This is a genomic window from Streptomyces sp. NPDC001663, from assembly GCF_042893105.1.
Taxonomy (GTDB): domain Bacteria; phylum Actinomycetota; class Actinomycetes; order Streptomycetales; family Streptomycetaceae; genus Streptomyces.
This window is the reverse complement of sequence record NZ_JBIAUR010000031.1, coordinates 1-56,187: the sequence shown is the minus strand read 5'-3', so window position 1 is coordinate 56,187 and position 56,187 is coordinate 1. Positions and strand designations below refer to the sequence as shown.

Annotated in this window: 53 protein-coding genes and 2 pseudogenes (1 of these 55 only partly in view); 25 read left to right on the top strand and 30 right to left on the bottom strand. The window is 68.5% G+C overall.

Annotated features, from left to right (window positions below):
• Positions 1-304 carry the start of an NAD(P)-dependent alcohol dehydrogenase gene (locus ACFY1L_RS53345; protein WP_388842816.1) on the bottom strand. It extends 800 nt beyond the left edge of the window, so the window shows 304 of its 1,104 coding nt (coding positions 1-304); its start codon is at positions 302-304; the stop codon falls past the left edge of the window.
• A 13-nt stretch (positions 305-317) separates the two neighbouring features.
• On the bottom strand, positions 318-1,514 hold the full coding sequence (locus ACFY1L_RS53340; protein ID WP_388842815.1) for an FAD-dependent monooxygenase: 1,197 nt from the start codon (positions 1,512-1,514) through the stop codon (positions 318-320).
• A gap of 148 nt (positions 1,515-1,662) precedes the next feature.
• On the opposite strand from ACFY1L_RS53340, the gene ACFY1L_RS53335 reads away from it, so the two are divergent.
• Positions 1,663-2,442 (top strand): IclR family transcriptional regulator, encoded by a 780-nt coding sequence (locus ACFY1L_RS53335; RefSeq protein ID WP_275768878.1) that lies wholly within the window; start codon positions 1,663-1,665, stop codon positions 2,440-2,442.
• 25 nt (positions 2,443-2,467) lie between these two features.
• Here ACFY1L_RS53335 and ACFY1L_RS53330 read toward each other — a convergent pair whose 3' ends face one another.
• Both ACFY1L_RS53330 and ACFY1L_RS53325 read right to left on the bottom strand, forming a co-directional pair.
• Positions 2,468-2,887: a nuclear transport factor 2 family protein gene (locus ACFY1L_RS53330; RefSeq protein WP_382216391.1), complete on the bottom strand. Its 420-nt coding sequence runs from the start codon at positions 2,885-2,887 to the stop codon at positions 2,468-2,470.
• 157 nt (positions 2,888-3,044) lie between these two features.
• Entirely contained in the window at positions 3,045-4,754 is a 1,710-nt protein-coding gene (locus tag ACFY1L_RS53325; RefSeq protein ID WP_388842814.1) for an MFS transporter, read from the bottom strand.
• Positions 4,755-5,092: 338 nt separating this feature from the next.
• Between ACFY1L_RS53325 and ACFY1L_RS53320 the strand changes: the two genes are divergently transcribed.
• A complete protein-coding gene (locus ACFY1L_RS53320; RefSeq protein ID WP_388842813.1) occupies positions 5,093-5,839 on the top strand; it encodes an SDR family NAD(P)-dependent oxidoreductase in 747 nt (248 codons plus the stop codon).
• 258 nt (positions 5,840-6,097) lie between these two features.
• On the opposite strand, the gene ACFY1L_RS53315 is transcribed toward ACFY1L_RS53320, so the two are convergent.
• From ACFY1L_RS53315 to ACFY1L_RS53305, 3 genes are all read right to left on the bottom strand, one after another.
• The gene (locus ACFY1L_RS53315) at positions 6,098-6,583 is read right to left on the bottom strand and encodes an MEKHLA domain-containing protein (RefSeq protein ID WP_388842812.1); all 486 of its coding nucleotides are present in this window, start codon (positions 6,581-6,583) and stop codon (positions 6,098-6,100) included.
• A 143-nt stretch (positions 6,584-6,726) separates the two neighbouring features.
• Positions 6,727-7,167 carry a DUF6069 family protein gene (locus tag ACFY1L_RS53310; protein WP_388842811.1) on the bottom strand — a complete coding sequence of 147 codons (441 nt, stop codon included), beginning with the start codon at positions 7,165-7,167 and terminating at the stop codon, positions 6,727-6,729.
• Positions 7,168-7,217: 50 nt separating this feature from the next.
• Positions 7,218-7,829: an NAD(P)-dependent oxidoreductase gene (locus ACFY1L_RS53305; RefSeq protein WP_388842810.1), complete on the bottom strand. Its 612-nt coding sequence runs from the start codon at positions 7,827-7,829 to the stop codon at positions 7,218-7,220.
• 147 nt (positions 7,830-7,976) lie between these two features.
• On the opposite strand from ACFY1L_RS53305, the gene ACFY1L_RS53300 reads away from it, so the two are divergent.
• Positions 7,977-8,486 carry a MarR family winged helix-turn-helix transcriptional regulator gene (locus ACFY1L_RS53300; RefSeq protein ID WP_388842809.1) on the top strand — a complete coding sequence of 170 codons (510 nt, stop codon included), beginning with the start codon at positions 7,977-7,979 and terminating at the stop codon, positions 8,484-8,486.
• 361 nt (positions 8,487-8,847) lie between these two features.
• On the opposite strand, the gene ACFY1L_RS53295 is transcribed toward ACFY1L_RS53300, so the two are convergent.
• Both ACFY1L_RS53295 and ACFY1L_RS53290 read right to left on the bottom strand, forming a co-directional pair.
• Positions 8,848-10,356 (bottom strand): MFS transporter, encoded by a 1,509-nt coding sequence (locus tag ACFY1L_RS53295; RefSeq protein ID WP_388842808.1) that lies wholly within the window; start codon positions 10,354-10,356, stop codon positions 8,848-8,850.
• Between the two features lie 113 nt (positions 10,357-10,469).
• Positions 10,470-11,630, bottom strand: a complete 1,161-nt coding sequence (locus ACFY1L_RS53290) for an oxygenase MpaB family protein (protein ID WP_388842807.1) — start codon at positions 11,628-11,630, stop codon at positions 10,470-10,472.
• A 327-nt stretch (positions 11,631-11,957) separates the two neighbouring features.
• Here ACFY1L_RS53290 and ACFY1L_RS53285 point away from each other — a divergent pair, with 327 nt between their 5' ends.
• A complete protein-coding gene (locus tag ACFY1L_RS53285) occupies positions 11,958-12,569 on the top strand; it encodes a TetR/AcrR family transcriptional regulator (RefSeq protein WP_351716207.1) in 612 nt (203 codons plus the stop codon).
• A gap of 177 nt (positions 12,570-12,746) precedes the next feature.
• Here ACFY1L_RS53285 and ACFY1L_RS53280 read toward each other — a convergent pair whose 3' ends face one another.
• The 3 genes from ACFY1L_RS53280 to ACFY1L_RS53270 are packed head-to-tail and all read right to left on the bottom strand — an operon-like array spanning position 12,747 to position 17,158.
• A complete protein-coding gene (locus ACFY1L_RS53280; RefSeq protein WP_388842806.1) occupies positions 12,747-13,325 on the bottom strand; it encodes a hypothetical protein in 579 nt (192 codons plus the stop codon).
• A 42-nt stretch (positions 13,326-13,367) separates the two neighbouring features.
• A complete protein-coding gene (locus ACFY1L_RS53275; protein WP_388842805.1) occupies positions 13,368-15,449 on the bottom strand; it encodes a thiamine pyrophosphate-binding protein in 2,082 nt (693 codons plus the stop codon).
• Between the two features lie 35 nt (positions 15,450-15,484).
• On the bottom strand, positions 15,485-17,158 hold the full coding sequence (locus tag ACFY1L_RS53270) for an acyl-CoA synthetase (RefSeq protein WP_388842804.1): 1,674 nt from the start codon (positions 17,156-17,158) through the stop codon (positions 15,485-15,487).
• Positions 17,159-17,420: 262 nt separating this feature from the next.
• Between ACFY1L_RS53270 and ACFY1L_RS53265 the strand changes: the two genes are divergently transcribed.
• Positions 17,421-18,365, top strand: coding sequence for an SDR family NAD(P)-dependent oxidoreductase (locus ACFY1L_RS53265; protein WP_388842803.1), 945 nt, complete (start codon positions 17,421-17,423; stop codon positions 18,363-18,365).
• 522 nt (positions 18,366-18,887) lie between these two features.
• Here the strand turns inward: ACFY1L_RS53265 and ACFY1L_RS53260 are convergent.
• Positions 18,888-19,859, bottom strand: coding sequence for an amidohydrolase family protein (locus ACFY1L_RS53260; protein ID WP_275768906.1), 972 nt, complete (start codon positions 19,857-19,859; stop codon positions 18,888-18,890).
• Positions 19,860-19,997: 138 nt separating this feature from the next.
• Here ACFY1L_RS53260 and ACFY1L_RS53255 point away from each other — a divergent pair, with 138 nt between their 5' ends.
• On the top strand, positions 19,998-20,738 hold the full coding sequence (locus ACFY1L_RS53255) for a TetR/AcrR family transcriptional regulator (protein WP_388842802.1): 741 nt from the start codon (positions 19,998-20,000) through the stop codon (positions 20,736-20,738).
• Positions 20,739-20,812: 74 nt separating this feature from the next.
• Here ACFY1L_RS53255 and ACFY1L_RS53250 read toward each other — a convergent pair whose 3' ends face one another.
• Positions 20,813-22,894 carry a thiamine pyrophosphate-binding protein gene (locus tag ACFY1L_RS53250; protein WP_382211156.1) on the bottom strand — a complete coding sequence of 694 codons (2,082 nt, stop codon included), beginning with the start codon at positions 22,892-22,894 and terminating at the stop codon, positions 20,813-20,815.
• A gap of 557 nt (positions 22,895-23,451) precedes the next feature.
• Between ACFY1L_RS53250 and mftG the strand changes: the two genes are divergently transcribed.
• The 5 genes from mftG (at position 23,452) to ACFY1L_RS53225 (ending at position 29,156) form a co-directional block, all read left to right on the top strand.
• Complete coding sequence (gene mftG, locus ACFY1L_RS53245; protein WP_388842801.1) at positions 23,452-25,065, top strand: mycofactocin system GMC family oxidoreductase MftG; 1,614 nt, start codon at positions 23,452-23,454, stop codon at positions 25,063-25,065.
• Between the two features lie 47 nt (positions 25,066-25,112).
• On the top strand, positions 25,113-26,531 hold the full coding sequence (locus tag ACFY1L_RS53240; RefSeq protein ID WP_388842800.1) for an FAD-binding oxidoreductase: 1,419 nt from the start codon (positions 25,113-25,115) through the stop codon (positions 26,529-26,531).
• A 174-nt stretch (positions 26,532-26,705) separates the two neighbouring features.
• Positions 26,706-27,932, top strand: coding sequence for an FAD-dependent monooxygenase (locus ACFY1L_RS53235; protein ID WP_388842799.1), 1,227 nt, complete (start codon positions 26,706-26,708; stop codon positions 27,930-27,932).
• Between the two features lie 48 nt (positions 27,933-27,980).
• Positions 27,981-28,682: a TetR/AcrR family transcriptional regulator gene (locus ACFY1L_RS53230; protein WP_388842798.1), complete on the top strand. Its 702-nt coding sequence runs from the start codon at positions 27,981-27,983 to the stop codon at positions 28,680-28,682.
• Between the two features lie 69 nt (positions 28,683-28,751).
• Positions 28,752-29,156 (top strand): nuclear transport factor 2 family protein, encoded by a 405-nt coding sequence (locus tag ACFY1L_RS53225; protein WP_275768916.1) that lies wholly within the window; start codon positions 28,752-28,754, stop codon positions 29,154-29,156.
• A gap of 393 nt (positions 29,157-29,549) precedes the next feature.
• On the opposite strand, the gene ACFY1L_RS53220 is transcribed toward ACFY1L_RS53225, so the two are convergent.
• The gene (locus tag ACFY1L_RS53220; protein WP_388842797.1) at positions 29,550-30,734 is read right to left on the bottom strand and encodes a cytochrome P450; all 1,185 of its coding nucleotides are present in this window, start codon (positions 30,732-30,734) and stop codon (positions 29,550-29,552) included.
• 282 nt (positions 30,735-31,016) lie between these two features.
• Between ACFY1L_RS53220 and ACFY1L_RS53215 the strand changes: the two genes are divergently transcribed.
• From ACFY1L_RS53215 to ACFY1L_RS53205, 3 genes are read left to right on the top strand one after another with little or no spacing between them, the layout of a single operon-like run.
• On the top strand, positions 31,017-31,937 hold the full coding sequence (locus ACFY1L_RS53215; RefSeq protein ID WP_388842796.1) for a dioxygenase: 921 nt from the start codon (positions 31,017-31,019) through the stop codon (positions 31,935-31,937).
• Positions 31,938-31,956: 19 nt separating this feature from the next.
• Positions 31,957-32,739 (top strand): fumarylacetoacetate hydrolase family protein, encoded by a 783-nt coding sequence (locus ACFY1L_RS53210; protein WP_388842795.1) that lies wholly within the window; start codon positions 31,957-31,959, stop codon positions 32,737-32,739.
• Positions 32,736-33,590, top strand: coding sequence for an aldolase/citrate lyase family protein (locus ACFY1L_RS53205; RefSeq protein WP_388842794.1), 855 nt, complete (start codon positions 32,736-32,738; stop codon positions 33,588-33,590). The genes ACFY1L_RS53210 and ACFY1L_RS53205 overlap by 4 nt, the downstream gene beginning before the upstream one ends.
• 101 nt (positions 33,591-33,691) lie before the next feature.
• Here the strand turns inward: ACFY1L_RS53205 and ACFY1L_RS53200 are convergent, their stop codons facing one another.
• The gene (locus ACFY1L_RS53200; RefSeq protein ID WP_388842793.1) at positions 33,692-34,213 is read right to left on the bottom strand and encodes a hypothetical protein; all 522 of its coding nucleotides are present in this window, start codon (positions 34,211-34,213) and stop codon (positions 33,692-33,694) included.
• Between the two features lie 67 nt (positions 34,214-34,280).
• Positions 34,281-35,669: a Rieske 2Fe-2S domain-containing protein gene (locus tag ACFY1L_RS53195; RefSeq protein WP_388842792.1), complete on the bottom strand. Its 1,389-nt coding sequence runs from the start codon at positions 35,667-35,669 to the stop codon at positions 34,281-34,283.
• Positions 35,670-35,933: 264 nt separating this feature from the next.
• Between ACFY1L_RS53195 and ACFY1L_RS53190 the strand changes: the two genes are divergently transcribed.
• From ACFY1L_RS53190 to ACFY1L_RS53155, 8 genes are all read left to right on the top strand, one after another.
• Positions 35,934-36,125, top strand: a complete 192-nt coding sequence (locus ACFY1L_RS53190) for a ferredoxin (RefSeq protein ID WP_388842791.1) — start codon at positions 35,934-35,936, stop codon at positions 36,123-36,125.
• Positions 36,126-36,127: 2 nt separating this feature from the next.
• Positions 36,128-37,339 carry an NAD(P)/FAD-dependent oxidoreductase gene (locus tag ACFY1L_RS53185; protein WP_388842790.1) on the top strand — a complete coding sequence of 404 codons (1,212 nt, stop codon included), beginning with the start codon at positions 36,128-36,130 and terminating at the stop codon, positions 37,337-37,339.
• A gap of 21 nt (positions 37,340-37,360) precedes the next feature.
• Positions 37,361-37,894, top strand: a complete 534-nt coding sequence (locus ACFY1L_RS53180; RefSeq protein WP_388842789.1) for an aromatic-ring-hydroxylating dioxygenase subunit beta — start codon at positions 37,361-37,363, stop codon at positions 37,892-37,894.
• An 11-nt stretch (positions 37,895-37,905) separates the two neighbouring features.
• Positions 37,906-38,142: a dihydrodiol dehydrogenase gene (locus tag ACFY1L_RS53175; protein WP_388842788.1), complete on the top strand. Its 237-nt coding sequence runs from the start codon at positions 37,906-37,908 to the stop codon at positions 38,140-38,142.
• A gap of 83 nt (positions 38,143-38,225) precedes the next feature.
• The gene (locus ACFY1L_RS53170; protein ID WP_388842787.1) at positions 38,226-39,425 is read left to right on the top strand and encodes an FAD-dependent monooxygenase; all 1,200 of its coding nucleotides are present in this window, start codon (positions 38,226-38,228) and stop codon (positions 39,423-39,425) included.
• A 24-nt stretch (positions 39,426-39,449) separates the two neighbouring features.
• Positions 39,450-40,340: a Crp/Fnr family transcriptional regulator gene (locus ACFY1L_RS53165; protein ID WP_388842786.1), complete on the top strand. Its 891-nt coding sequence runs from the start codon at positions 39,450-39,452 to the stop codon at positions 40,338-40,340.
• A complete protein-coding gene (locus ACFY1L_RS53160) occupies positions 40,337-41,911 on the top strand; it encodes an FAD-binding oxidoreductase (RefSeq protein WP_388842785.1) in 1,575 nt (524 codons plus the stop codon). Before ACFY1L_RS53165 ends, ACFY1L_RS53160 begins: the two co-directional genes overlap by 4 nt.
• A 196-nt stretch (positions 41,912-42,107) precedes the next feature.
• On the top strand, positions 42,108-42,473 hold the full coding sequence (locus ACFY1L_RS53155; protein ID WP_388842784.1) for a nuclear transport factor 2 family protein: 366 nt from the start codon (positions 42,108-42,110) through the stop codon (positions 42,471-42,473).
• Positions 42,474-42,550: 77 nt separating this feature from the next.
• On the opposite strand, the gene ACFY1L_RS53150 is transcribed toward ACFY1L_RS53155, so the two are convergent.
• From ACFY1L_RS53150 to ACFY1L_RS53120, 7 genes and pseudogenes are all read right to left on the bottom strand, one after another.
• On the bottom strand, positions 42,551-42,952 hold the full coding sequence (locus ACFY1L_RS53150; RefSeq protein WP_388842783.1) for a nuclear transport factor 2 family protein: 402 nt from the start codon (positions 42,950-42,952) through the stop codon (positions 42,551-42,553).
• 117 nt (positions 42,953-43,069) lie between these two features.
• Positions 43,070-43,717 (bottom strand): response regulator, encoded by a 648-nt coding sequence (locus ACFY1L_RS53145; protein ID WP_388842782.1) that lies wholly within the window; start codon positions 43,715-43,717, stop codon positions 43,070-43,072.
• The gene (locus tag ACFY1L_RS53140; RefSeq protein WP_388842781.1) at positions 43,717-44,841 is read right to left on the bottom strand and encodes a GAF domain-containing sensor histidine kinase; all 1,125 of its coding nucleotides are present in this window, start codon (positions 44,839-44,841) and stop codon (positions 43,717-43,719) included. Before ACFY1L_RS53140 ends, ACFY1L_RS53145 begins: the two co-directional genes overlap by 1 nt.
• 152 nt (positions 44,842-44,993) lie before the next feature.
• Positions 44,994-45,650: a hypothetical protein gene (locus tag ACFY1L_RS53135; RefSeq protein ID WP_388842835.1), complete on the bottom strand. Its 657-nt coding sequence runs from the start codon at positions 45,648-45,650 to the stop codon at positions 44,994-44,996.
• Entirely contained in the window at positions 45,586-46,812 is a 1,227-nt protein-coding gene (locus ACFY1L_RS53130) for a family 43 glycosylhydrolase (protein WP_388842780.1), read from the bottom strand. Before ACFY1L_RS53130 ends, ACFY1L_RS53135 begins: the two co-directional genes overlap by 65 nt.
• 33 nt (positions 46,813-46,845) lie before the next feature.
• Complete coding sequence (locus ACFY1L_RS53125; RefSeq protein WP_388842836.1) at positions 46,846-47,061, bottom strand: hypothetical protein; 216 nt, start codon at positions 47,059-47,061, stop codon at positions 46,846-46,848.
• Positions 47,034-47,135, bottom strand: a pseudogene (locus tag ACFY1L_RS53120) (ATP-binding cassette domain-containing protein); the annotation flags it as partial. The gene ACFY1L_RS53125 and the pseudogene ACFY1L_RS53120, both read right to left, overlap by 28 nt.
• Before the next feature lie 219 nt (positions 47,136-47,354).
• Here ACFY1L_RS53120 and ACFY1L_RS53115 point away from each other — a divergent pair.
• A complete protein-coding gene (locus ACFY1L_RS53115; protein ID WP_388842779.1) occupies positions 47,355-48,116 on the top strand; it encodes an alpha-L-rhamnosidase C-terminal domain-containing protein in 762 nt (253 codons plus the stop codon).
• A gap of 307 nt (positions 48,117-48,423) precedes the next feature.
• Here ACFY1L_RS53115 and ACFY1L_RS53110 read toward each other — a convergent pair whose 3' ends face one another.
• Positions 48,424-48,576, bottom strand: a complete 153-nt coding sequence (locus ACFY1L_RS53110; RefSeq protein ID WP_388842778.1) for a hypothetical protein — start codon at positions 48,574-48,576, stop codon at positions 48,424-48,426.
• A gap of 618 nt (positions 48,577-49,194) precedes the next feature.
• Here ACFY1L_RS53110 and ACFY1L_RS53105 point away from each other — a divergent pair.
• Complete coding sequence (locus ACFY1L_RS53105; protein ID WP_388842777.1) at positions 49,195-50,619, top strand: hypothetical protein; 1,425 nt, start codon at positions 49,195-49,197, stop codon at positions 50,617-50,619.
• Between the two features lie 110 nt (positions 50,620-50,729).
• On the opposite strand, the gene ACFY1L_RS53100 is transcribed toward ACFY1L_RS53105, so the two are convergent.
• From ACFY1L_RS53100 to ACFY1L_RS53085, 4 genes are all read right to left on the bottom strand, one after another.
• Positions 50,730-52,415 carry an MFS transporter gene (locus ACFY1L_RS53100; protein ID WP_388842776.1) on the bottom strand — a complete coding sequence of 562 codons (1,686 nt, stop codon included), beginning with the start codon at positions 52,413-52,415 and terminating at the stop codon, positions 50,730-50,732.
• Between the two features lie 146 nt (positions 52,416-52,561).
• Positions 52,562-53,035 carry a MarR family winged helix-turn-helix transcriptional regulator gene (locus ACFY1L_RS53095; protein WP_388842834.1) on the bottom strand — a complete coding sequence of 158 codons (474 nt, stop codon included), beginning with the start codon at positions 53,033-53,035 and terminating at the stop codon, positions 52,562-52,564.
• A gap of 240 nt (positions 53,036-53,275) precedes the next feature.
• The gene (locus ACFY1L_RS53090) at positions 53,276-53,461 is read right to left on the bottom strand and encodes a hypothetical protein (protein ID WP_388842833.1); all 186 of its coding nucleotides are present in this window, start codon (positions 53,459-53,461) and stop codon (positions 53,276-53,278) included.
• Positions 53,462-53,478: 17 nt separating this feature from the next.
• Complete coding sequence (locus ACFY1L_RS53085) at positions 53,479-53,868, bottom strand: SDR family NAD(P)-dependent oxidoreductase (protein ID WP_388842775.1); 390 nt, start codon at positions 53,866-53,868, stop codon at positions 53,479-53,481.
• 335 nt (positions 53,869-54,203) lie between these two features.
• Here ACFY1L_RS53085 and ACFY1L_RS53080 point away from each other — a divergent pair, with 335 nt between their 5' ends.
• The gene (locus tag ACFY1L_RS53080) at positions 54,204-55,913 is read left to right on the top strand and encodes an MFS transporter (RefSeq protein ID WP_388842774.1); all 1,710 of its coding nucleotides are present in this window, start codon (positions 54,204-54,206) and stop codon (positions 55,911-55,913) included.
• Positions 55,914-56,091: 178 nt separating this feature from the next.
• Here ACFY1L_RS53080 and ACFY1L_RS53075 read toward each other — a convergent pair.
• A pseudogene (locus tag ACFY1L_RS53075) lies at positions 56,092-56,187 on the bottom strand (hydroxyquinol 1,2-dioxygenase); the annotation flags it as partial.

Genomic DNA, 56,187 nt, shown 5'->3' with positions numbered 1-56,187 from the left:
GCCGCGCGTCGAGACAACTGGGACACACACCGCAGGAGTTGCCCGAGAGCACCACATGGTCACCGGGCCGCAGGCGCGTGACGCCCGCACCCACCGTCTCCACGACACCCGCGCCCTCGTGCCCGAGCACGATCGGGTGAGGTACGGGGACCCCATGACCGTTGTGACAGTTGATGTCGGTGTGACAGATGCCTGTTGCCACGATGCGCACCAGGACCTCGTCCGGCCTCGGGTCCCCGAGGTCGACCTGCTCGAGTTCGGGCACGGCCCGGCTCTCGCGTGACACCGCGGCCGTGATCTTCATGGCTGCCTCCGCGTCACACCGACGCCGATACGGCGGTCTCGGGGTCGTACTCGTAGATCCAGCCGTTCGCCCGGAGCGGGTCGGCCTGCGAGTACTCCAGGTCGCGTGCCAGCTGTTCCGGGCCGTCCGGAAGGTGGTTGATGTGGGACCGCCCGTGCGACACCTCCTGAAGGCGGGCCGTACGGCGCCGGCGGAGTTCTTCGTAGCGTCCCAGCGCCGCGGTCGGGTTGTCCGGGTCCGCCGCGAGGCAGAGGGCCAGAACCGCGCCGTCCTCGATCGCCTGGGCGGCGCCCTGGGCGAAGAACGGGAACATCGGGTGGGCCGCGTCACCCAGCAGGGTCGCGTTTCCACGGTTCCAGCGGTCGAGGGGCTCGCGGTCGAGCAACGCCCAGCGCCCCGGTGTGTCGGCTGCCGTGATGAGCTCCACCAGACGCGGATCCCAGCCGGCGAACTCGTCGAGCAGTTCCGTGAGCGTCGCGGTGGCTGTCCATGACTCGACGCTGTTGGTCCCGGCCGGTGCGAAGGCGACGAGGTTGACGTACTCCTCGCCGGAGACGGGGTAGTGCACGAGGTGGTGGTCGGGGCCGATCCAGAGGGTCTGTGCGCGCCGCCTGGCGAAGTCGGGTGCCTGCTCCGCGGGTACGAGAGCCCGGAAGGCGCAGATGCCCGACTCCCTGGCCTGTGTCGGCCCGACGATGGCGCCGCGCACGCGTGAGTGGACGCCGTCGGCGCCGATGAGGATGTCCGGGCGGACCGTCTCGCCGTCCTCGAACCGAAGGACCGCCTGGTCGTCCTCGAACTCGACCGAGACGCAGCGCTTGCCGAGATGGATCGAGTGTTCGGGGACCGCCGACCTCAAGGCGTCGAGCAGATCGGCACGGTGGGCGGTGTAGGTGTGCTCGCCGTACAGACGCACGCACCCCTCCTCCAGGTTCTCCGCAGAGAGAACGGCGCCGTTCTCCCAGCGCCGGAACTCCCAGCCGATCTCCATGCGCACCGCGCGCTTGATGAAGCGGTCCAGCACGCCGAGGCGTCGTAGCAGGCGGGCGGCGTTGGGTGCGATCACCAGTCCGGCGCCCACCTCGGTGAGGGCGGTCGCCTGCTCGTAGACGTCACTTTCGAAGCCTTGGTCGCGAAGGAACGCCGCGGCGGCGAGGCCCCCGATGCCGCCACCGAGGATCGCGATCTTGGGGCCGACTTCTGTGCTCATGCTCTTTCACTCCTGTGGACCTCGATCGAGGTGGTAACCGGCTGTATTCCAAGGGTTCGGTGAAATGCGCATTGATAGAACAGAGCTATCCATCCAACGAACATTGAAGGTAGGGTGAGTGGGGTCACGCTCGACAAAGGAGAGGCCCATGCCTCGCGCGAACGAACCGGGACGCTCGGTCAGCTCCCGGCTGTGGGACCTGCTGTTCGCCTTCGACCCCAACAACACCGAGCTGAGCCTCGCCGACCTGGTCCGACGTACCGGCATGCCGCACGCCACCGCCAGGCGCCTCACGCTGGAACTCGTCGAGGCCGGCGCGCTGGAGCGCACCAGCGACAACCGGTTCGCGATCGGCCTGCCGCTGTGGCGCCTGGGTACCCTCGCGCCGCGCGCCGAGACGCTCCGCAGCGCCGCGCAGCCGTTCGTGGAGGACCTGTACACGGCTCTTCGCCAGCATGTGCAGTTGGCGGTCCTCCAGGGCGACCAGGCCGTGATCATCGAGCGACTGTCGGCGGTCCACGCCGTCGGACTGACGTCACAGGTCGGCGGCCTGCTCCCCTTGCACTGCTCCGGTGTCGGCAAGGTGCTGCTGAGCCACAGCAGTCCGACCTTCATCGATGAAGTACTGGCCGGAAGGCTGCAACGCTTCACTCCCAAAACGATCGTGGAGCCCACCGAACTCCGTCGCGAACTGGCGTCCTGTCGCTCGACCGGAACGGTGGTCGTCAAGGAAGAACTGACCGAAGGGGCCGAGTCGGTCGCGACGCGCATCGTCGACGGCAGCGGCAAGGTCGTCGCGGCCCTGTCCGTCGTGGTGGCCGCGGGCTCGATCAAACTGCAGGCGGCGGTTCCCTCGCTGGTCGCGAGCGGGCTGGGACTGTCCAGGAGCCTCGGCTGGCGGCCGGGCATTCCCATTCGTACCTCGTAGCCCGCGGGGCGAGGGAACCGGCACGTCATGCCGACGGCTGGCGCCGGGAGAGCTGCATGTGACCGAGGCGCCATCCCTCGTCGGTCGAGAACCACACCCGCGTCGCCACGGCCTGCACCAGGAAGGGCGGCAGGTCGGGCACGCGCCGGATGCGCATCTTCTGAAAGCACGTCACGATGACACGTCCTTCCCGCTCCTGGCACGTCACCTCGCTGGTCTCGGCCTCGAGGGTGGCCCCCATCGACGCGTTGTAGCGGAGGAAACGTTCGCGGTCGTGGACATTGCCGACCGGGCCGTGAACGATCACGCAGTCGGGGAGCATGAGCGCACGCTGCTCCTCGTCGCCCTTGGTGAGGGCGACGAGCCACGCTGCCTCCGCCTGGGCGACCTCTTCCGGCACACGGGCATCGTCCGTACTGCTCGGTGCCGATGGTGTGGTGGTCATGGGTCCGACTCCTGTCCGAGTAGGTCGCTTGAGCGTTGTTCTGTGTATGCCGTGGCCCGTCGCGGCCGCTGCCCAGGAGGAGCAGTCGCGACGGGCACTCCGGCCGTCCTGGCCGACTTGTCACTCATGTCCCGGCGCTGGCGTGTTCGCCGGGGCATCAGCCGTCGAGGGTGTGCGGGTCGTCGTCGAGATGGGTCTCGCCCACGCCACCGCGCGCACCCACGAGAGTGAGGGCCGCCGCCACGAGCGCAGCCACGCCACCGAGCACGTACGCGTGGGAGTAACTGTGACTGAGGGCGTGGAAGGCCACGTCCTTGAGCGGGTTGAAGGGCACGACCTGACCATCGGGCGTGGTGATGCTGGCCGGCACGGAGTTGGCGCCCAAGGGTCCTGAAGCCACGGCATGAACCGCCGCCTCCAGTTGCTGTCTCTGATCCGCGGGAGCATGGGCCGCGGAGGCCTGGAAAGCCGCGTAGGCCTTGCTCAGGCCGGGATCGCCGGCCACGTTGCGGGCGATCTCCTTGGCGGCCTGGCCCAGCGCGACGGCACCCGTGATCGCGGGGCCGAGGGCGAACCCGAGGTCACGGAACGTGCTCGTGGCACCGCTCGCCATACCGGCGAGGTGGTTGGGCAACGAGTTGACCGCGACCGCGCTCATGGCGGCGAAGGCGAGTCCCGAACCGACGCCGGCGAGGATCAGAGGACCGACGATGGCGCCCAGAGCGCGGTCGCTCGCCGGAACGCCGGCGAACCACAGCCCGCCTACGCCGATGAAGACCAGGCCGGTGAAGAGCACCCACCGGGGGTTGTAGCGCTCCAGCAGCCTGGAAGTGAGGGGCAGCAGTACCAGGCCGATGCCTCCGAAGAAGAGGTAGGCGACGGAGCTCTTCAGCGGGCTGAACCCCTGGATGGTGGTGAGGCGGATACTGGTGGAGTACATGATCGCCAGGAAGCCGAACATACCGATCACGGTGACCGCCGAGTTCACGGCGAACGCTCGGTTCTTGAAGGCGCTCAGGAGAAGCAGCGGCGCGGCCACGCGACCCTCCGCGAAGACGAACAGCACGAGGAAGACGGCCGCGAGGACGAACGCGATGACGATCTGCGGGCTCCCCCAACCGCTCTCGGGGCCCTGGATCACGGCATACAGCAGAGCGAACAGGCCGAGCGCGGCGGTGATCTGCCCCGGCCAGTCGATGGACCGGCCCTCGGGTGACGTCGAGTTCTGGGCAAGGGCGAGCGACAGGATCACGCTCACCATGGCGATGGCAAGGACACCGACGTAGGCCCACCGCCAGTTCGCGTTCCCGGCCCATCCGGTGTGGATCTTGGCGGCGACTCCTGCCAGCAGCGGCCCGAGAAAGCCGCCGACCGAAAGCGCCGAGGCCCAGACCGCCACGCCGCGCGCGCGGGTGGCAGTGGTGTGCGTGCCGGCGGCCACCATGGCGAGGCTCGTCGGGAAGATCGCCGCGGCCCCGATGCCGTTGAGGACCTGGGCCAGGATCAGCAACGTCACCCGGGTGCCGGTCGAGGATCCCTCACCCGGCACCAGGACCGCGAGAGTCGAGCCCACGACGATGAGCGCGGCGCCCCCAATGAGCAGGCGCTTGCGGCCGAACAGGTCACCTAACACGCCGAAGCCCAGTTCCAACGCGGCGACGGGAATGAAGAAGGCGTCGACGATCCACGTCAGCTGGGCCGAGGTCGGCGTGAGGTCCTGCTGGATCAGCCCGGTGATGAGCGAGGGGACGGAAAGGGCTATCTGCGAGAGGCACACAGCGAGCACCACCGCAGCGAGCGTGCCCGAGCTCAGGGTGTATCTGCCACCCTCTCCCTCTTTCGCACCGGGTGTTTCGATCTGAACCATGGACGACTCCTTGCGCGCAAAGCGCTGCCTCCGGAACCGACGTTCGCCGCCGGACATTGCTGCGGGTGCTTGTCTCTCGGCGCTCGGCCATCCCGACAGCACCGCTGCCGAACCGGCCCTGTGCCCTCGCGGAGCTGCTCCGCGTGGCTCTTCGGTCACACCTGAACCAGGACGCACGGCACGGTGACCAACCAGCGAGTAGCGACAAGGTAGGAAGTGACCCCCGTCACGCTCAATGGACATGTTCATTGGACGGACAAGCCACCTCCCGTCGACGGCGTCGATGCGCACCATCCAGGAACGAGACAGTTCGAGCGCTGGCCGAGGAGAGATGCGTCATGGCTGGGAGACTGACCGGCAAGACCGCCGTCGTGACCGGAGGCAGTAGGGGGATCGGGCAGGAGATCGCCCGCAGGCTCGCGTCGGAGGGCGCGGACATCGCGGTCGCGGACGTCGATCCGGCCGACGAGACGCGGACACTCGTCGCGGAGACCGGACGACGATTCCTCAGCGACAAGGTCGACATCTCCGACGCAGACGCGATCCACGGGTTCGCCGCGCGGGTCCGCGACGAACTCGGTCCCGTCGACATCCTGGTGAACAACGCGGCCGTGGTTCTGCTGGCCGACTTCGACCACGTGACCTACGACGAGTGGCGTCGCACCTTCGCCGTCAACGTGGACGGCCCCTTCCTGACCGCCAAGGCGTTCCTGCCGCACCTGAAGGAGTCCGGGGCGGGCCGGATCATCAACATCACCTCGTCCAGCTACTGGACCGCGCCGCCGCCATTCGTCTCCTACATCTCCGCCAAGGGCGCCCTGAACGGACTCACTTCCGTCCTGGCCACCGGCCTCGGCGCCCACAACATCACCGTGAACGGCGTCGCCGCGGGTCTCGTCCGGACGGCCGCCGCCGTGGAGAACACGGACGAGTCCTTCTTCGAGCAGGCCGTGCAAGGTCAGAACATCAAGCGGGTACAGATGCCGTCCGACGTCTCAGGCGTCGTGGCGTTCCTCGCCTCCGACGACGCCGCGTTCATCACCGGGCAGCTCATCGTCACGGACGGGGGCAGCACACGCCGCTAGGACCTCCGCGGCGGGCCGCCGGGTACCCGTCCGCCGAGGTGTTCGTCACCCGGCGAACTGCCCGCGACTATGGGCGGATCGGGCGCGGCGTGACAGCGAAGTCAACCCGCGCCCGCCGATGCGGTAGAGCTGCCTGAGCGGCCTCTCGAAGAGGGGCGGTCATCGGTCTGCGTTGACCGGATTCCCTGAAGAGAGGTCGGTTCGCGAGAGCGGACGGTCTGTCCAACAGCCACGGGCCCATTGACGCGTCGGACATCATCAGCCGCCTGTCCGGTCCTCCGAGACGTCCGTCCACGACCGGAACAGGGCGGCCTGACCATGGTGTGAGCCGTCGGCGTCCACCAGGTTCCACATCGTGACGTCTTCTATCCAGAATCTCCGGCCGGACTTGGCGATCCTCAGGCCGCGGTAGCCGGACGCGTACCCGCGCTCCGCCACCGATCGCACGAACCCCGCCCTGTCGCTCTGTCCTCCCGGAGCCGCGGACAGCCGGGACGGGAGCCGCACGAACTCCTGCCAGGTGTACTCGAAGCACCTCTGGGCGGTCGTATTCGCGTAGATGAAGATCGGATCCGCGCTCGTGTCGTGCGCGAGCAGTCCGAACGGTGCGTCCTCGTAGAGCCGGCGGGCCGTCTCGCCGTCGTGCGAGGGCCCGGACGGCCACAACGGGGCGCCGGTCAACCGCTGGTAGCTCGACACGAGAAGCCGCGCGAAGGCGACGTCGTGGTGGGAGACCGCAGTCATCGATGTGGGCCTCTCGTCCCTCCTCGGCGTGTACACGGAACCAAGGCATTCGCACGCACGTGCTGAATGCCTTGGCCGGACACAAACTACTCCGTCGATACGGTCATCGCCGCGACCGGGGGTTGTGCATCCCGGGGGAGGCGTCAGCCCTGGCGGCCGTCCAGGGGGAGGAATCGCCGAAAGGCGGGGACGGCGACAGCCGCGACGACGAAGTGCATGACCATCAGGGCGATGACGGCCCCCCAGCTGGTGCCGGGCTTGCTGTCGGAGGCGCCGACGAGAACGTCAGGGACGAGGCTGACGAGGACGACGACGGGTACGAGGGTGCGCAGCAGACCGGCGGGACGTGCCGAGCGGGCGCGGACGATCGCCCAGGCGGCGGCGCCGACCAGGACCCCGAAGACGGTGAGGGGCGCGTAGGCGGTGAGGTGGAGCGGCTGGAAGTCGTCCGAGGCTCCGGCGGCGCGCGCGGACACGGCGACGACGGCGTTGAGCGCGATGGCGACGACTGCGGTCCCGACCAGACCGCCGGCGATGGCCAGGCCGTTGGGGCGGGCGGAACGGGTGGCGAGCTGTCCGCTCATGGTGTTCTCCGAATCAGAACAGGGCGATATGGCGAAAGGGGGAAAGAGGCTCAGCCGGCGATGGCGACGGAGCGGCGGCTGGTGGAGGCGTCTGTGACGGCGGCCAGCATCCAGGCGGCCACATCGGTGCGGCTGACGGTGTCGCCCATGCGCAAGGTGGCCGAGATCGGGAGGGGCTTGGCGCCACCGGTGGTGGGCCCGTTGGTGAGGCGGACGGCGTGGACGATCGTCCATTCGAGGTTGCTGGCGCGGAGCGCGTCCTCGGCCGCGGTCTTGTCCTTGACCATCGCGCCCATCGCCAGGCCGGCCATGGCCTTGGCCGGGCCGCTGAGCCGATCGTGCAGAACGGCGAACGACGAGAGGTACACCAAGCGGCTGACGCCGGTGTTGGCCGCACCGGCGATGACCGCGCGCGTCGCGTCGGTGATGACGGTTCCCCCACCGGCTCCGAGGACGCTGATCACCGCGTCCACGCCCGCCATGGCCTGCGTGACGTCGCCGGCGTCCGTAGCTTGGCCGGAGACGACGTCGAGTCCGGGCCGGGCGGCGTCCAGTTTCTGGGGGGAGCGGACCAGGGCGCGCACGGTGTGACCGGCCGCCAGAGCCTGGTCGACGACCAGACGGCCGGTGGCGCCGGTGGCGCCGAGAACGAGCAGCTTCACGACGGTCTCCTACGGAGTTCGCTGCTCGGCACAGACCCGGGCAGTCGCTTAAGCATTGAAGTGAAATGTAGCGCGCTATGACTTCAAGCATCAAGTGATCTCGGTCCGCCTTTCGCTTCAAGTGTGAAGTGACGGTAGATTGGGGGTGTGACAAAGATCCCGGCCGAAGAGGGCCCCCGATGGCTCGATGAGCAGGAACGACGCGCGTGGCTCAGTCTGGTCGGCATCATGCTGCGCCTGGAGAGCGCCCTCGACGCACAACTGCGGTCGGCAGGGCTGAACTACTTCGACTACGGCGTGCTGGCGGCCCTGTCGGAGTCGCCGGAGCGGACGCTGCGCATGAGCGTGCTCGCCTCCTACGCCGAGGGCTCGCTCTCCCGCCTGTCCCAGGTCGTCGCCCGTCTCGAACGCAAGGGATACGTACACCGCAGCCCCGACCCCACCGACGGCCGCTACACCCTGGCGGCCCTGACCGAGGAAGGGTACGAGACGGTTCTCGCCGTCGCTCCGGGGCATGTCCAGGAGGTCAGACGGCTGGTCTTCGACCCCCTGACCAAGGCCCAGGTCCGCCACCTCACCGACATCGGGCAGCGTATTCTGCACGCCATCGACCCCGACCACCCCGGCGGCGACGACGGCTTCATCCCCGGGCGCTGAACAGCACTGGCCACATCCTGGGTGGGACGGTCCGCGTCGGCCGGTCCTTCGGGAGGGGTGTCAGAAGCAGGGCGGCGGTGAGGCATGTTTCTGCTTGGGCTGCTGGGCTTCGCCCCCGCGATGGCCGGCGGCGCCGCTCAGACGTCCGTCGACGACCAGCCACGGGTCGTCCGTGCCGAGATTCTCGCAAGCCGCATCCAGGGCGCGTCCCACGGTCGGCCGGGCGTAATCGCAGGCGATGACCCGTCTCAAGGGCCCGCAGAGTCCGGCTGACGGCATCCCGCCATCGCCGCGTCGGCGACATGCGCAAGCTGCCCCCGGAGAGCGCCTGGGCCCTGGGAGCAGCTTGCGTGGTCGGGACTCACATGTGGACGACCGGTGCCGCGTCCGGGTCTTGCGCGGGGACGCCTCGGCGGTAGAGGAGGGCGCTGATGACCAGGCCCGCGGCGAAGAAGGCGGCGGACCACCAGTAGGCGGTGGAGTAGCCCTCCAGGCCGGCGTGGGCGAGGACCATCGGGTCCTTGGCGTCGCGGCCGTCGAGGTAGGTGGTGACGGCGGTGGTGGAGAGGGTGTTGAGGAGGGCGGTACCGAGGGAGCCGCCGACCTGCTGCATGGTGTTGACGGCGGCGGAGGCCACGCCGGAGTCCTCGGCGGCCACGCCGGCGACGGCCAGGCTCATGGCGGGGGGCATCACCAGACCGAGGCCGAGGCCCGCGATGACCAGCGGGGGCAGGACGTCGGTGGTGTAGGTGCTGTTGAGGTCGAGGGTGGTGAGCCAGACCATGCCGGCGGCGGCCAGTCCCATGCCCAGTGGCACGACCGGCTTGGGGCCGATGCGGGGGATGAGGACAGTGGTGGCGAGGGTGGAGGCGAGCATGAGCCCGGCGACCATGGGCAGGAACGCCAGGCCGGTCTTGACGGGGGTGTAGCCCAGGCTCTGCTGGAGGTAGTAGGTGAGGAAGAGGAAGACGCCGAACATGCCGGCGCCGCTGATCAGCACCGAGACGAAGGAGGCGCCACGGTTGCGGTCGAGCAGGACGCGCAGCGGCAGCAGGGGGTGGGTGGAGCGGGTCTGCCACCAGGTGAACGCGGCGAGCAGGATGCCACCGGCCAGCAGATAACCCCAGGTCTGTACCGAACTCCAGTCGTGGCTCTCGGCGTTGGAGAAGCCGTAGACGAGGCAGAACAGGCCGCCGCCGACGAGGAGCGCGCCGGGGATGTCGAGGGTGGCGGTCCTGTCGCGGGTGGTGTGCTGCAGCAGGATCACACCGCCGACGAAGGCGACGGCGGCGAAGACGAGGTTGACGTAGAGGGTCCAGCGCCAGTCGAGGTGCTCGGTCAGCAGGCCGCCGAGCAGCAGGCCGATGGCTCCGCCGGCGCCGGCGATGGCGCCGTAGACACCGAAGGCCTTGGCGCGTTCCTTGGCGTCGGTGAAGGTCACGGTGAGCAGGGACAGGGCGGCGGGGGCGAGCAGGGCGCCGAAGACGCCCTGTGCGGCGCGGGCGGTGACCAGCATCTCGAACCTGGTGGCGGCGCCGCCGAGGGCGGAGGCACCGGCGAAGCCGACCAGGCCGACGAGGAAGGTCATCTTGCGGCCGAACAGGTCGGCTATCCGGCCGCCGAGCAGGAGCAGGCTGCCGAAGGCGAGGGCGTAGGCGGTGACCACCCACTGCCGGTTGCCGTCGGAGAAGCCCAGGTCCTTCTGCGCCGAGGGCAGGGCGATGTTCACGATGGTCGCGTCCAGGACGACCATGAGCTGGGCCACGCCTATGACGGCGAGGATCCACCAGCGGTGACGCGGCGGTGCGTCAGAGGGAGGGAGCATGGACACGGTGGCCGTGTCCGACGCGGGGGCTGATCCATGGGACATGACGAAACTCCTGAAGACAGAGGAAGGGGAACTGTTGAACGGTGCGGGACGGCTGCGTCGTCGGAGCTCGTCATCGGCTGGGCCGTGGTGGCCGGCAAGGAGGGGAAGGTGAATCAGGCCGCCCGGACGCCCGTGCGATCACCTTCCGGGGCTTTGTGGCACGAGCGGGCGCGAGGAGGGAGGGCGGCCTTGAGGTGCGGCCCGGGCTCCGCCAGCGCTCGGCGGCGGGCTTCTTGGGCCGAGGCGGGGGAGTAGGTCTGCCAGTAGCGGGCCTGGCGGTTGAGCCGGCTGATCAGCGGGACGAGATCGGTCGCGGGCGGGACGACGGGGATACCCAGGTGATCCCCCCACTCCTCCCCGAAGGTCCGCCGGAGCACGCTGTGGATGAGGTGGCGCAGCTGCTCCTCGGACAGCCCGACGCCCGGTGCGCCGGCCATCGCGCGGGCCTGTGCACCGATCATGGCCGAGATCAGGGTTGTCGAGTTCTCATCGGGCGCGGGCGTCGTGAAGTCCAGCAGGTCCAGCAGCCGGCACGGGCCGGCGTGGTCACCGACGTCCTGGTGGAGGCGCTCGTCGAGTCCCAGGAGATGGGCGACGTACGACCAGTACTGGTAGAGGTAGTGCTCCTCCTCCGGGCTCATGCCGATGCCGACGGCATCGAGGGCCCGGAAGGCGGTGAAGGTGAATCCGAGCCACGTACGGGCCATGTCGAGCTGGCCGATCGGCAGGCCTTCGGCGCCCCGGTCCCAGTCCTCGACGGCGTCGGCCCGCATCCGGGCATGGCGCAACCGGACCTCGACGGTGGCCAGGTAGCCGGGCCGTCCGCGGAGCAGCCCTCCCGGCCGGACGGTCTGCCGTGCCCATACACCGCTCTCCGCGAGCCGACGCGCAGCCATGTCCGTCGTACCGCCTGTCCGGACCAGCTGTCGTGCGGTGGCAGGAGAGGCGTAGGAGTGCGCGAGCGCACTGGTCAGCGAGCAGAGCTGGAACCACATGGGGGGCACGGACAGGCTCGCGACATCGCCGCGATGGAGCATCAAGGGGTCGACCCAGGAAGGGGGCGTTTCCAGTTGACGCAGCAGCGCGGCTACGGCCGTGGGGGGCTCCGCGTCCAGGCTTGCCAGGCCCTTCCTGAGGCCCGCGTCGAGAGCGCGCCGCGCCTGTGCGCCGTGTTGGTCCAGTTCGGCGACGACGGCATCGGCGAGGGGATCCCCGGCGGCGATCAGGGTCACCACGTGGTCGGGGGCCTTTCGGAGCGGGGGGTGTGCGGTCATGTGGCACTCACTTTCGGAGGGTGCTCGGCCTGCTCCGGCATAGGACGGAGCAGGCCGAGCGTGGTGGGGGGAGCGGTGGTTCCGGTGGTGATTCGTGCGGGTCAGCCCTGCGAGGCACGGGCTAACTCGACTGCTTGCCTCACGCGACGAACGTTCTGACACCTGTCAGATTAGTCGTATTCTGACAGGTGTCAAGTAGAGTGATGGTTAGCCGCCTAAGCTGGTGGCGAGTCCCAGAGGTCCGGGGCGAACGGTGAGGAGGCAATGGTGGGAGCCAGAACAGAACCCGCGCGACGGCCGGGGCGCCCGAGCCGGGACACTCGTGCTGTGCCCGACGAGGAGAGCATCCTGCTGCGCGGGCTCGAGGCCTTCGCCGAACTGGGGTATGACGGCGGTTCCGCACGGGTGCTGGCCGGCCGCCTGGGGGTCAGTCACAACTTCATCAACGACCGGTACGGGTCCAAGGCGGCCTTCTGGCGTGCGGTGGTCGACGCTGCCCTGAGGGTGCAACTGGAGCGCCTGCCGAAGACGGATCCTTCACTCGACGATGCCGAGCAACTGCGCCTGATCATCGCCGGCTTCTACCGGAGCGCGGTGGACACGCCGTTGATCGGACGGGTCCTCGTCGACGAGTTCTCCCGCGACACGGAGCGGCTGGACTACCTCTACGAGCAGTACATCGCTCCGACTCTGCAGCTCATGGTGCCGAGTATTGAACGGCTCGTCGCTGCCGGACGCATGGAGCCCATCCCGATGGACGTCATGTTCTTCGCCGTCATCCCTCCGGTCTCGGGCTTGTTGGAGGGACCTTTGGCGCGACGCCTGGGCAGGCCGGACCCCGTTTCGGCGGAGCAACTCAAGGCCACTGCGGAGCGGTTGGCGAGGCTCGTGGTCAACGGACTGCTCGCGACGGGGGCGGAGGGTGGCCGCGGCGCCTGATCCGGCTGCCCCGTCCCGGTGCGCGCCGGACGGCGACCCGGGCACGCAACTCGGTGGTGGACGGCACGACCTGACTACCGCAAAAGGGCCCCCGCAGGCTTCGCCTGCGAAGACCCTTCGCGCCGCCGGGACGGCAGTATGTGGGCAGGACCCGCCGACCTCGCAGCCGGCGAGCGGTCAGGCAACCTTCTCCCACGTGCCCTGGCCGTCGAGGTAGAAGTCCTCTCCGACCATCAGACCGTCGCGGAACGGGATGACGATGGCCTGCCTCGCCGTGAGCACGAACACGTCGTCGACCGTACCCCCGTCCGGCAGGGGCACGCCCGCCTCGGCCAGCGCCGCACCCGGCAGACGAAGACGCACGTAGCCGTCCCAGGCGATGGCCTCATCACTGATGAAGAAATGATCGACCTCGACTTCGAGACCGTCCATGTCCAGCGAGCCGTTCGCCATGTTCTCGAGGTAGTTCGCGCGCACCGCGTCTCGGTAGGCGACCGGACCGCCGTTGCGCGCGATCGCGCCGGGGTCGCCGTAGTTGTGGTAGACGCAGTCGTCCACCAGTGTCGCCATGGTCCGGTCGATGTCGTGGTCGCGTACCTCGGCGACCGAGTGCTCGATGAGCAGGTCGATCATCGCGGCATGCTTCGGATTCTCCGTCTCCGCCTTCCGGGCTTCGAGGAAGTCGATGAACCTCGCCATGTCGGGCAGGCGAGCTCCCGTGGTCGTCGATTCCTCTCGCTGTTCAACGGTTGCCATGAACTCCTCCTCAAGATCGGTCGCGGGATGTCGAGCGGTTCGTCAGTTCGGCCATGAGCCGTCGACGAACAGGTCGGCATGGCCCGCCTTGCGGGTGGTCTTGGGGTCCGGATCAGGCCATTCCGCCATGTGCAGGTGCATCGTGCTCGCGGCCGTCATCACTTCGATGAAGTACGGGCCCTCCGCGGCGATCGCGCGCCGGATCGCCGGCGCGAGCTCGTCCGCTTTGTCCACCCGCTCGCCCGGCACGCCCATGCCCTGGGCGACCGCGGTGTAGTCGGTCTCGGGAAGGTCGGTCCAGTGCGTGAACGGCACCGAGCCGGGGCCCCCGTGCTCGCGGCCGCGCCGGCCGCCGTACAGACCACCGTTGTTCAGGACGATGCTGATGACCTTGAGATTGCGCTCGGCGAGCACGGAGAGCTCGCCGCAGTCGTAGTAGAAGCCGGCGTCGCCGCCGACGCTGACGACCAGGCGGTCGGGCGCGGCGAGCTTGGCGCCGATCGCCACCGGGAGGGACGACCCGAGCGCCGCGTAGTGGAAGCCCAGTGGGGCGGCGAAGCCGTCCGGGTACTTCGACTCCCGGTACACCATCCCGGGCACCGGGAAGCCCTCGTCGTTGACGAAGATGGTCCCGGCGGGAGCCTCCTCGGAGAGGATCTGGCCGATCGCGGCCGGCATGATCGGGTCGGTGCCGACGAAGGACTTCAGCGTCTCGGCGTAGGAGTCCTTCGCCGTTGCGATCTCGGCTGACCGCACCTCACCTGTGTGGCGTCGGCCCTTCAGTCCGGAGGCGTCAAGGCCGCCGTTGAGCTGGCCGAGGAACGTCTTCGCGTCGGCGACGATGCCCAGCGTCGGCTGGAAGATCCGGCCGAGCTGAGACTCCTCGATGTCGACCTGTACGACCTTCTCCGGCTTGGCGAGGGACCACGACAGGGTGGCCGTCTGGGAGAAGGAGAACCCGACCGCGACCCACAGGTCGGCCTCCTCGGCCACCTTGGTGCCCGTTCCGAAGTACCCCCAGCCGCTCATGTCGCCCGCGTAGAGCGGGTGGTCGTCCGGCAGGACCGCGCGGCCTCCCGCCCCGCTCGACACCACCGGAATGCCGGTCGCGTCGACGAACCGGCGCAGCTCGCCGGTCGCGTCGGCGAGATGTATGCCCGCTCCCGCCAGGATCACGGGCCGTTCGGCGGCCTCGATCAACTCCAGCGTCCGCCGTACGCTCGCCTCGCCCGCCGCAGGGGGTTCCGGCAGCGTGAGCGGCTCGGTCTTGACCGTGGTCCGCTGGTACATGGCGCCCTGGGTGAGGTCGAGGACCGCGGGGCCGAACTTGCCGGTGCTCGCCGCGAGCACCGCCTGGCGGACGGCCAGCGGCAGGTCCTCGCCGTCGACGACGCGCTTGATGTACTTCGACAGGGGCTTGAGCGCCGGATACAGCTCGGTCGCGTCCTGGAGGATGTCCCGCATGTCCCATGCTGCGGTGCTTTCGATCAGCATGAGAACCAGGGGGGTGGAGTCGAGCTTGGCCGCGTACACGGCCGGTGAGGCGTGCAGCGCGCCGACGCACCAGGTGAGCGCGGCGGAAGCGGCCCGCCGTTTCACGCGGTTGTAGCCGTAGGACATCCACGCCGCGGACAGCTCGTTGCGGGCGTTGAAGTCCTTGATGCCGTGCGCGGTGATGCTGCGCTCCAGGCTCGTGGACACACCGCCCGTGTAGCCGAAGACGTACTCGACGCCGCACGCGGTGAGCGTCTCCACGACAGCGACCGATCCCTCCCGGAACGGCAACCGGGCGCCCGACCCGACGCGCACGGCCTCCACCGGGGCTCGCTCCTTGAACGGCCCGGCGCCCAGCTCGACGTGGCCCAGGAGAAGGTCGCCCTCGACCTCCGCCTCGAAGCGAAGCGGGGCCGGGTTGCTGCCGACGGCGACGGTCCACGACAGGCGCCGCCCCTTGATGTCTCCCTCGCCGGTGCTGGAGCCCTCCGGGGTCTCGAACCGCACCGACAGCGAGTCGCCCTCCGGGGTCAGGGTGAGCACACCGCTCCGGGGCGGGAACGCCCCCGGGCGCAGGGTGAGGTCCCACGTGCCATCGATCCGCGTCGCGGCCTCGTCAGCAGTTGTCATCGAATGCTCCTCCACGTGCCTCGGGTCGGCGGATGTCAGGTCTGGGTGGTGCCGCGTAGCCGGTCGCGCAGTTCGCCGCGGCGGATCTTGCCCGACACGGTCTTGGGCAGATCACTGACGAAGTGGATCCGGCGGGGGTATTTGTAGGGGGCGGTCAGGCGCTTGACGTGGTCCTGCAGTTCCTCGGCGAGCTGCGGTGAAGGGGCGGCGTCGGGGTGCAGGATCACGAACGCGGTGACGATCTGGGTTCGGTCGGGGTCGTCCTGCCCGACGACCGCGGCTTCGATGACGGCCGGATGTTCGACGAGCGCCGATTCCACCTCGAACGGGCCGATACGGTACGCCGAGGAAGTGATCACATCGTCCTGCCGGCCTTCGAACCAGAAGTAGCCGTCCTCGTCACGGCGCGCCTTGTCGCCCGTGAAGTACCAGCCGTTGTGGAACGCGGCGGCGGTGGCGTCGGGATCGCGCCAGTAGCCGGTGAACAGCCCGGCCGGCCGCTCGGGCTCCACCCGGATGGCGACGTTGCCTTCATCGCCCACGGATACACGCGTGCCGTCGTCGTCGACCACGTCGACGTCGAACCCGGGAACGGGTTTGCCCATCGAGCCGCTGCGTACCGGCAGGCAGCGGAAGTTGGCGAGCACGTTGACCGTCTCGGTCTGGCCGTAGCCGTCGTGGACGACCAGCCCGCGCGTGCCGTCCTCCCAGATCCGGATCACCTCGGGGTTGAGCGGTTCGCCGGCGGAGACGCAGTGGCGCAGCCGGGAGAGGTCGTAGCTCGCGAGATCGGCGACGACCAGCGAGCGGTACAGGGTCGGCGGCGCGCAGAGTGTCGTGACTCCGTGGCGCTCGATCGTGTCGAGGATCAGATCGGGGTCGGACTTGCTCAGGTCCATCTCCAGGACGGTCGCGCCCTGGGCCCACTGCCCGAAGAGCTTGCTCCACGCGGCCTTCGCCCACCCGGTGTCCGACAGGGTCCAGTGCAGATCCCCGGGCCGGAGGTCCTGCCAGTAGCGGGCCGTGACCAGGTGGCCGAGCCCGAAGCTGGCCTGGGTGTGCGCGACCATCTTGGGGTACGAGACCGTGCCGGACGTGAAGTAGATGAGCATCATGTCGGCGGCGGCGGTCGGGTCGGCCGGCGTCGGCCCGACCGACGCTCGCGCCAGCAGCCCGTCCATCGTGTGCCAGCCGGCGGACGGCGCGGTCCCGACGACGATGCGGTGTGCGAGCGTCGGCAGGCGGTCGGTGAGCTTGTCGACCTTGACCGCCCCCTCGCCGTCCGTGATGACCGCGACGGCTTCCGACCGGTCGATCCGGTACTCGATGTCACGGGAGGTCAGCTGCGGGGTGCCGGGGACGGGGACGGCGCCGATCCGGATCGCGCCGAGCAGGGCCACGTACCATTCGGCGATCCGGGGGAGCATCACGAAGATCCGCTCGCCCTTGCCGACACCGATCCCGGCGAGGGCGTTTCCCATGCGCCGACTGGCCAGGCTGAGTTCGCGGAAGGTGAACGACGAGGCGACTCCGCCGCCGCGGCGCAGTGTCACCAGGGCGAGTTCGTCAGGGCTCTGCTTCGCCCGGCGCTCGAGGACGTCCAGGACGGCGTTGAACCGCTGTGGAACCTCCCAGCGGAACCGGGCCCGCTCGGCGTCGTAGTCCGTCATGTTGGGGACGGCATCCCGTCCCGGACGTTTCACCGGCATACGCTGTCTCTCCTCCCCGCGAGCTGTCCCGCGAGCTCCCGCCGGCTGCGGTGATCCGAGGCTCGCCCGGCGGGTTCATCGCCGTAAACCCCCCAAAGGAAGCGCCCTGTGCCCTACCTTCGGACGCTGGTGACGGCCGTGACGCGGTCCTAGCCTCACAGCGTGTCCCCCGGCCGATCCGGGCACGAGGTGCGCCTGTCGGAGGTCGTCGTGCGTCCGCACCCGGGGGCCGGTCAACCCCGAGGTCACCGTGGAGGACAAAGTGGGCGCGGACGAGTTTCGTTTCGATGGACGAGTGGCGATCGTGACCGGCGCGGGCAGCAACCCCGGGCTCGGACGGTCGTACGCGATGCTTCTGGCATCGCGGGGGGCGAAGGTCGTGGTCAACGATCTCGGTGTCGGTCCCGACGGGCGCGGGCAGATCGGTCCCGGTGCCGATGCGGTGGTCGAGGAGATCCGCAAAGCCGGCGGCGAGGCTGTCGGTGACGGTCACTCGGTGGCCGAGCGTGACGGCGCGCGGGCGATCGTGGACACCGCTCTCGACGCCTGGGGCCGGGTCGACATCCTGATCAACAACGCCGGCATCGCACCGTTCGCGAGGTTCGACGAGATCACCGACCAGGACATCGAACGCGTCGTCGGCGTCCACCTCATGGGTCACATATGGATGACCCGTGCCGCCTGGCCGCACATGACCGCGCAGAACTACGGGCGCCTGGTCAACGTCAGTTCGGGCGTCGCGCTGGGGGGACTGCCCACCCAGTCGATCTACGCTGCCGCCAAACTCGGCGTCGTGGGACTGACCCGCTCACTGGCGGCCGAGGGAGCGAAGCACGGGATCAAAGCGAACGCCATCTCGCCCTATGCCGACACCGTGGCTCTGCAGACAATGTTCACCGAGGAGGCCAGCAAGCAGAACCAGGCAGCGGGGCTGACCCCCGAAGTCGTAGCGCCGGTCGCGGCATGGCTCGCCCACGAGGACTGCACGATCACCGGCAAGGTGATCGAAGCGGCCGCCGGCTCCTTCAACGAGGCGTTCATCAGCCAGACCACCGCCGCCCCGCCGAATCCGCACCTCACGCCCGAGGACGTGGCAGCCGCGATGGAAGGCGTACTCGACCGCATGGGAGCAACCCCCTATCGCGATGGCGGCGACTTCATCTACGACATGATCAAGCCGTACGAGACGACACCACGGACCGCATGAGGACCTTCGGCAGGTGATGCGGCTGAGCCGGCACCCGACGAGCTGACGGTGCGGGCTCTTCTGCTGCCACCGGCGCCGCTCGTTCCTCTCGCCGTGGACCGAGGCGCTGATCCACAACTCGCGGTCGGCCCCGTTCGGTCGAGGCGACGGCCCGGATCAACGACAGGTTCGGGACGATCGTGAAGCTGACCGGTCGAGGCCATCTCGGGCGGGTAGTCCATGACCCGGGCACGGTCATTGCAGGCGGCTTCGAACGATCTCGGGAACGGCACCCCGGAGTTCGTCAACCGGCAGTCCCCGTGCGGGCGTTGGCAGTCCTCCTTTGTAGATCCCCGCGTCCGCGGGACACCAGCCGTCGAGCCGGACGGCGACATCCGTGCCGACGCCCGGCTCGCCGAGACAGGCGCCGCCGGCGTGCGGATGACCTGCTTCGTCACCAACGCCGAGCACCCCGATCACCGAACTCGAACCGACCGGAGGTAGGGCCCACTTGCCGGGTTCACGACCGGTACGTTCAGCGGATCACTTGCCCAGCCTGAGCAGCTTTTCGGTGTTGATATGGGCGATCTTCTCCTTGTCCGGTCGGCTCAAGGGCAGGCGGTCGAGGAACTCACGAGCCGCCGTGTTGCCGCTGAAGGGGTAGTCGACGGAGAACAGGATCCGGTCGGTGCCCAGCGCGTGCAGGGCCGCCGCGAAGGGCGCGTAGTCGAACAGCCCGCTGGTGGTGACGTAGAGGTTGTCGGTGAAGTAGTCGACGACGGGCCTGTCCAGGCCGGCGACCGCGTTGAGTACCGAGTTCGCCCGCCAGATCATCGACGGAAGCGCCTCGCCCATATGCCCGATGATGATCTGCAGGTTCGGGAAGCGGTCGAACACACCGCCCAGGATCAGCCGCAGCACATGCAGTCCGGTGTCGATGTGCCAGCCCCAGGCCGCATTGGCGAGGATCTCACTGACGACCGGGGTGAAGCCCGCGTAGCTGGCCTCGAACACCGGCTCCGGCGGCCGGGTGGGGTGCAGATAGACCGGCACGCCGAGGTTCTGGGCGGCCTCGAACACCGGCCAGAAGAATTCGTCGTCCAGGTAGCGGCCGCCGACATGGCCGTTGATCATCGCGCCGACGAAGCCCAGGTCGGTGACAGCCCGGTCGAGCTCCCGCGCGGCGGCCCGGGGGTCGGTCATGGGCAGGGCGGCGAAGCCGGCGAACCGGTCGGGGTGGGCGGCGACGGCCTGGGCCAAGGCGTCGTTGGCCACCACGGACAGCCGTACGGCCGCGTCCGCCGGGAGGCTCTCCGGGCCGGGCACGGTGTGGGAGAGCACTTGGACGTCGATGCCCGCGGCGTCCATGTCCGCGAGGCGTCGATCACCCAGGTCGAGGAGCGGGCCGATGAAGTGGGGGATCGTCTCCTCGTACAGACGGCTGACCGGATGGTCGGCGGTCGCTTCCCGCAGCGCCTGGGTGAGGAAGTGCTCCTCGAGAGCGATGATCTTCATGCCGATTCCTTTCGTTGGCGATGGCGAGGTCGGTCTCGCCGCGCGTGAAGCAGGGCAGATTGACGGGAGAACTTGGCAGGTACAGGTTTTCGCTGCCCTAGAATTCCCACCGTGGCGACCACCAGCGACACTCGAGGAGTGCCCCCGATACAAGCCGAGAACGTGCGCGGCGAAGTCGCCGTCGGTGAGACCCATGTCGGTCGTCGCGGAGCGCTCATCGCGGCGGCGCTTGAGCTGTTCGCCAGAAAGCCGTACGAGGACGTCTCGGTCGACGAGGTCTGTGGGCGGGCCGGAGTCGCGCACGGCCTGTTGTCGTACCACTTCGGAGGGAAGCGCGGCCTCTTTGCGGCCGCCATTCGGCAGGCATGGGAAGAACTCGTCTCCTATGAGAGGCCACGTGACACGGAGCTGACGGCCGTCGAGCGCGTCCACGGCTTTCTGTTCCGGCACTTCGAGTACGCGCGCCTGCACCCCGAGCGATTCGCGATCATGATGAGGACGGGCCACGCGGACGAGCAGGTCCGGGAGGTGCTCCAGGCGGCACGGCTCGACGCGCTGGCCGAGATCTCCGCGTCACTGGGATGCCCGGAAAGCGCGCCGCCGCAGCTGCAGGCGGCGCTCACCGGCTGGAGCGGCTATGTCGACGCCGTCACGGTGACCTACCTCGACAACCTCGACCGGCTCAGCGTCGAAGACGTCACCGACATGTGCGCCCAGGTCCTGGTGGCTTCCGTTCGCAGTGCCTACAGGATGCCGATGGACGCCGCGGCGGAGCTGGACGCGCTGACACGTGTGACGGGCGGGCACTCCTCCGTCGAGCGCCAAAGGCAGCGGATCGGCGCGGCTACGCCCACCGGCAGTACGGGCCACCCACGTTGAGCAGGACGCACACGGCCTCGAGAGTGCGCTCGGCGAGCACCTAGAGGTCGGCGAACGCGTCGGGCCGTTGCGCGTCAGCTCGGCCACGAGCCCTCGACGGAACGGTCGCCGTGGCCGAATTTGCGGACGGTCTTGGGGTCCGGGTCGGGCCACGCGTTGAGCGAGAGGTGCAGGGTGCTCCCCGACGTCATCACCTCGATGAAGTAGGGGCCGTCCGCTTCGATCGCACGCCGGATCGCCGGCGCGATGTCGGCCGCCTTCTCGACCCGCTCGCCGGGCACTCCCATGCTCCTGGCGATCGCGGTGTAGTCGGTCTCCTCGGGAAGGTCCGTCCAGTGCGTCAGGGGCAGTGCGTTGACGCCGTGCTCACGGCCGCGCCTACCACCGTACAGGCCGCCGTTGTTGAGCACGATGCACACGACCTTGAGGTTGCGCTCGGCGAGCACCGAGAGGTCGCTGCTGTCGTAGTAGAAGCCGCCGTCGCCGCCGACGCTGACCACCAGCCGGTCGGGCGCGGCGAGCTTGGCGCCGATCGCCACGGGCAGCGTCGACCCCAGGGAGTCGTAGTGGAAGCCCAGCGGGTTGGCGAACCCGGACGGGTACTTGTCCTCGTTGAAGACCATTCCCGGCACCATGAAGCCCTCGTCGTTGACGAGGATGGTGTCCGGCGGGACCTCCGCCGCCAGGGCCTGGCCGACGGCGGCGGGCATGATCGGGTCGGCTCCGACGAAGGAACTCAGCAGTTGGAGGTAGGACTCCTTGGCCTGCGCGATCTTCGCCAGCGTGGCCGGGTCGCCGCCGTCCGAACGCCGGAGGCCGGATGCTTCCAGCCGGCCGCTCAGCTGCGCCAGGAACTTTCCGGCGTCGGCGACGACACCGACGGTGGGCTGGAAGATCCGTCCCAGCTGCGCCTGCTCGATGTCGACGTGGACGACCTTCTCCGGCTTGGCCAGCGACCATGACGCGGTGGCCGTCTGGGAGAACGAGAACCCGACCGCGATCCACAGGTCGGCCTCTTCGGCCAGTTGGGTGCCGGTGCCGAAGTAGCCCCAGCCGCTCATGTCGCCCGCGTACAGGGGATGGTCGTCGGGCAGCACCCCCCGACCGCCGGGACCGCTGGAGACGACCGGGATCCCGGTGGCCTCGACGAACCGGCGCAGTTCGGCCGTCGCGTCGGCCATATGGATCCCCGCGCCCGCGAGCAGCACCGGCCTGGTGGCCGACCTGATCAGCTCGATCGTCCGCAGTACGGCTTCTTCGTCCGCGGCGGGCGGCGTCGGCAGCGTGAGCGGCTCGGTCTTGACCGTGGTCTTCTGGTACATCGCCTCGTGCGTCAGGTCGAGCACCGCCGGGCCGAACTTGCCGGTGCTCGCCGCGAGCACCGCCTGGCGCACGGCCAGCGGCAGATCCTGGCCGTCGACGATCCGCCTGACGTACTTCGCCAACGGCTTGAACGCCGAATACAGCTCCGTGCCGTCCTGCAACGCGTCGCGCAGATCCCACACCGCCGAGTTCTCCATCAGCATGTACACCAGGGGTGTGGAGTCGAGCTTGGCCGCGAGTACCACCGGCGAGGCGTGCAGCGAGCCGACGCACCACATCAGCGTCGCCGAGGCGGCCCGCCGCTTCACGCGGTTGTAGCCGTACGACATCCATGCCGCCGACAACTCGTTGCGGGCGTTCATGTTCTGCACGCCCTGCCCGACGACGCTCCGCTGCACGGAGGTGGTCATGCCGCCGGAGTAGCCGAAGACGTACTCCACCCCGCACGCGGTCAGCGTCTCGACAAGGGCCTCCGAGCCCTCACGAAACCCCACCCGGGCATCGGAACCGGCGCGCACGCCCTCCATCGACGCGATCATCCTGAACTGCCCGAACTCCGCCTCCGCCCGCCCCTGCAGCACGTCCCCGTCGATCTCCGCGCTGAACCGCCACGGAGCCGGCAGCTGCCCGAAGGTACCCGTCCACGAGAGCCGGCTCCCGTCCACCACCCCTTCGCCGGTGCCCGAGCCGTCGGCGCTGTCGATCTTCACCGACAGCGCGTCGCCGTCCCGGGACAACTCCAGCACCGCGCTGTGCGCGGGAGACAGGTCTGGGCGCAACGTGATCTCCCACCTGCCGTCGATCCTGGTTTTGGACTGGTCAACAATCGCCATCGGGTTCTCCTCACACGTGCCTCGGGATCAGTCGCTCTCAAGAAACGGGATTCTCGGACCGGCCTCTGCCTCGTCCGTGACCGGACCGCGTGCGCGGTCGCTCTCTCGACGGGAGGGCCGACACGGATCGACTGAAGACCGCATGGCACTGGGATCGGTCGGCGGCCACACGCCGCCTGATGAACGGGGGTGCTCGCGCCACCACGACCGGGGACTGCGGAGCTGTTCCGTGTCCGGTCGGAGGCACGGCCCCGCCGAAGGGGACTGACTGCCAGTCAGTGCGCCACAGAATGCCCCCGCCGACCAGCGGCGTCAAGAGGCGTGCACGCCCCGGCCCGAGCCTGTGCGGGGGCTGTCGATCGCGGCGAATCCTCTTGGAACGTGGCGGTTGACGCGCGGTCTGACGGGTGTCAGTATTCGGGCAGACTTGACTGCCAGTCAGTCGCCGACGACGGATGCCCGGGAGTCTTCCCGCGAGCCGCCGGCGACCGCACAGGGACGACTGAGCCGCATTTCAGCGCGTCCCGCATGTCTGAACCCGAGAACGGAGCGGACTTGTGGCTGGAAAATTCGACGTGATCATCGTGGGTTCCGGCTCCACCGGCGGAGCCCTCGCAGCCAGACTCAGCGAGAATCCCGACCTCACCGTGCTGCTGCTGGAAGGCGGCCCGGTCTACTCGACCGCCGACGAGATGCCCCAGGAGCTGCTGGCCCCGGCCATCGTGGCCGCCGGAGCACCCGGGCACCCGAACAACTGGGCCTACATGGGAGAGGTCCGGCCCGGCCTGCGCATCCCCTATCCGCGTGGCAAGGGGCTGGGAGGCTCCAGCTCGATCAACGGGTGCTACTACATCCGGGGCCTCAAGGACGACTTCGACACCTGGGTCAAGCTCGGCAACGACGAGTGGGCCTTCGACACGGTCCAGAAGTACTACAAGCGCATGGAGCGTGACCTCGACTTCGACGGGGACGCCCATGGCTCCGACGGGCCGATCCCGGTCATGCGCGAACCCCTGGACCGGGCCCCGGAGTTCACGTTGGCGTTCGACGACGGCTGTCACGCCCTGGGCTTCGGGTCCGACCCGGACAAGAACGACCCTCGGCCCGAGGGCGGTGTGGGACCCGTCCCACTGAACATCTTCGAGGGCCGCCGGATCGGCACCGCCCTCGCCTACCTGCTGCCCGCGACGGGCCGGCCGAACCTCACCATCGTGGGCAACGCGGTCGCGCGGCGCGTGCTGACCGAGAAGTCGCGCGCGGTGGGCATCGAGGCCATCGTCGACGGCCGCCCTCAGGTCTTCCACGGGGACGAGATCGTCATCTCGGCCGGAGCGCTGCGCTCGCCGCACCTGCTGATGGTCTCGGGCATCGGCCCGGCGAACCACCTGCGCGAACACGGCGTCGACATCGTGCACGACCTGCCCGGCGTCGGCCGGCACATGACGGACCATCCCATGGTGAGCGCCGCGTGGGACTCGCGCCTCGATCTGGTCAAGCAGCCCGAGCGCGGTGCGATGACCTCCGTGCTCCACTGGACCGACGAGGGCTCGGACCTGGAGATCCTGCCGTTCGTCACGAAGAACAGCGACATGCTGGGCATGACGGACGTCTTCGCGCGCCCCGTCCAAGCCGCCAAGGCTATGCGCGGCACCTCGGCGAAGGCCGTCACACGGCAGGCGCGCGCGCTGCGACACGCGATGCTGGGGATCGTCGTCGAGAAGCAGGAGAGCCGTGGCGCGGTCACGCTCGTCTCGGGCGACCCCGACCAGCTGCCCGACCTTCGATGGAACCTGTTGAGTGAGCCGCAGGACCACGTTCGCTTCCGTGCGGCGATCCGTGTGGCGTTCGAGATCTTCAACTCCGCCGGGCTGCGCGGGATCGGCGCCTCGATCGTCGGGCTGGACGCCAAGACGGTGGGCGACGACAAGAAGCTCGACCAATGGGCGTTCGACCGCGTCGGTGGTGGCCACCCTTCGGGCACCTGCCGGATGGGACCGGCGTCCGACGACCAGGCCGTCGTGGACCAGCATCTGCGCGTGCACGGAATCGACGGGCTGAGGGTCGCAGACACCTCGATCTTCCCGACGATCACGTCCCGCGGTCCGAACGCGACCGCGATGATGGTCGGCGAATACCTCGCGGACATCATGAAGCACGAAGCGGCGCACTGAACCCGGGCCCATCAGGACACAAGAGAACACAGCCGAGAGGAGTTCACATGAGCTCGATCGAGAAAGTCCCCGGGGGAGCCGCTTTTCTGTCCGTGTTCAAGGGCGACGTCATCACGGCCACGTCACCCTCGTACGACACGGCGCGCAGCCTGTGGAACGGGGACATAGACCGCAGGCCGCTGGCGGTCGTCAAGGCCACCGACGACGACGATGTCGTCGCCGCGATCCGGCTGGCCCGGGAGGCCGAACTGCCGCTGGCCATTCGCGGTGGCGGCCACAGCTACCCCGGCCACTCGATGTGCGACGACGGGATAACGCTGGATCTGTCGAGGATGGGGAACGTCGTCGCTGACCCCACGACGCGGCGCGTGCGCGCGCAGGGAGGCGCTCTCCTCGGCAGCGTGGACGCGGCGACCCTCCAGCACGGGCTGGTCATGCCGGCCGGAATCGTGTCCCACACCGGACTGGCCGGCCTGGCTCTCGGCGGCGGGATCGGTTACCTCACGCGGTCGTTCGGCATGACCTGCGACTCCTTCGTCCGCCTGCGCCTGGTCACGGCCGACGGCGAGATCATCCACGCGAGCGAGGAGGAGAATCCCGATCTCTTCTGGGCCCTTCGCGGCGGCGGCGGCAACTTCGGGGTCGTCACCGAGTTCGAATGCAGTACGCAGCCCCTCGGTCCGGTCCAGGGCGGCCCGTTGGTCTACCTGATGTCGGACGCCGTCGACGTGCTGTACAGGTTCGGGCAGCTCATGAAGCAGGCGCCCCGCACGATGAGCATTACCTGCGCGCTGGGCCTCGACCCCAACGCGTTCCCGTTCCTCGCCGAGCAGGTCGCCGGCCAGCGCCTCATGATCGCCAACGTCGTCTACCGCGGGGAGCAGGACGACGAGATCCTGCGCGAGGTCCGCAGTGTGGGCAAGCCGCTGTTCGACGCGGTCGCGACCACCGACTTCCGCGCTGTCCAGACGGCCTTCGATGAGATCGCCGGCTACGGCGCGGGCTGGTACATGAAGTCCGGACTGACGCGCGAGCTGTCCCAGCCCCTCGCAGAGGGTGTGGTCGAGCACGCCGTGGAGTACCACGACAAGATCTCGTCCGGCGCCGTCCAGCGCGAGGTCTTCGCGGTGCAGTCGCTCGGCGGCGCCGTCCAGGATCTGGACGACGACGCCACCGCGTACAGCGGACGGGCCGCCGAGTGGCACATCGGCGTCGAGGTCGGCTTCACCACCGCCGAGGACCGTGAGCGCATCGTGCCCTGGACCCGCGACACATGGACGAAGACCAAGTCGCTGCTCGACCTGAGCACGTCCTACGTGAACCTGAACTTCGAGCCGGGCGAGAACGCGCTGGCCGACGTCTTCGGCGCCGGCAAGTACGAGCGGCTCCGCAGGATCAAGACGCAGTACGACCCCACCAACCTGTTCAGCCACAACTTCAACATCAAGCCGCTGCCCACCGGCTGACGCACGGTTCCACCAGAGTCGGGACAGTCCGACAACTCCATCGACCCACAGGACGGCCGAGACTCCTAGCGCGCCTGGCGTGGCCCCGCCCTCCTGTATGAACCATCTCGTCAGCTGACCAAATGACCAATTTGGTCAGCTCACGCAAACTCCAAGCTCAGGAGGTATGAAGGCATGGAGGTACAGAGCGGCATGGAACGCCGGGCCCTTGTGGTCGGGCTCGGGATCAGCGGAATCGCGGCCGCCTTGCGGCTGCGGCAGATCGGGTGGACGCCGGTCGTCGTCGAGCGGGCTCCGGCCCGGCGCACCGGCGGGTACTTCATCGCACTGTTCGGTGGCGGCCGGCACCCGGCACAGCGCCTGGGCATCCTCGACAAACTGAGCAACCGCACCCCTCCGGGGACCGTCCAGTACGAGTTCGACCGCGCCGGGAGCCGTCGGCGTGGTGCCCTCAGTTACGCCGACCTGCCCGGCACTCCCTGGATGACGGTGCGCGGCGATGTCGAGGAGGCCGCCTTCATGGCGCTGCCCGACGATGTCGAGATCCGCTACTCGACGGTGCCGACCCGTATCGAACAGGATGCCCATGGCGTGGACGTCACGCTGACCGACACCACGGACGACACCTCGGTCACGGAGCGGTTCGATCTGGTGGTCGGTGCGGACGGGCTGCGCTCCACCGTGCGGTCCCTCGTGTTCGGACCACACGAGAAGTACCTGCACCGGATGAACTACATGGCGGTCGCCTACAAGCTTCCCGGCCCGCTCAGCGAACTCCATCCGGACGACGGCGCCACCCTGTTCGAGCCCAACCGGTCGATGTGGGTCTTCCCCTTCAACGGTGGTTTGCAGACGGTGCTGCTCAACTACCACACCGACGACGTGGACGGAGAGTTCAGCCAGACGCCGGCCCAGCGTGTACGCGCGGCGTTCGGTCCCGAGCCCACCGGCCGCCTGCTGGGCGAGGTGCTCGACGCGCTCGACACCGCCGACGACCTGTTGTTCGACTCGGTCGAGCAGGCACGGATGGACACCTGGCATCGCGGCCGGGTCGTACTCGTGGGCGACTCCGCCTGGTGCGTCAGCCTCTACGCCGGCATGGGCGTCTCGATGGGGATCACCGGGGCGGACCTCCTCGGTACGATGCTGGACCGCAACCCCACAGATGTGCGCCATGCCCTGTCCGCATGGGAACAGACCCTGCGCCCCCATGTGGACGTGTTCCAGCAGAACGGCCTCGACCAGCGGGTGTTCTTCGTGCCCGCCAACAACAGAGAGCTGGCGATACGCAAGGCCCTGAACGTGGGGATGCGGGCTCCAGGGATCTCCCCCCTGCTGAAACGGATGGTGACCGGCAACAAGGCCGGCCTGCTCAAGGACCGCGACCTCTCCCTGGCATGAGACCGGCTCGGCGCCCATGGGCCCACGCGAAACAGCAAGGGAACGACGATGACAGCACTGGCCGAACACGACTCCGCCACGGCGGCCCGGATTCTCGCCGCGACCCGGCATCTGGTCCTCAAGCGTGGCGTCAAAGGGCGGACCGTGGCCGAGATCGCGCAGAAGGCACACGTCGGCAAGGGCACGGTGTACCTGTACTGGGGCACCAAGCACGACCTTCTGTTCGGGCTGTTCGCCAGGGACTTCCTGACCTTCCTGGAGGGTGAGATCCAGGCACTAGGCGCCGACCCGGCCATCTGCCGTCCGCATGTGCTCTTCCCGCAGATCGCCCGCAACGCCGTGAGCTACCCCTTCGTACGCGCGATGCAGACCGGCGACGACGACCTGTTGGGCGTTCTCGCCCAGCATCCGCGCAGCGTGGAACTGCTCGACCAGCTGGGCCCCACAGCGCTGATGTACACGGTCCTGCCGGTGTGGCGCGAGCACCGGCTGGTACGGACCGACTGGCCCCTCGATGAACAGGCCTACGCCCTGCAGGCACTCATGACCGGCTTCCTCGGCGCCGTCACCGGGCCGCAGGCCCCGAGCGTCGTCACCGTCGACGACCCCGACCGGGTCATGGCCGCCACGGTGACGGCCCTGCTCGGCCCCGCGGAAGCCGGCCCGGACGAGATCCGCGCAGCCGCCGAGGAAGGCCTGCGTGTGCTGCGCGAGCGACGCGACGCCGTGCTCGCCCTGATCGCCACCTGACCCGAGAGAACACACAGTCCAGAACCGGAGGGTTTCCGGTTCGAGTCGAGAGACGACGGAGGCACCAACATGACCGAGACGACCGGGGCAACCCCCGTGAAGGACACCGTCATCGACCGCTACATCAGTATCTACGACCGTACGGCGTACGAGCCTGAGGCCCTGAAGGAGCTTGAGGCGATCTTCGCGCCGGACGCCGTCGTCGAGCTCGCCGACGGAATGGAACCGGCGACCGGACTGCCCGCGATCATGGCGGTGTACGAGCACCTGGCCAAGGGCATGGCCGACAGCAAGCACTTCTGGACCGTCACGGAGCTCGACGACGGCAGGCTGGAGTGCCACTGGATCCAGGCCGCCCGCGGGACCGACGGCCGCCTCATCGGCCAGAGCGGCATCGAGCAGGCCACCGTCAACGCCGACGGGCAGATCACCCACCTGGTCAACCGGTTCGTACCGGTCGTCGGCTGGGTCTGAGAGGAGTTCCGGCTTCTCAGACTCCGAGTGGGCCTGCGTGAACTCCCGTTCCCGACGGCAGAGATGGGCGTGACTCGTCCGCCGGTGAACGAAGATTCATGCGGGCCCACGCCCCTGAGCACCCGCCGTCCACCCATGGGAGGGTGCCACCCCGCGGGGCGTGGCCGGATGGTGCGGGAACCGGACCGGCCGCCGTGGCCACAAGGTGCGCGTGCACCGGATCCTCTCCCGGTGCGCTGCTCCAACAGGGCGGCCGCACGTACGTGTTCGTACTCACGCGGACAGCCGGACGGCAGCTCAGTGCCACCCTCGCCGTGCCCGGTCTCGCGGTCGACAACACGACCATCGCCATCGCCGAAGGCCGCCCCGGCAAGGGTTTCTCCGCGCAGTTCGTCAGGACCAGCGCAGACGAAGCGGCAGGGACTGCAGATGCCTTACGTTGAGGCCGGGCTGGTAGTCGAGCTGCTCCGGTGGGATCGCCAACTCGAAGCGTGGCACCGTGCCCAGCAGCACATCCAGAGCCGTGCGTGCCTCGACACGGGCGAGGGCATGACCCAGGCATGTGTGCTCTCCCCGGCCGAACGCGAGGTGCGCGTGGGGCGAGACACGGTCCAGGTCGATCTCGTCGGGCCGTTCGGCCAGCTTCGCGTCACGGTTGCCGGCTCCGAAACTCACCAGGAGGCGAGCGCCGGCCGGAATCGGGGTGCCGCCGAGCTCGGTGTCACGGGTCGCGGTCCGGTACAGCCCCTGAACCGGCGATTCCAGGCGCAGTAACTCCTCTAGGAACGGGGCCAGCCGCGACGGGTCCTGCCGCAACCGATCGGCCAGCTGCGGATCCTCGGCCAGCAGCCGGGCGCCGCTGCTGATGGCGTCGGCGGTCGTCACATTGCCGGCGAACAGCAGCTCGAGGACGAACCGGGTGGCGTCCTCCGCGTCGAGCCCGGATGCCGCGATCGTATGGAGAATGGTGGTCTCCTTCTCGACACCCGCCGCCGCCTCCAGCGCCGGCGCCAGAAGCGCGCCGAACTCCTCGCAGGCCCGTATGAAGCCTTGCAGGTCGGGTGAGTAGGTGAGGAAGGCGAGCACCTTCTCCGAGAGCCGCCGCATCTCGGCGGTGTCCGCTTCCGGCACGCCCAGCACCGTGGCGATGACAGCGATGGGCAGCTTGACGGCGAAGTCGGCCACGAAGTCGACCTCGTCGCGTCCGCGCAGGCCCTCGATCAGCTCCGTGGACATCGCCCGGATCTGCGGCTCGAAGGGAGCGATCCGGCGGGACGTGAACGCCCTGGCCGCCAAGCGACGGCGCCCGGTGTGTTCCGGCGGATCACTGGTGATCAGATAGAACCCCGTCCTCGTCGGCTCGTTCCCCTGCTCGATCGGCGGGAGTCCGAGCGCGTCGAGCGAGGAGAACGTATCGACATCACGCAGCACCGCGTCGATGTCGTCGGCCCGAGTGACCATGAAGGCGTTGGCCTCCTCGACGAAGGTGACACCTCGCTCTCGCAGCCGGTCATAGAGCGGGTAAGGGCAGTACGAGGCCTCGGGCCCGACGTGGTCAGTACTGTCATGGCTGGACATGGCTTTCTCCCTGTCCGTGCGGCGGCTCGCCGACATTCCGGGCCGGGGCACGCGAACCCGAGGCCCGTGGAAAGTCCTGACCGGCCATGCTGCATGGACTCGGCTTGGGAGAACACAGCGGTGACCGTTGAACGAACAACGCCTGCGGAGCTTCATACAGGTCGCGGCGCCTCGTTGTTCACTGGATGAACAGTGGCGTTGTGCGGCCCGGACCGCCTTCGGATACTCGCGTGGCAGCGCTTGCCGCGAGTCGGCAGCCGACCGTCACCAGGGGACACCGACGTGATCATCCGAGACGAAGAGCAGCTCACCGCAGCGGTACTTGCCGAGACGGAGCGGGCCGGCGACCCGCGCGTCAAGGAGATCGTCCAGGCGCTGGTGCGGCACCTGCACGACTTCGCCCGCGAAGTACGGCTGACCGAGAAGGAGTTCGACGCCTCCCTCGACATCGTGACCAGGCTGGGGCGGCTCACCACGTCCAGCCACAACGAGGTCAGGCTGATGGCGGGCTCGCTGGGTCTGTCGACGCTGGTCTCCCTGATGAACAACGGCACCGAGGACAATCCGACCTCGGCGAACCTGCTCGGCCCGTTCTGGCGCCAGGGCAGTCCGAGGATGGGCAACGGCGAGTCGATCGTCCGCTCGCCCACCGAGGGACCGCCGCTGTTCTTCTCCGGCCGGATCGTCGACACCGAGGGGAACGCGGTCGCCGGCGCCGAAGTCGACGTCTGGCATGCGTCACCGGCCGGCCTCTACGAGAACCAGGATCCCGAGCAGGCTGAGTGGAATCTCCGCGGGAAGTTCTTCAGCGACGCGGAAGGGGTCTTCGCCTTCCGCAGTATCAAGCCTTCCGGTTACCCGATACCCACGGACGGGCCCGTGGGCGATCTCCTGGCCGCGCTGAAGCGCCATCCCTTCCGGCCGGCCCATCTCCATGCGCTGATCTACAAACCGGGTTACAAGACCATCGCCTCCCAGCTCTACAGCCACGACGACCCCATCCTGGAGACCGACGCGCAGTTCGGCGTCGTACAGCGTCTCATCGGTACCTATGAGCGCCACGAGAACGAGCCGGCTCCGGACCCGGACGTGACCGAGCCCTGGTACAGCCTTGAGTTCACCTTCGTCGTCGAGCCGGGTGAGGCATGGCTGCCGACCCCGCCCGTGTCGGCCCAAGCGCAATACAAGCCGGACAGCGCGTGACGCGACCGAGAGGAACTCAGTGATCACCGAAGCAGAACGTTGCGCAGCCGCGGCTGCCCTCATACAGGCCGACCGCGATCGGCGACCGATCACCCAGCTCAGCCGCACCTATCCCGGTCTCGAGATCGTCGATGCCTATGCCATCCAGCAGCTCTGCGCGGCGGAGCGGGTGGCGGCCGGGGCCCGGCTCGTCGGGCACAAGATCGGACTGACGTCCCGCGCCATGCAGATGGCCTCGCAGATGACGGAGCCCGACTACGGCTTCCTCACCGACGACATGGTCGTGGGCGACGGCGCCACTCTCGACGCGGACCGCTACACGAAGCCCAGACTGGAGGTCGAGCTCGCGTTCGTGCTCGGCGCGGACCTGCACGGGCCGAACCTGCGCGTCCACGACGTCCTGCGGGCGACGGAGTACGTCGTCCCCGCCCTCGAAGTCATCGACTACCGCACCGAGGTGCCGCGTTCGATCACCGACACCATCGCGGACAACGCCGCCGCCGCTGCCATGGTCGTCGGCGGTCGCGTCGTACGCCCGATGGACGTCGACATCCGGTGGGTGGCCGCGACGCTGTCGAAGAACGGAGTGATCGAGGAGTCCGGCGTCTCGGCCGCAGTCATGGGACACCCGGCGGCAGGCATCGCCTGGCTCGGGAACAAGCTCGCCGCGGTCGGCCGGCACCTCGAAGCCGGTCAGCTGCTGCTGTCGGGCTCGTTCACCCGGCCCGTCTCGGTCGAACCGAACACCGTCATCCACGCCGACTACGGCCCTCTGGGCTCGATCGGGGTGGCGTTTCGGTGACCACTCCCAACCCGCCGACCGGCGCGCCGCAGCCCGCGCCGGGCCAGTGGCCGCTGCCGCCGAACGCGTTCAAGGCGGCGCTTTCCCGGGGCGAGCAGCTGATCGGCCTGTGGTGCTCGCTGGCCGACCCGTACCCGGCCGAGATCGTCGCCGGCGCCGGCTTCGACTGGCTGCTCCTCGACACCGAGCACTCGCACGCCGATGTCGCGACCGTGCTCTCACAACTCCAGGCGGTCGCCCCCTACCCCTGCTCGCCGGTGGTGCGTCCGCCGGTCAACGATCCCGTCGTGATCAAACGGCTGCTGGACGTAGGCGCGCAGTCGCTGCTGGTACCACAGGTCGAGTCGGCCGAGGAAGCGCGCGCCGCGGTCGCCGCCACCCGCTACGCTCCCCTGGGCGTCCGTGGTGTGGCGGCATTGACCCGGGCAACCCGGTTCGGCCGGGTCAAGGACTACGCCGAGCTGGCACACACCGAACTGTGCGTCCTCGTGCAGGTCGAGTCGCGGCTCGCCCTCGGGCAGATCGAGCGAATCGCGTCCGTCGACGGCGTGGACGGGATCTTTATCGGCCCCAGCGACCTGGCCGCCAGCCTCGGTCACCCCGGAGACCCGAACGCACCGAGCGTCATCGCGGCGGTGGAGGAGGCCATCGGACGCGTGCGCGCGGCACACAAACCGGCCGGCGTGCTGACGACCAACGCCACGTTCGCGCGGCGGTGCATCGACCTCGGGACCACGTTCACCGCGGTCGGTGTGGACGTGGGCCTGCTGGCACGCGGCGCCGACGCCCTCGCCCGGAGCTTCACGCGGCAGATCCCGGAGACTGCGAACCAGTCCCCGGAGGGCCGCTGACGCCGGAGCAGTAGCGCCACCGTACGGCTGACTCGTCGTCCCCTTCGCCCTCGCCGACACCGCCCGCGGATGGTGGCTCCGCTCTCGTGGCCGGCAAGCGGTCAGGCCGCCCTTTCCCAGGTGCCCTGGCCGTCGAGGTAGAATTCCTCTCCGACCATCAGACCGTCGCGGAACGGGATGACGACGGCCGCCCTCGACCTGTGCACGAACACGTCGTCGGCCGTACCCCCGTCCGGCAGGGGCACGCCCGCCTCGGCCAGCGCCGCGCCAGGCAGCCGAAGTCGTGTGTAGCCGTCCCAGGCGATGGCGTCGTCGCTGATGAAGAAGTGCTCGACCTCGACTTCGAGGCTGTCCATCGCCAGCATGCCGTTGGCCATGTTCTGGAGGTAGTTCGCGCGCACGGTGTCCCTGTCGGCGATCCGCCCGCCCTGCTGCTCGATCGCGACGGGGTCGCCGTAGCAGTGGTAGACGCAGTCGTCCACCAGTGTCGCCATGGTCCGGTCGATGTCGTGGTCGCGTACCTCGGCGACCGAGTGCTCGATGAGCAGGTCGATCATCGCGGCGTGCCTCGGATTCTCCGTCTGCGCCTTCCGGGCTTCGAGGAAGTCGATGAACCTCGCCATGTCGGGCAGGCGAGCCCCTGTGCTGGCTGATTCCTCTCGCTGTTCAACGGTCGCCATGAACTCCTCCTCAAGATCGGTGTTGTGATACCGCGTCGTTCGCCAGTGCCTCGCTCCAGCGCTGCCACCAGCGCCGCTGGTTCCTCTCGCCGAAGGCCGAGGTGCTGGCCTCGCCGGGTCCCATCCAGTCGGTCCTGGGCTCGTAGTCGCTCATTCCGTCCAGGCCCATCTGGAAGTTGAGCTTCATGTCCTGGCGGGCGAACGCCGAGCGGCCCACCATGGGGCCGCCGCGCCAGACGACGGTGTCGTCCTGCTCGAACACCCCCGAGGGCCCGAAGCTGAAAACGCCGGCGTCGTACGAGGCCTGGTTGAACTCGGGCGGGGCCGAGTTCCACACCATGGGCCAGTTCCACAGCTCGAACTGCTCGGGCCCGCGCGGCTGCCACTGCCGCAGGGAGGTGTTGACCGTCGGAAACCCGCCCACCTCCGTCGCACCAGGGGCCTGGAAGAGCGACAGGTTCGGGAAGATCGTGAAGCCGACCACCCCGTACCCGCTCTCCAGGAAGGCGCGCTGGTCGTCGTGGAGCCGGTCCAGATCGAAAGTCGAGGCGACCTCGGGCGGATAGTTCCCCACCCCGAACGGCTCAGGGAGGGCTTTCGGGATGACGATGAGCCCGTGTCCGCCCTCGAGAGCGACATGGAAGGTCTCGGTCACCGACTTCGAGTTGTCGGGGATGAGACCGATGTCCCCGAGCGAGCTGTGTGCGGACTGTACGTGGTAGGCGTCGCCGACGAAGTTCTCGGCGCCTGACTTCCAGTTGGCGGGCACGATCCAGCGGTGGGGGTCGCCGGCCGCCCTCATGCCTTGTTCGTTGAGGCCGAAGACGATGTCCAGGTACCAGCACATGTCGCCCAGGTACTCGCGCAGGGGTACGGCGTCCGGGTCCAGACAGGCGAAGATCAACCCCTGGTAGCTGTCCACGTGGGGTGCCTTGCGCAGGCCCCAGCGGGTGGTGTCGATGGTGCGGTACGCCTTGGCGCGGTAGGGGGCGCCGTTCCATTCGCCGGAGTTCTTGTAGATCCAGCCGTGGTAGGGGCAGCGGAAGTGTGAGGTGTTTCCCTTTTCCGCCCGGCACACCGGTGAGGCGCGGTGCACGCAGTTGTTCAGCAGCAGCTGGATCTCGCCCTGTTCGTCGCGCGCCAGGATGAACTGGTCCTCGCCGACGTAGCGGAGTACGTAGTCGCCGGGGCTGGGAATCTCCGAGACGTGTCCGACGAACACCCAGCACTTGGTGAAGATGCGGTCCAGCTCGGCGCGGTGGATGTCGGGGTCGTTGAGCACCCGTGGCGAGAGCATCCCCTGCGCGAGATCCTTCTGGACCTCCGCGAGGAAGGTCTGCATCGTCCCGTTCAGCGAGCCGTAACCGCCCGTCCCGGCCCGCCGGTCAGCAGACACCATGGGTTCCTCCTCAAGTTTGCTTACTCCAGGCGCTGGTCGAAAAGGGCGCCCATTCCAGAAGGGCGCCCCGTCGAGATTCCAGGCGACAGCGTCGCCGACGCTAACCCCGCCATCCACCGGCGTGACCCCTCCGAAGGAAGCAACCTGTCCCCGACCTTTGGACGCTGTTCACCGTCAGGGCAGCGTCATTACAGTCGGCTCCCATCGACCTCAGCGCTTTGCGGCTGGTGACGGGCGACGTGTCGCCGGCAAGGGACGGGAGACATGAAGGTACTGGTGGACCGCGGGAAGTGTCAGGGCTACGGCAACTGCGTCATCGCCGAGCCGCATGTGTTCGATCTCGACGACGACGGGTTCGTCCAGCTTCTGGTCGATGAGCCCCCGGAGGAACTGAGGGCCCAGGTCGCGCACGCCGTTCGCGACTGCCCGGCGCGTGCGCTGACCCTGGGGGACTGACGATGCCCCGACAACGGCGCGTCGTCGTGGCCGGCGCCTCGCTCGCGGGCATCCGAACCGCCGAGACCCTGCGGGATCGCGGGTTCGACGGCGAGGTGGTGCTCGTCGGGGCCGAGAAGCGACTGCCGTACGACCGCCCGCCGCTGTCGAAGGCCGTGCTCGGGGGTCAGGCCTCGCCGGACGACATCCAGCTGCTGTCCGACGACCGGCTGGCCGCGCTCGACCTCGACCTGCGGCTCGGGCGGCGAGCGCGCGCCCTGGATCCGGGCAGAAAGACACTGGAGCTCGACGACGGCGAACCGCTGGCCTATGACCAACTGGTGATCGCGACCGGCAGCGCGCCGTGGATGCCGCGCGACTGGGACCTCTTCCAGGGCGTCTACCCGCTGCGCACGGTCGACGACTGCCTCGCGATCCGGTCCGCGCTCCAGGGCTCGCCGCGCGTCGCGGTCGTCGGTGGGGGCTTCCTCGGCTCCGAGGTCGCGTCGACCGCCCGCCGGCTCGGGTGCGACGTGGTGCTCATCCAGCCCCTCGCGGCTCCGATGGCACGCATTCTCGGGTCCGAGATCGCACTCGCGTGTGCCGAGGTTCCGTTGGCCGCGGGGGTGCGCCTGGTCTGCGGCTCGTCGGCCGAGGGGTTCGACGGAGGTGCGCGCGTGGAGCGCGTACGTCTCAGAGACGGCCGCGTGATCGACGCCGACGTCGTGGTCGTGGGGATCGGCGCACGGCCGGTGACCGACTGGCTCGCCGGGTCGGACGTGAACATCTCCGACGGGGTGCTGTGCGACCACCGCTGTGCCACGTCGATCGCCGATGTCTACGCGGCGGGTGATGTGGCGCGCTGGTTCAACCCGTTGTTCGGGCAGACCATGAGGGTCGAGCACTGGACCAACGCTTCGGAGCAGGGTGCGTTCGTCGCCCGTGCCCTCCTCGATGGTGGGCGGTCCGGCAGCTACTCACCGGTCCCTTTCGTCTGGTCCGAGCAGTACGGCGTCAAGATCGAGATCGCGGGAGTCCCGCAACCGACCGATCAGATCCGGATCGTCGAGGGAACGCTCGCCGAGCAGCGGTTCGTAGCGCTCTACGAGCGCGAGGAGCGGCTGACGGGAGTCGTCGCGCTCAACTCGACACGCAGCATGCTCAAGTACCGGCGGCTCCTGGCTCAGAGCGGCTCACGCGGCGAGCGGGTCGACGCCCCGTCCATATCTTCCTGACCCCGCGCGAAAGGCGAAGCCATGACGGTAGAACAGACGAGTACCCCACTGGTCGGTGCGGAGCTGGAGCGGTCCTGCACGCAGTTTCTGTACCGGGAGGCGGAGCTCCTGGACGAGGCCGACTACACGGGCTGGGCCGACACCTGCCTGTCGGAGGAGCTCGAGTACCTGATCCCTATCCGCACCACGCGGGAACGCTCGTCGGGGATCTCGGAATTCAGCCGAGAAGCGTTCCACATGAAGGACACCTACGCGAGCATGCGCCTGCGGGTCGACCGGCTGCTGACCGAGCACGCGTGGGCCGAGGACCCGCCTTCCCGCACCCGCCGTGTCGTGACCAACGTACGTGTGCGTGAGCTGGGACCGGGCGAGGTGGAGGTGAAGAGCTACCTGACGCTTCACCGCTCCCAGTGGGACACGACCGACTACGACCTGCTGGTGGCCGAGCGCCGGGACATCCTGCGCTCGGATGCAGGCGGGTGGCGTGTGCGGCGGCGCGAAGTGCTGCTCAACCACACGATCCTCGGCACGGCCAACCTCGGCGTCTTCCTCTAGGCGGGATCGCGATGTCCGAATACCAGTACAGCGACGACCCACCGATCCAGATTTCCAACGAGTTCGCCGACATACGCGTCCGCAAGGTCTACACACGCAACGGCGAACGACTGGAGATCCACGCCCCCCGCCGCGGATATCGGATCCTGCTCGACGCCGTCGAGCTCGAAAGCCTGACCTGGCAGACCGCGGAGACGTTCTCCGGCTTCCTGCGCGCCTCGGTCGGACAGGACGCCGAAGAGGACTGACCGCCGCAGACACAGGAGACGGCCGGTCTTCTGGAGAAGGCCGGTCACCCATCCCTCACGGTCGTCGATGAATGGAGGCAGTGGTGGCACGTACGGCGGAGAGCGTCGCAGTGATCGGAGCCGGGATCGCGGGGCTCGCGACGGCGACCGGGCTGGCCGATGCCGGGATCCCCGTCCGGGTGTACGAGCAGGCGGAAGCACTCGGCGAGGTCGGCGCGGGTGTGTCGCTCGCTCCCAACTCGCTGCGGGTGCTCGACTCGTTCGGGCTGACGGACCGCCTGAGCGAGATCGAGTCCCGCGAGCCGCTCAGGATGGCCTTCTACAACCACGAGGGCGTTCGGTCCGAGGACTCGGAGGTCGACGCGAGAGGCGCGAGGCCGATCCACCGGGCCGATCTGATCGACATGCTGTCCTGGCGTCTGGAACCGGACGCGCTCCGGCTCGGGGCACGGCTCGTCGGGGTGGACGAGAACGGCGACGGACTCGTCCTGCGCTTCGCGGACGGAAGCACCGAGACCGCGGCGGCGGTGATCGGGGCGGACGGGATCCACTCCGCCGTGCGTCCCTTCGTGGTGGACGCCCCGGAGCCGGTCTTCTCCGGCATGATCGCCTACCGGGGACTCGTGCCCGCCGAACGCCTCCCCGACTGGCCGATCCATGAAGCACAGCTGTTCACGGGGCCGGGGCGGCACTTCATCTCCTTTCCCGTCCGCCGTGCGAAGCTGCTGAACTTCGTCGCCTTCGTGGCCGCGGACGACGAGATGCGCGAGTCCTGGTCCGCGCCCGGCGACCCGGCCGAGCTGGCGAAGGAGTTCGCCGGCTGGAACGAGTCGGTACGGGGCCTGATCGACCAGATCGACAAAACCTTCCGATGGGGGCTGTACGACCGCGAACCACTCCCGACATGGGTGCGCGGCCGCGTAGCGCTGGCGGGCGACGCCGCGCACGCGATGCTGCCGCACGTGGGGCAGGGCGGCAACCAGTCGATCGAGGACGCGGCCGCGCTGGTGGAAGTGCTGCGCGACCGTCCGCTCACCGAGGTCGCCACCGCTTTCCAGGAGTACGACCGAGCGCGCCGCGAGCGGGCCTCCTACATCCAGCGGTTCTCCCGCCGCCTCGGGCTGCAGTACGACGGCCGCCACGCGGAGTTCTCCGCCACTGACCAGCTGGCCGGCAGGGATGACGTCATGCGCTGGATCTTCGGCCACGACAGCGCCCTGACCGCACGACAGGTCCGCGCCGGCGGACCCTCGGTATCCCTGCCCACCGGCGCGGCGATCTGAATGTCGTGCACGACGGAGTACACGATGGCGACGGTGCCCCCGGGTGTGACTGGAGACGTCCGGCGTGCCTCCTTGCTCGACGAACTCCCCGAGCACGTCGTACATGACTTCCTCGAGAGGGCGCGCTTTGTCACGTTTCCCCCGCGCAACACGGTCTTCCAGGCGGGTGACCCGACCCGCGTCCATCTCGTCGTCACCGGCCGAGTGAAGATCTCGCGGCTCGGCGAGCACGGTCGTGAGAACATCCTCGTCATCGCGGGACCGGGTGAACCGCTGGGCAGCCTCGACCTCTTCGACCCGCGGCCGCAGCCCACGACGGCCGTCACTCTCGGCCCGGCGAGGGTCGCGGAGCTCTCGACCGAGTCGATGCTCGCATGGCTCGCTGCCCACACAGAGGCTGCGATGCGCTTCATCCACCTCCTCGTCCTGCGGGCGCAGCGCCAGAACGACGCGCTGCACGACGTCTTCGGCCTGGACGTCGGAACTCGGCTCGCGCGCGCGATCCTGCGCGAGGCCCAGCGGTTCGGCCGCCGTACATCGGAGGGCATCCGAATGGATCTCGGGCTCAGCCAGGAAGAGCTCGCATCGCATGTGCGCGCTTCCCGGGAGAGCGTCAATCAGTCGCTCGCGGGCTTCGCCCGACAGGGATGGGTCCACCGTGACGGATGCGAGATCGTCATCCTCGACGAGAAGCAGCTCGCCCACCATGCCAAGCACGAGCCCCAGGCCTGCACGACAGAGCGGCGCAGCCCCTCGAAAGCCAATGTGGCAAATTCCACTCCCGCTTCCGATCACCTGCCGCTCCGAGCAGGCTCGCAGCGGCAGGTCGGTCCGCGACCGAGGACGTCAAAAGGAGAGGCAACCATGCACGATGTTCCCGGTGGCCGGCTGAGCACGACGGAGGCACGGGCATGAGTGATCCGGCCCCCTTCGAGCTTCCCGACGCCGTGCGAGACGAGTTCGTCGCGGTCGTCGGCCGTGACAACGCGCTCGTCGCCGACGAGGAACGTGACGAGTACCGCGACCCGTACTGGCCCACGGAGGACCGGACGTACGACTCGAGCCTCGTCCTGTTCCCGACCACGACCGAGCAGGTGCAGGACATCGTCCGCGTCGCGAACCACCACGAGGTCCCGGTGTGGGCATCGTCGCAGGGCCGCAACAACGGCTATGGCGGTCCTTCGGCGCGCGTGAAGGGGTCCGTGCTCATCAGCTTCCGCAGGATGAACCGCGTCCTGGAGGTCGACACCGAACTCGCGTACGCCGTCGTCGAGCCAGGTGCGCGGTGGTACGACCTCTATGACGTACTGCATGAGCAGGGCGACGAGCTTCTCCTGTCCGTACCCGACATCGGCTGGGGCTCCGTCATCGGCAACTCGCTCGACAACGGTCAGACGTTCCTGCCGAACGGCTCCGACTTCAACACGCTGAACGGGCTGGAGGTCGTGCTCGCGGACGGGTCGCTTCTGCGCACCGGCTTCGGCGCACAGGAGGGCAACCCCACCTGGCACCTCTACAAGCGGGGGCTCGGGCCCGTGGTCGACCCGCTGTTCGCGCAGTCGAACTACGGCATCGTCACGAAGGCGGGGGTGTGGCTGCAGCGCCGGCCGAAGGCGTACGCGCCGCTGTACCTCTCCGTCCCGCGCTACCACCAGCTGGCGCAGGTGATCGACGTCGTGCGCGAGCTGCGGCTCGGCGGGATTCTGCGCGGTATCCCCTACGTGCTCGACCTGTTGACGGTGGGTGACGCTCACTTCCCCGAGTACAAGGGCAAGATCCCGCCGCCGGGCACCCCGGTGATGGGGGAGGAGCGGCTCGACGCGATCGCCGACGAGACCGGGCTCGGCCGGTGGGGCGTGCGCACGGCCCTGTGGGGCGACCCCGAGGTGGTCGACGTGCACGAGCGTCGGATCCGCGAGGCGTGGAGCGCGATCGAGGGTGGCGAGGTGCGTCGTCTCGCGACGTACACGGCTGAGAACTGGCACGAGATCAAGGACGCCGGGCTCATCGACCGCATCTCCGGCGGCGTGCCCAGCAGCGACATCCTCGACAGTCTCCCCGACTTCGTGGGGCACGTCGGATTCTCGCCTGTCGTGCCGCTGCGCGGCGAGGACGTGACGAAAGTCGTCCAGCAGATCAAGGACAAGGTCGTCGAGCGCACGGGCGTCAACTTCTCGGCGCAGGTGTTCGTGACCAACGACCGCTCCGCGATCGTCGTGTCGGCGATGTTCTTCAACCGGCACGACGCCGGCCACCTGCGGGCGACGATCGACACCGCGAAGGAACTGCTCGTGCAGCTCGGGCAGCAGGGTTATGCCGAGTACCGATCACACCTCGACTTCTCGGACCTCGCGCAGGACCAGCTCGCCTTCGGTGACCACGCCTACCGGCACTTCGCCGAGACGATCAAGGATGCCGTCGACCCGAAGGGCATCCTGTCCCCGGGCCGGCACGGCATCTGGCCCGCGCGGTACCGCGCCCGGTGACATGCACGGCGTGTGCCCGCGCCCACTCTGCTCAGCCTTGCGCCGTTGAAGACGTTCGTTGAATGAACATGGCCGTTGCGGCATGTCCGGCGGGGGCGCAGTCTTCGGCTGTCGAGCTTGTCGCCGGGCTTCGGGATCGTTGCCCACTCATGGAAATGTGCAATGTTGACCGGGTGTCGCACCAGGAGGCCGACGAATGACCGTCCCGACGAGCCGTGATGTGCTTGAAGGTTTCCTCTCGGCCCTTCAGGCTGATGGCGCGCGCCAGGCTTTCGAGCGGTATGCCGTCGAAGACTATATTCAGCACAACCCCAAAGCCGGGAAAGGCAGGGAAGGCGCCATCGCATATTTGGAAGACGAAGCGGCGAAGGGCGGCCGGGCCACGGTCAAGCGGATCATCAGTGATGGGGAGATGGTTGCCCTTCACTTGCACATGGAATTCGTGGATGGGAGCCCCGATCTGGCGATCGTCGACATATGGCGCGTCGAAAACGGAAAGCTCGTGGAACATTGGGACGTCGCTCAGGAGATCTCGAAGGAAAGGGTCTCCGCAATGTTTTGAGGTTTGCTTCGACGTAGTTTTTCGAGGATCGCTTCAGCCGTCAGGCGGAAATTGCCTGACGGCTGAGGCATGAAGTGCTAGAGCCCATAGATCGGTGGTGTGTCCGGATTCGGGCGGAACGCGTCCCAGTGCTCCTGCAGCAGGCCGTCTCTCACCCGGAAGAGATCGAAGAGCACTCCGTCGGTGCGGATCTCGTGTCGCAGGACGAGGTCGCGCTCGGCGACCAGATTGACCGTCACCGTCTTCGCAGGGTCGAGTCGTTCCGTGGGAGGGAGGGACAGGATGTGAGTGAAGAACTTCCTCAGCCCCTCACGTCCCTGGGCGAGGTTCGGGTTGTGCTGGACGTAGTCCTCGGCGACGAATTCGTCGAGGCGGGTGAGTCCTTCGGCCGGCCCGTAGATGATCTCGAACAAACCTTCCACGGCGCGTTTGCCGCGCTCCAGGTCATGGGCGATCGCCGCCCCCTCATGCGTGTCCATCCTGGGCGACTCCCTGGTCCGTGTGACAGCTACGGGAAGAATCTGCCTCGCGACAGGCCTGCTCATCCAGCTGGTGTTGGAAACGCCACAGGGGCTTCCGGTCGGCCTGCGGACTGCTCACGCCCTTTCCGCACCGGGGGCGACAAGCCCGAGTTCGTACGCGTGGACCACTGCCTCCAGCCTGGAGGAAGCGTCTAGCTTCTGGAGAAGGTCGGTCACGTATCCCTTCACGGTCGTCTCGGAGAGGCAGAGCTCTTGCGCGACCTTGCGGTTCGAGCAGCCGTGCGCGAGGAGCCCGAGCACCTCCTGTTCCCGATCCGTGAGCCGTACCGTTCCTCTGGCCTGGCGCCTGGCGAACTCCGGGGCAAGCTGCCTGGCGATCCGCGGGTCGAGCACGAACTGACCCGCCAGAAGCGCCCGAAGGGCAGCGCCGATATTGACTTCCGAAGTGTCCTTCAACAGGCACCCGTTCGCGCCCGCGGCGACGCATGCACGTAGGACCTCGGCGTCGTCGAAGGCGGTGAACATGACGATGACGACGTTCGGGAGCGACTCGCGCAGTTCACGACACAGCTCCTCCGGCGGCATGGACTCAGGCATCCGGGCGTCAAGAAGGATCATCTCCGGACACTGGTCGTGAGCGTGAGCGAGAGCCGTTGTCGCGTCGTCGGCTTCGAAAATCTCGCATTCCCCGAGGTTGGAGGTGATCACTGCGCGCAGTCCGCGGCGTGCCACCGGGTGGTCGTCGACTACGAGGACTTTCATCAAACCGCCATATCGTTGTACGGAATGTCGAGCCGCAGCACGGCTCGGCCGGTCGAGACCGCCGTAAGCCGCAGCGAACCTCCCAGTCGCTCCGCGCGAGTGCGCAGTGTGCGGATACCGGTCCCCGTCCCCGTCGCCGATGTGCTGCCGGGCTGCTCAAGCGGCCCGTCGACGGCCAGTGACTTGACCGCTAGCGAGAGTCTTCCCTCGTCGTACACGATCTCGACTTCGATGAGACCCGCGTGACCGTGCTTCACGGCGTTGCGCGTTCCTTCGACCGCCGTGTCGATCACCAGTCGGGCGATGTGGTCCGGCATGCGGGTGAAGTTACCGTGCCGCACAACGCGCACCGTGCAACCGGTGACGTTCTCCAACAGGCGGAGCTCACCGTTCAGTTGTACGTCGAATGCGAGGTTCTCAGGATCACGGTGGAGCTTGAGGAGTGTCTCGCGCAGTTCTCGGCGCGCGTCCGCCGCCGTCGCCTCGATCTCCTCGATCGCGTCGATGAGGCCGTTCGGATCGTCCTGGGCGCGAGATGCCTGGGCGACCGCGCCGATCGTGAACAGTCGTTGTGCCACCGAATCGTGGAGCTGGCCGGCAATACGCTCCCGCTCGTGCAGTCGAGCGAGTTCGAGTTCCAGCTCGCGCGCACGAATCTGCTCGAGCCCCACCGACGCGAACGCGCCGAGCTGTTCGAGGACCGCGACCGCACGGTCGCCGAGCACTCCTTCGAGGTGTGCACCGGCATACAGCAGCGCCTCAACACCCGCAGGACCCAGCACGGGGACACAGGCAACCGCTCGCAGCCCCTCACCCCGCGCCACAATCTCGACGAAGTCGCGACTGATATGTGCGTCCGACGCGTAGTCCGCAACGATCATGGGGCGTCCCTGCGCCAGGACTTCGCCCCCGAGCCCAGTGTGCGGTCGAACGACGATGGTGCTCCATCGCGGGTCGCGAATCCCTTTCGCCGAGGCGATCGGGAATTCCGCGGCGCGGGAACCGATCGCCCCGAAGGCGACGTCAGAACCCAACGCGTCTCGCGCAACGTCAACGGCGGCCCGAATAACAGCGGCCGGTGTGCGCTGTAATGCGATGGCTTTGACTGGCGCGTGACTGTTCATGACGAACCGCTCTTCTACGGCGGACGATGCCGAGTGACAGCAACGTAACAGTGACTGCAACGTAACACAGCACGTACCGATTGACCATGGCTAAAAGCGGGCGGTGGCTGCTCAAAGCCAGGTCTCAGTCCGCCCTTTCGGAACTCGCTCTCTCAACGCTGCTTTTCGGCCTCTTGTTCATCCAGTTCGGCGTTGAGCGCCGCGGGCACGGGCTCACCGGAGGTGACACCGGCTTCGCCAAACGCGTCGACGGCCACCCAGTACTCCGCACCCGCGTTGAGGGAACGCAGGTCCAGGGTCGTGCGTTCGTACACCAGCCAGCTGTGGTAAAGCTTTTGCGGGTGACGGCCGTAGCGGACGTTGTAGCCGATGGCTCCGGCGGCGGCTTCCCATTCGACTCGGGCGGTGCGGTCGTCCACACGGACGGCTTTAGCGCGCCATGCAGGTGGAGCCTCGCCTGCGCCCGCCCCGAAGACACGGACACCGCTGACGGCGAAGGTGCCGCCGAACGGCATTCGGCCGCCGGTGACCCTGACGAATCGAGTCTCCTGCGGCGAGTCGAGGACGATGAAGGCGTGCGGAGCGTCGGCGCCCGTGCCGCGGGAGTCCCGGACGACGGTCCACTCCCGGCCGTCCTCCGAGATCTCGACCAGGATCTCCGCCGGTTGATGGCTCGGGAAGATGCCCCGCCAGGAATGGCACACATCCACTCCGTCCGGCGCGTGCGGGGCGGTGTCGGCCAGCTCATGGTCCGCCAGGTTGATCTGCACGGCGTGGACGGTCTTGTTCGCACCGAGGTCGACCGTCAGGGATTCGCCCGGTTCGCTGCCGGCGGCCGCCCACCACGTGCGGACGTTCTCGTCGACGGCGGACACGGGGTCGTGGCCGGGGGCCGAAGACGAGGCGACGGCATCCGCCCTGTAGGAGAGCCGCATCCAGGCGGGGGGGGGGCGTCCACGGGTCGAACGGTCCGTCCGGGACCGTCATCGGGTAGTCGGCGAAGTTCTGGTTGCAGAACAGCACGCCGTCGTCGTCGAATCCCGCGGGGAAGATTCCGACGCGGCGCTCGAACACGTCGTTGACCGAGATGCGCATGGTGGCCGCGTGCCACCAGTTTCCGTGCCGGTCCTGGAACGTGCTGCCGTGTCCCGCCCCGGTGATGAACCCGCCCGGCTTCGACGAGAACGGACTGTCGAGCGAGTAGGTGAAGGGGCCCAGAGGCGCCGAGGCCGTGTAGTACCCGTCGGCATAGGTGTTGAGCTGGGTGCCGGGCGCCGAGTACTGCAGGTAGTAGGTACCGTCGCGTTCGGTCATCCAGGCGCCCTCGATGAAGGGGGCGGCGCCACCGACCTGGGCGATGAGTCTCTCCAACTCGTTCTTCGGCGGTACGACGACGTAGTCCTCGCCCAACTGCTCCCAGCCGTGGGCGAGGACATCGGAGCCGATCAGAGGCGACGGCTCGCCGATCAGGCTGAACGTGTCCGAGAGCCGGACTCCGTAGATCGGTGTCTTGTTGGCACACCTCCAGGAGAGGTACACCGATGTGTCGGTGTCCTGGAACAGGTTCGGGTCCCAGAAGGGGAAGGTGCCTGGCGTGACCTCGACGAAGTCGTCGGACAGGGGGTCGACGCTCCGGAAGAAGGGGCAGTTGTCCTCCTTGCGGGAGGCGCTGATGTGGAGCGCTCCGTTCACCTCGCGGACGTCCGGCGCGTAGTCGAGGGCAGGCAGCTTGGACGTCGCGCGGTACTCCCACCGTAGAAGGTCCGTCGAGTGCCAGAACCCCGCGGACATCGAGACGAACATGTAGTAACGGCCCCGGTACAGCACGATCGACGGATCCGCTGCCTCCCGGTGCACGCTCCGCCGCGGCTCGCCGAGCTTGTTGCCTCTGACCGTGCCGGAGAACTGAATGTCCTGATAGCGGTAGGCGATGTCGAGCGGATTGCAGAAAGTGCGTTCTGAAGCGGTCACTTGGGGCTTCCTGTCAGCAGCTTCTTGAGGTCTTCAGTTCTCGGCGGACGACGGCTTGCGGCCTGCCAGTCCCCGCCAGCGGCGCCGCAGTTCGTGCACCGCGGCTTCGAGCGGGGTGTCCAGTGGCCCGGCCCATGGGTGTTCGCCCGCGCCCGTGGCGGTGGTGAACCTCCACAGGCCGTCGAGGTTCACCAGCTCGCGGGTGGCGGTGGAACGGGGCTGTCGAGTGCGGAGACGGGCTCGTCGCACACGATGAGCCGTGGGGCAGGTGCCAGGGCGCGGGCGATCGCGACGCGTTGGCGCTGGCCGCCGCTGAACTCCCGCGTCATCCCGAGGGAACTGCACACGTACTACGGCACCAGCAGCCTGTTCGCCGAGCTGTACGACCACCAGGACACGCTCCTGAAGTACTACGAGACGCTGTTCACCGCCGAGAACGACGTCAAGTTCGAAGCCTCCCTGGGTGCACCTACTCCGGCGCCGAGAGCCCCGGCAGCAACGCCGTCATCAGCCTCGCCTTCTACATCCACTTCTGCGACTACATGGACGAGGTGGGCCGTGCCCTCGGCCGCACCGAACGCGCGTCCCACTACGCGATGTCGGCGCGCACCCTGCGCAAGGCGTTCATCGCCAACTACTGGGACGCTGCGCAGGGCCACTTCACCCAGGGCAGCATCTCCAGCGAGAACGCCCTGGCCATCGCGTTCGACCTGGTGCCTGGCTCGGACCTGGACCCCGACGACCCGCGCCACCTGGCCGGCACGAAGACGCTCGCGGAGAACAAGAAGGCCCTCGCGAAGCTGCTCGCCGACCGGATCGTGGTAGCCGACCAGCACATCCAGAACGACATGTACGGTTCGCGCTACGAGTTCAACATCCGCAGCGAGTACGGCTATACGGACATCGCTCTGAAGGCCGTCACCCAGACCGGCTTGCCGGGCTACGTGTACCAGATCGCCAAGGGTGCCACCTCGCTGTGGGAACAGTGGACCGACCGGCTCTCGGTCAACCACCACTACCGCTCCAACGTGGCCACCTGGTTCTACCAGAGCCTGGCCGGCATCAGACCGACCGCAACTGCCTACGAGACGCTGCGCATCCGCCCGTACATCCCCGCAGTTGCGGTCAACAGCCTGGTCCCGAACGGCACCGAAGACACCGACCTGTCACCCGCGACCTTTGACCATGTCAGCGCCTCGATCGACACCGTGCGCGGCAAGGTGTCCTCGGAGTGGCGGCGGCGTGGGGACGGCAGGATCGACCTCGCGGTGACGGTCCCGTACAACACCGAGGCCGAGATCTGAGTCCCCACCCAGAACCAGCCCGTAACCGCACCCCGGGGCGCCGCCTTCGTCCGCGACGACACCTCCGGAGGCGCGGCCTACAAGGTCTACCGGGCCCGGGCGGGCTCATACCGCTTCAACGCCTGACCGGTCGAGCAGGTGAACCACTGCACCGTGCCGTGGTGGCGGACCCGGCACGGTGCGGTGGGGCCGGTGGGCGCCGTGCTCAGGAGATCAGGACGATCTCGCCTCGGGGGCGCCGCTCCACCAGGTCCCGCGTGCGGTCACGTTGTGGCGGCCGTCGGTCGTGCCTGATCCCCACAGACGGTCACACAGCTGACCGGCGCAACTGCGAGGCCGCGCGCTCCAAGTCCGCGGCGGAATCGCCGGCCTTGGTCACGGGGGTTCCGCTGCCGAAGTCGATGAAGGAGTTGCCGTCCGCATCGACGATCACCCCGCCACCGGCCGCCTCCACGAACACGGGCAGGACGGCGCCGACGCCGGCCAGGCACCACCTTCCGCTGACGGGTCAGCGGTTCACGGGAGTGCGGGCCGGGGATCTCGCTGACGACACGCTGGACCCGAGCGAGGTCGGGACCGTCGACCGGCTGGGAAACGCCGGACATGAAACGTGCTCCGGATATGGAGGGTTGGGGCCGCCGAGCCAAGCGGGTTCGGGGCTCGTCCGGTGCCGCACCGCTAGTGCAGTCCCCACCATGGCGGTCCGGATCCTGGAAGCGTGCGGGGACGAAGGACCAGATGCGGCAGGCCGCGGTCAGCAGCACGGCGGCAGGCGAAGAGCAGCCAGCTGGCGGAGAACTGGGTGCTGTGGCGGGACGCCCGCGACTGGGAACGGTTCGCCACCGTCTGGCGCCCGACAGGTGTTTGAGCGTCACCTGGGTGCAGCCCCAGCGCGAACTTCGTAGCCGCCGGCAAGCAGGGCTTCGAGAACGGGTCAGCATCCTGCACTTCGCGGGCGGCCGCACGTCGGACCTGGCCCGTGGCGTGCACGGGCCGCTTCCATGACTTCCTCTTCCGGGACGACGACGAGTGGACGCTCGTTCGCAGGCAGCCCGTCTACGGGAAGGACCGCCTGGACGTGGCCGACCCCGCCGCCTCCTTCAAGCCCGCCCCCGTGCTGCTCGCCCGGTTCCCGTTTGGCTACCGCCACCTCGGCTATGTGCAGACGAAGGCCGGATTCACGCTGAAGCCCTGCTTGACCGGCCTGGCCCACCGCCCGGTGGCGGTTCTCCCCGTGAGGCCGTCGGCGATCACCAGGTACTGCGGCTCACCCAGGGAATCTCATTGCCCTGCCAGGACGCCGATGGCGAAACCGCTCTTCGCCTGGAACGAGCCCATCAAGCTGGACGGTGGGCGAGCGCAGCAAATCCTGCAGCGCCGTATTAATCAGTCCGTCGCCGAGTACGAGGTGTTCAACGTCCTCGAAAACTCCTGGGGCGGGCTGTGCGCCCACGTGCGCGAAGGCTGGAACATCGGTAAGCCTCCGTACGGCTACCGGGTCAAGCACTACCGCCACCCCAACCCCGTCAAGGCCGAGCGTGGCGAGACCAAGTCGCGCTTGGAGCCCGACGGCATCCTCGCGGAGACGATCACGGTCGCGCACTGGCGCTACTACGAACGCCTCGGCTACGCCACCATCGTCGACCGTCTCAACGCCGACCCGGAGAAGTACCCGCCGCCCGTCCCGCCGGGCGGCGCCACGAAGGCACGCGGTGTGTGGAGCAAGTCGGCGGTGTGCGAGGTCCTGCGCGCCCCCAGGCAATACGGACTACCAGGTCTTCAACCGGCGCGCTCGACGAAGCCGCCGCGGCGCCCACAACGACCCGGCGCTGTGGGTGTGGTCACCGGAACCGGTGCACCAGCCGCTGATCCCGAAGTGGATGTACGACGAACCCGCCGAACGGCGGCAGGAACGGCGCGGCTCCCGGGCTGGCAACGCCCTCAACACCCGTCCGCAGACCCGCCGCACCCATGTCCTGCGCGGCATGCTTCTGCACGCCTGCGATCGGCGGATGTTCGGCAAACACCGCGACGGCATCACCCACTACAGCTGTCAGCCGCAGGCCCGACAACCGAGGCCGCCCCGACGCGTACGCCGGCCACTCCACGACCGTGTACCTATGCGAGGACGCCGTCCTTGAAGCGATTTCAGCCTTTCGCTCGGACCGCGTGTTCGGCCCCGAGCGCCGAGAGTTGCTCGCGGCGGAACTCCGTCGATGGCCGGGCAGCGAGACAGCGACAGGCCGAGCGAGACCGGCTCCAGCACACTCTCGACTCACTCTCGATGCGGCAGGCGAACATCTTTCGCCAGGCCGAGACCGCCGGTCCCGATGACCCGTTCGCCAAGGGCCTGCGCGAGAGCTACAACCGACTGGAATCCGAGCGGACGGCCGCTCCGACCTATCGGAGGTGGACGCAGCCGACGCCGCCGAGCCCGCCCGTCCGACTACGGAGGACGCGGACCTGCTCGACGGTCTGCCCTATCTGGCACTCAACCTTGTGAACCCCGAGCAGCTGCTCAGGCAGTTGTTCGAGGTCCTTCAGCTGATGGTCCGGCTGCACTACGACCCGGAGGAGGTGACGATCCGTATCACGCTGCCTGCCGATCTGTTGTCAGACGTCGCCACGACCGCTGACAGGGATGCTGGTGGAGGACCGGACGCCGGTCGCGGCTGGGACGGCGGCCGGGCTCGGTACCTTCGCGTCGTGCTCGGTGTGCTCGTGGGTCTCGTCCTCCCGGCCTCGGAGGCCCAACGCCGCGAGGGCGGCGCCCACGAGGGCGAGGATGCCGGTGACCAGGACGGCGGTGTGGACGCCGTTCATGAAGGCGGTGTGGCTGCCCTCCACCACGGCCGCCCTGAGCTGTGCGGGCATCGCGTCGGAGACCGGGGCGACGCCCATCGCGACCGCGTCCTTCGCCTCCTCGAAGCGGGCGGCCGCCGAGTGGGGCACGTCGGCGTCGGTCAGTGAGTCCGTGAGCGTGGAGCCGACGCGGCTGCTGATGAGGGAGACGAGCACCGAAGTGCCGAGCGCGCCGCCGACCTGGAGCGAGGTGGCCTGCAGGCCACCCGCGATGCCGCCGTCCTTGACGGGGGCGTTGCCGACGATCGCGTCGGAGGACGCGGCCATCACGATGCCGACGCCGAGACCGAGCGCGACGAACGGCGGCCACATGGTGGCGTACGAGGAGTCGGCGCTCCACGAGAGCATCGTGAACGCGGCGCCGGTCTGGAGCACCATCCCCAGCGGCATGGTCAGGCGCGGGCCGAACTGCTCGGTGAGCTTCGCGCCGAGCGGCGAGGCCACCATGGAGGCGAGGCTGAGCGGCAGGGTGCGCACACCGGACTCGACGGGCGTGAAGCCGTGCACGTTCTGGAGGTAGAGCATCACGAAGAAGATCGCGCCGAGCAGGACGAAGAAGTTCAGCGCGGTGACGAACACACCTATGGTCAGGGCCGGGTTGCGGAACAGCCGCATAGGCAGGAGAGGGTGCGCGACGCGGGTCTCGTACCAGCCGAAGAGGACCAGGACGACGACACCGCCGACGATCGCCCCGAGCGTGCCGGCCGAAGTCCAGCCCCACGTCTCGCCCTTGACGACGCCGAAGACGACGGCGATCAGGCCGAGCGCGAGCAGTACGACGCCGGGCACGTCGAACTTCTCGCTCGCCGCCGCCTCGTTCCTGGACTGCGGCAGCACCACGAGACCGAAGACCAGGGCGATCACGCCGATGGGGGCGTTGATGTAGAAGACGGACTCCCAGTTGACATGCTGGACGAGCAGTCCGCCGACGATCGGGCCGAGCGCGGTGGCGACGGACGAGATCATCGCCCAGATACCGACCGCCATGCCGAACTTCTTCGGCGGGAACACCGCACGCAGCAACGCCAACGTGTTGGGCATGAGCATCGCACCGAAGAGACCCTGCACGGCGCGGAAGGCGATGACGCCCTCGACCGAGCCGGCGAGGCCGATCGCGACGGACGCGACGGTGAATCCGACGACGCCGACGAGGTAGACCGTGCGGCGCCCGAAGCGGTCGCCGAGCTTGCCGCCGAGGATGAGGGCGGCGGCGAGGGCGAGCAGGTAGGAGTTGGTGACCCACTGCAGTTCGGCGGTGGTGGCGCTCAGGTCGCGGGCGATCTCGGCGTTGGCGATCGAGACGACGGAGCCGTCGAGACCGACCATGAACAGGCCGAGCCCGACCGCGATCAGCGTCAGCCAGGGGTTGGCGCGCAGACCGCGGGGGTGGGGGTCGGACAGGGGAGTGGACGCTGTGGAAACAGCGGTGGCAGACATGTGTGGGCTGTCCTCGTGACGTGCGGCGCGCGGCTGGGGCGCGTGGACATGTGGGCGAGCTGTGTGTGGGCTGTGCAGGGGGCAGCACACCGTGCCCTGCACGGCAGCGGCAAGGGCAATAGACGTACGGGAGCCGGACCGAACGGTCAGGCGGCGGAGTCGTTGCGCAGGCGCCGGGTGAGAGCCTCAAGGGCGCCGAGCGCCGAGCCGAGGGCGTCGCGGTCGCCGTCCGTGAGAGTCCGCAGCGCGGCCGCGAGCTGTCGCGCCGCGACGTCCTCGGCCTGGCGGATGCGTTGACGCGCCACGGCGGTGACACGCAGGTGCGCGACGCGCTTGTCGGTGTCGTCCTGGTGCCGTTCCAGCAGGCCCGCGTCGGTGAGGCGGGTGACGAGGGCGCTGACGTTGTTCGGCATCATCCGCAGCGCGTCGGCGGCCTTGTGGACGGTCGAGCCGTCGTGCTCGGCGACGTACTGGAGCAGGGCCAACTGCCGCTCGGGGAGCTTGGGGTAGGGCAGTCGCCCGTCGATGCTCTGTTTGACGTACCGGTTCAGCGCGGGCAGGCACGCCACGAGGCCTGCGGCCACCTGGTCGACGCCCTGGCTCGGACGAGCCTCACTGATTCCGGTCACGACCCCAAGTTACCTATGACAAGAAACCTATGTCAAAATACTAATTCCCCCTGGCGATCGGTCTGCCGCCTGGCGCCACCTGATCATCGGCCAGCCGCGGAAGAATCCACGATCGAGTGATCCCATCGCTCTACCGTGCGGATCCGGTGAGGGGGGGCAGGTCGACGGCTATCTCGTCGCCGGACCTGACCAGGAGGCCGCTGAGGGGGGCGCCCACTCCGTAGAGCCCCCTCAGCGGCGCGTGCTTCCGCCGTCTGCGACGACGATCTGCCCCATCTGCACACGCTTGATGTTCTGCATCCGCACGGTCTGCTCGAAGAAGGACTCGCTCGTCTTCTCCGCGGCCGTGGCCGTCCGGACCAGGCTCGCTGCGACGCCGTTGACGGTGATGTGGTGAGCGGCGAGGTTGGCGGCCAGGACAGAGGTGAATCCGTTCAGCGCGCCCTTGGCGGAGACATAGGAGAGAAACGGAGGCGGCGGAGTCCAGTAGCTTGAGGACTGATGTTGATGATCCGTCCCGACCCGGACTCCTTCAGGTCGGGCAGGAACGCCCTGGAGACCAGGAAGGGGCCGTCCACGTTGACGGCGAAGGTGCGACGCCATTCGTCGGAGGTCACGTGGTCGTCCTCGTCCGAGACGTCGACCTTGTCGCTGAAGAATCGCCGACCGGTTTCCGCGACGAAGTCCCGCGTCGCGTCGGCCGGATCGATGTCCGCGACCGCGATGTCCGCTCCCCCCGCCGCGAGTCTGCGGGCGATCTCCTGCCCGATGCACGTACTGCCTCCGGTCACGACGGCGGTCCTGCCCGTCAGCCTCCCAGTCATGAGTCACTGCTCCTTCCGGGCGGCAGCGGCAAGGCCGTCCTCCAGGGATGATGCGTGTCGAGACCGAGGATCGGCGGCGGCTTGTTCGTCTAATGAACATGACCGTTGAGGGTGATGGGGGTCACTCCTACCTTGACGCTGCTCAGCCGGTCGGCCAGCGCGCCGAGCGTCCTGAATGAGGTCCGGTGGAAGGGCGGCGGCGCGGAGGCGCTCAGCAAGGCCCAGGGGCGGCACGGCAGCGGTGTTGCCGGGATGACCGCGACAAAAACACCCACAGCAGGGTCCGGCAGCGGACGCCGGTTCCGACAGCAGCGCATTGCGCCAAGGAGTCGTCCATGGTTCAGATCGATTCGCCCAAGGCGGCAGAGGGAGAGGGCGGCAGATACACCCTGACCTCGGGCACCCTGGTCGCGGTGGTTCTCGCCGTCTGCCTCGCGCAGATGGCCCTCGCCGTCCCTTCACTCATCAACGGGCTGATCCAGCAGGATCTCGCGCCGTCCTCGGCCCAGCTGACGTGGATCACCGACGCCTTCATGCTTCCCGTGGCCGCGCTGGAGCTGGGCTTCGGCGTGTTCGGTGACCTGTTCGGCCGTAAGCGTTTGCTCGTGGGGGGCGCTGCGCTCATCGCGCTCGGTTCGACCCTCGCGGTCCTGGTACCGGGTTCGGCATACTCGAGCGACACTCGGGTGACGTTGCTGATTCTTGCCCAACTCCTCAGTGGCATCGGGGCCGCGGCCATCTTCCCGACGAGCCTCGCCATGGTGGCGGCCGGCACGCACACCACTGCCACCCGCGCGCGTGGCGTGGCGATCTGGGCCGCCGCGCTGTCGATTGGCGGTTTCCTCGGGCCGCTGCTGGCAGGCCTCTCCACCAAGATTCACAGCGGCTGGGCCGGGAACGCGAACTGGCGCTGGGCCTACGTCGGTGTCCTCGTCATCGCCGCCGTGAGCGCGTTCCTGTCGCTGGCGATCGCCCGCAACTCCTCCTCGCCCGAGGGCCGATCCCTGGACTGGCCGGGGCAGATCACCTCAGCGCTTGGCCTGTTCGCTCTGCTGTACGCCGTGATCCAGGGCTCCGAGAGCGGTTGGGGGAGCCCGCAGATCGTCGTCGCGTTCGTCGCCGCGGCCGTGCTCCTCGGGCTGTTCGTCTTCGTGGAGAACCGGGCGGACGCGCCGCTCCTTCTCCTGAGCGCGTTCAAGAACCGGGCGTTCGCCGTGAACTCGGTGGTCACCGTGATCGGGATGTTCGGCTTCCTCGCGATCATGTACTCCACCAGTATCCGCCTCACCATCATCCAGGGAATCAGCCCGCTGAAGGCCTCCGTCGCATACCTCTTCTTCGGTGGCATCGGGCTCGTGCAACTGCCCCTCACCTCCAAGCTGTTGGAGCGGTACAACCCCCGGTGGGTTCTCTTCACCGGTCTGATCCTCGTCGGCGCCAGCGGGCTGTGGTTCGCCGGCGTTCCGACGAGCGATCGGGCACTGGGTGCCATCGTCGGGCCTCTGATCCTCGCCGGCGTCGGCTCGGCACTCGCCTTCGCCGCCATCAGCGCGGTCGCGGTCAACACGTTGCCCAACCACCTCGCCGGCATGGCAAGCGGTGCCACGAGCACGTTCCGTGACCTCGGGTTCGCGCTCGGCCCTGCGATCATGGGTGCTGTCGCGCTGAGCCAGGCTGCCAAGGAGATCGCCCGCAACCTGGCCGACAATCCTGGCCTGAGCAAGGCTTATGCGGCTTTCCAGGCCGCTCCGGCCCATGCTCCGGCGGATCAGAAGCCGCAGCTGGAGGCGGCTGTGCACGCCGTGGGATCGGGCCCGCTCGGCGCCAACTCGGTGCCCGCCAGCATCACCTCGCCGGACGGTCAGGTCATACCCTTCAACCCACTCAAGGACGTCGCTTTCCACGCCCTCAGCAGCAGTTACTCACTGGCGTTCGTGCTCGGTGGCGTGGCTGCTCTCGTGGCGGCGGCACTCACTCTCGTGGGCGGGCACGGCGGCGTGGACCAGGCTCATCTCGACGACGACCCGCACACCCTCGACGGCTGACCGCATGACGAACGCGCCGGGGCCGGGACACGGGTAGCAGGTCGGCCAGGCCACCCGGCCGCCCGCCGCGACTCCACCTCCTCCTCAGGAGCGGCAGTCGCGGCGGGCCACGGCGTACAAGACACAACGATCGACAGACGCACTCGGACAGGAGTCGAACAATGACCACCGCATACTGAGAGCGGCCGACCGCGTCGAGCATCTTGCCGACGGGTCCGTCGTTCGGGATGGGGTACGGCGTCGGGGTGAGGCCCCAGAAGCGGTAGCCGCCGTC

What these genes read in the sequence shown, in the direction of transcription:
- ACFY1L_RS53175 (WP_388842788.1), top strand. Translation starts at nt 37,906, where the DNA reads ATGTCCGAATACCAGTACAGCGACGACCCACCGATCCAGATTTCCAAC.
- ACFY1L_RS53145 (WP_388842782.1), bottom strand. Translation starts at nt 43,717, where the DNA reads ATGAAAGTCCTCGTAGTCGACGACCACCCGGTGGCACGCCGCGGACTG.
- ACFY1L_RS53195 (WP_388842792.1), bottom strand. Translation starts at nt 35,669, where the DNA reads ATGGTGTCTGCTGACCGGCGGGCCGGGACGGGCGGTTACGGCTCGCTG.
- ACFY1L_RS53085 (WP_388842775.1), bottom strand. Translation starts at nt 53,868, where the DNA reads ATGACTGGGAGGCTGACGGGCAGGACCGCCGTCGTGACCGGAGGCAGT.
- ACFY1L_RS53260 (WP_275768906.1), bottom strand. Translation starts at nt 19,859, where the DNA reads ATGAAGATCATCGCTCTCGAGGAGCACTTCCTCACCCAGGCGCTGCGG.
- ACFY1L_RS53100 (WP_388842776.1), bottom strand. Translation starts at nt 52,415, where the DNA reads ATGTCTGCCACCGCTGTTTCCACAGCGTCCACTCCCCTGTCCGACCCC.
- ACFY1L_RS53230 (WP_388842798.1), top strand. Translation starts at nt 27,981, where the DNA reads ATGACAGCACTGGCCGAACACGACTCCGCCACGGCGGCCCGGATTCTC.
- ACFY1L_RS53270 (WP_388842804.1), bottom strand. Translation starts at nt 17,158, where the DNA reads ATGCCGGTGAAACGTCCGGGACGGGATGCCGTCCCCAACATGACGGAC.
- ACFY1L_RS53190 (WP_388842791.1), top strand. Translation starts at nt 35,934, where the DNA reads ATGAAGGTACTGGTGGACCGCGGGAAGTGTCAGGGCTACGGCAACTGC.
- ACFY1L_RS53180 (WP_388842789.1), top strand. Translation starts at nt 37,361, where the DNA reads ATGACGGTAGAACAGACGAGTACCCCACTGGTCGGTGCGGAGCTGGAG.
- ACFY1L_RS53250 (WP_382211156.1), bottom strand. Translation starts at nt 22,894, where the DNA reads ATGGCGATTGTTGACCAGTCCAAAACCAGGATCGACGGCAGGTGGGAG.
- ACFY1L_RS53320 (WP_388842813.1), top strand. Translation starts at nt 5,093, where the DNA reads ATGGCTGGGAGACTGACCGGCAAGACCGCCGTCGTGACCGGAGGCAGT.
- ACFY1L_RS53160 (WP_388842785.1), top strand. Translation starts at nt 40,337, where the DNA reads ATGAGTGATCCGGCCCCCTTCGAGCTTCCCGACGCCGTGCGAGACGAG.
- ACFY1L_RS53150 (WP_388842783.1), bottom strand. Translation starts at nt 42,952, where the DNA reads ATGGACACGCATGAGGGGGCGGCGATCGCCCATGACCTGGAGCGCGGC.
- ACFY1L_RS53235 (WP_388842799.1), top strand. Translation starts at nt 26,706, where the DNA reads ATGGAGGTACAGAGCGGCATGGAACGCCGGGCCCTTGTGGTCGGGCTC.
- ACFY1L_RS53240 (WP_388842800.1), top strand. Translation starts at nt 25,113, where the DNA reads ATGAGCTCGATCGAGAAAGTCCCCGGGGGAGCCGCTTTTCTGTCCGTG.
- ACFY1L_RS53115 (WP_388842779.1), top strand. Translation starts at nt 47,355, where the DNA reads ATGGACGAGGTGGGCCGTGCCCTCGGCCGCACCGAACGCGCGTCCCAC.
- ACFY1L_RS53200 (WP_388842793.1), bottom strand. Translation starts at nt 34,213, where the DNA reads ATGGCGAGGTTCATCGACTTCCTCGAAGCCCGGAAGGCGCAGACGGAG.
- ACFY1L_RS53140 (WP_388842781.1), bottom strand. Translation starts at nt 44,841, where the DNA reads ATGAACAGTCACGCGCCAGTCAAAGCCATCGCATTACAGCGCACACCG.
- ACFY1L_RS53185 (WP_388842790.1), top strand. Translation starts at nt 36,128, where the DNA reads ATGCCCCGACAACGGCGCGTCGTCGTGGCCGGCGCCTCGCTCGCGGGC.
- ACFY1L_RS53155 (WP_388842784.1), top strand. Translation starts at nt 42,108, where the DNA reads ATGACCGTCCCGACGAGCCGTGATGTGCTTGAAGGTTTCCTCTCGGCC.
- ACFY1L_RS53165 (WP_388842786.1), top strand. Translation starts at nt 39,450, where the DNA reads ATGGCGACGGTGCCCCCGGGTGTGACTGGAGACGTCCGGCGTGCCTCC.
- ACFY1L_RS53295 (WP_388842808.1), bottom strand. Translation starts at nt 10,356, where the DNA reads ATGTCCCATGGATCAGCCCCCGCGTCGGACACGGCCACCGTGTCCATG.
- ACFY1L_RS53330 (WP_382216391.1), bottom strand. Translation starts at nt 2,887, where the DNA reads ATGACCACCACACCATCGGCACCGAGCAGTACGGACGATGCCCGTGTG.
- ACFY1L_RS53225 (WP_275768916.1), top strand. Translation starts at nt 28,752, where the DNA reads ATGACCGAGACGACCGGGGCAACCCCCGTGAAGGACACCGTCATCGAC.
- ACFY1L_RS53275 (WP_388842805.1), bottom strand. Translation starts at nt 15,449, where the DNA reads ATGACAACTGCTGACGAGGCCGCGACGCGGATCGATGGCACGTGGGAC.
- ACFY1L_RS53335 (WP_275768878.1), top strand. Translation starts at nt 1,663, where the DNA reads ATGCCTCGCGCGAACGAACCGGGACGCTCGGTCAGCTCCCGGCTGTGG.
- ACFY1L_RS53290 (WP_388842807.1), bottom strand. Translation starts at nt 11,630, where the DNA reads ATGACCGCACACCCCCCGCTCCGAAAGGCCCCCGACCACGTGGTGACC.
- ACFY1L_RS53315 (WP_388842812.1), bottom strand. Translation starts at nt 6,583, where the DNA reads ATGACTGCGGTCTCCCACCACGACGTCGCCTTCGCGCGGCTTCTCGTG.
- ACFY1L_RS53220 (WP_388842797.1), bottom strand. Translation starts at nt 30,734, where the DNA reads ATGTCCAGCCATGACAGTACTGACCACGTCGGGCCCGAGGCCTCGTAC.
- ACFY1L_RS53325 (WP_388842814.1), bottom strand. Translation starts at nt 4,754, where the DNA reads ATGGTTCAGATCGAAACACCCGGTGCGAAAGAGGGAGAGGGTGGCAGA.
- ACFY1L_RS53310 (WP_388842811.1), bottom strand. Translation starts at nt 7,167, where the DNA reads ATGAGCGGACAGCTCGCCACCCGTTCCGCCCGCCCCAACGGCCTGGCC.
- ACFY1L_RS53280 (WP_388842806.1), bottom strand. Translation starts at nt 13,325, where the DNA reads ATGGCAACCGTTGAACAGCGAGAGGAATCGACGACCACGGGAGCTCGC.
- ACFY1L_RS53340 (WP_388842815.1), bottom strand. Translation starts at nt 1,514, where the DNA reads ATGAGCACAGAAGTCGGCCCCAAGATCGCGATCCTCGGTGGCGGCATC.
- ACFY1L_RS53080 (WP_388842774.1), top strand. Translation starts at nt 54,204, where the DNA reads ATGGTTCAGATCGATTCGCCCAAGGCGGCAGAGGGAGAGGGCGGCAGA.